52 protein-coding genes, 1 tRNA gene and 1 pseudogene (2 of these 54 only partly in view) are annotated in these 57,671 nt (G+C 48.7%); 40 read left to right on the forward strand and 14 right to left on the reverse strand.

Annotated elements, in window-relative coordinates:
• On the reverse strand, positions 1 to 338 hold the 5' end (the start) of the coding sequence (locus tag AC6B99_RS09100) for an aldo/keto reductase (protein WP_496663222.1). It extends 631 nt beyond the left edge of the window; 338 of the gene's 969 nt are visible here — the first part of the coding sequence; the start codon lies at positions 336 to 338; its stop codon lies off the left edge, out of view.
• Positions 339 to 507: 169 nt separating this feature from the next.
• Between AC6B99_RS09100 and AC6B99_RS09105 the strand changes: the two genes are divergently transcribed.
• Positions 508 to 1,179 (forward strand): TetR/AcrR family transcriptional regulator, encoded by a 672-nt coding sequence (locus AC6B99_RS09105; RefSeq protein ID WP_496663223.1) that lies wholly within the window; start codon positions 508 to 510, stop codon positions 1,177 to 1,179.
• A 179-nt stretch (positions 1,180 to 1,358) separates the two neighbouring features.
• On the opposite strand, the gene AC6B99_RS09110 is transcribed toward AC6B99_RS09105, so the two are convergent.
• From AC6B99_RS09110 to AC6B99_RS09120, 3 genes are read right to left on the reverse strand one after another with little or no spacing between them, the layout of a single operon-like run.
• A complete protein-coding gene (locus AC6B99_RS09110) occupies positions 1,359 to 2,042 on the reverse strand; it encodes a hypothetical protein (protein ID WP_056030154.1) in 684 nt (227 codons plus the stop codon).
• 1 nt (position 2,043) lies between these two features.
• Positions 2,044 to 2,913: an ATP-binding cassette domain-containing protein gene (locus tag AC6B99_RS09115; RefSeq protein ID WP_056030152.1), complete on the reverse strand. Its 870-nt coding sequence runs from the start codon at positions 2,911 to 2,913 to the stop codon at positions 2,044 to 2,046.
• Positions 2,914 to 2,920: 7 nt separating this feature from the next.
• Positions 2,921 to 3,307, reverse strand: coding sequence for a GntR family transcriptional regulator (locus tag AC6B99_RS09120; RefSeq protein ID WP_056030147.1), 387 nt, complete (start codon positions 3,305 to 3,307; stop codon positions 2,921 to 2,923).
• 235 nt (positions 3,308 to 3,542) lie between these two features.
• Here AC6B99_RS09120 and AC6B99_RS09125 point away from each other — a divergent pair, with 235 nt between their 5' ends.
• Complete coding sequence (locus AC6B99_RS09125) at positions 3,543 to 4,247, forward strand: ABC transporter ATP-binding protein (RefSeq protein ID WP_056030144.1); 705 nt, start codon at positions 3,543 to 3,545, stop codon at positions 4,245 to 4,247.
• A 2-nt stretch (positions 4,248 to 4,249) separates the two neighbouring features.
• Positions 4,250 to 6,571 (forward strand): ABC transporter permease, encoded by a 2,322-nt coding sequence (locus AC6B99_RS09130; RefSeq protein WP_496663224.1) that lies wholly within the window; start codon positions 4,250 to 4,252, stop codon positions 6,569 to 6,571.
• A gap of 93 nt (positions 6,572 to 6,664) precedes the next feature.
• Here the strand turns inward: AC6B99_RS09130 and AC6B99_RS09135 are convergent, their stop codons facing one another.
• Together AC6B99_RS09135 and AC6B99_RS09140 are read right to left on the reverse strand one after the other, a co-directional pair.
• Entirely contained in the window at positions 6,665 to 6,808 is a 144-nt protein-coding gene (locus AC6B99_RS09135) for a hypothetical protein (RefSeq protein WP_155972772.1), read from the reverse strand.
• Between the two features lie 77 nt (positions 6,809 to 6,885).
• Positions 6,886 to 6,956: transfer RNA gene (locus AC6B99_RS09140), tRNA-Ala, on the reverse strand.
• A 228-nt stretch (positions 6,957 to 7,184) separates the two neighbouring features.
• Here AC6B99_RS09140 and AC6B99_RS09145 point away from each other — a divergent pair.
• The 6 genes from AC6B99_RS09145 to AC6B99_RS09170 all read left to right on the forward strand — a co-directional run bounded on the left by AC6B99_RS09145 (position 7,185) and on the right by AC6B99_RS09170 (position 11,020).
• Complete coding sequence (locus AC6B99_RS09145) at positions 7,185 to 8,369, forward strand: NAD(P)/FAD-dependent oxidoreductase (RefSeq protein ID WP_496663225.1); 1,185 nt, start codon at positions 7,185 to 7,187, stop codon at positions 8,367 to 8,369.
• Between the two features lie 119 nt (positions 8,370 to 8,488).
• Positions 8,489 to 8,914: a DMT family transporter gene (locus AC6B99_RS09150; protein WP_494857986.1), complete on the forward strand. Its 426-nt coding sequence runs from the start codon at positions 8,489 to 8,491 to the stop codon at positions 8,912 to 8,914.
• A 37-nt stretch (positions 8,915 to 8,951) separates the two neighbouring features.
• Positions 8,952 to 9,677 carry a Crp/Fnr family transcriptional regulator gene (locus AC6B99_RS09155; protein ID WP_056030134.1) on the forward strand — a complete coding sequence of 242 codons (726 nt, stop codon included), beginning with the start codon at positions 8,952 to 8,954 and terminating at the stop codon, positions 9,675 to 9,677.
• Complete coding sequence (locus AC6B99_RS09160) at positions 9,677 to 10,144, forward strand: DMT family transporter (protein ID WP_496663226.1); 468 nt, start codon at positions 9,677 to 9,679, stop codon at positions 10,142 to 10,144. The genes AC6B99_RS09155 and AC6B99_RS09160 overlap by 1 nt, the downstream gene beginning before the upstream one ends.
• 176 nt (positions 10,145 to 10,320) lie before the next feature.
• The gene (locus tag AC6B99_RS09165) at positions 10,321 to 10,803 is read left to right on the forward strand and encodes a DUF2975 domain-containing protein (RefSeq protein WP_056030128.1); all 483 of its coding nucleotides are present in this window, start codon (positions 10,321 to 10,323) and stop codon (positions 10,801 to 10,803) included.
• 10 nt (positions 10,804 to 10,813) lie between these two features.
• Positions 10,814 to 11,020 (forward strand): helix-turn-helix domain-containing protein, encoded by a 207-nt coding sequence (locus tag AC6B99_RS09170; protein ID WP_056030125.1) that lies wholly within the window; start codon positions 10,814 to 10,816, stop codon positions 11,018 to 11,020.
• Between the two features lie 208 nt (positions 11,021 to 11,228).
• Here the strand turns inward: AC6B99_RS09170 and AC6B99_RS09175 are convergent, their stop codons facing one another.
• Complete coding sequence (locus tag AC6B99_RS09175; RefSeq protein ID WP_056030122.1) at positions 11,229 to 11,963, reverse strand: EcsC family protein; 735 nt, start codon at positions 11,961 to 11,963, stop codon at positions 11,229 to 11,231.
• A gap of 377 nt (positions 11,964 to 12,340) precedes the next feature.
• On the opposite strand from AC6B99_RS09175, the gene AC6B99_RS09180 reads away from it, so the two are divergent.
• A complete protein-coding gene (locus AC6B99_RS09180; protein ID WP_496663227.1) occupies positions 12,341 to 13,552 on the forward strand; it encodes an MFS transporter in 1,212 nt (403 codons plus the stop codon).
• Between the two features lie 6 nt (positions 13,553 to 13,558).
• Here the strand turns inward: AC6B99_RS09180 and AC6B99_RS09185 are convergent, their stop codons facing one another.
• From AC6B99_RS09185 to AC6B99_RS09195, 3 genes are all read right to left on the reverse strand, one after another.
• A complete protein-coding gene (locus AC6B99_RS09185) occupies positions 13,559 to 14,020 on the reverse strand; it encodes an Lrp/AsnC family transcriptional regulator (protein WP_056030116.1) in 462 nt (153 codons plus the stop codon).
• Between the two features lie 54 nt (positions 14,021 to 14,074).
• Positions 14,075 to 14,950, reverse strand: coding sequence for a LysR family transcriptional regulator (locus AC6B99_RS09190; RefSeq protein ID WP_496663228.1), 876 nt, complete (start codon positions 14,948 to 14,950; stop codon positions 14,075 to 14,077).
• Between the two features lie 252 nt (positions 14,951 to 15,202).
• Positions 15,203 to 15,850 (reverse strand): GntR family transcriptional regulator, encoded by a 648-nt coding sequence (locus tag AC6B99_RS09195; protein ID WP_056030109.1) that lies wholly within the window; start codon positions 15,848 to 15,850, stop codon positions 15,203 to 15,205.
• A gap of 335 nt (positions 15,851 to 16,185) precedes the next feature.
• On the opposite strand from AC6B99_RS09195, the gene AC6B99_RS09200 reads away from it, so the two are divergent.
• The 19 genes from AC6B99_RS09200 (at position 16,186) to AC6B99_RS09290 (ending at position 41,734) form a co-directional block, all read left to right on the forward strand.
• Complete coding sequence (locus tag AC6B99_RS09200; RefSeq protein ID WP_056030106.1) at positions 16,186 to 17,409, forward strand: cystathionine gamma-synthase family protein; 1,224 nt, start codon at positions 16,186 to 16,188, stop codon at positions 17,407 to 17,409.
• A gap of 12 nt (positions 17,410 to 17,421) precedes the next feature.
• A complete protein-coding gene (locus AC6B99_RS09205; protein WP_056030103.1) occupies positions 17,422 to 18,462 on the forward strand; it encodes a homoserine dehydrogenase in 1,041 nt (346 codons plus the stop codon).
• 45 nt (positions 18,463 to 18,507) lie between these two features.
• On the forward strand, positions 18,508 to 19,953 hold the full coding sequence (locus AC6B99_RS09210) for an aldehyde dehydrogenase family protein (protein ID WP_494858003.1): 1,446 nt from the start codon (positions 18,508 to 18,510) through the stop codon (positions 19,951 to 19,953).
• 48 nt (positions 19,954 to 20,001) lie between these two features.
• Entirely contained in the window at positions 20,002 to 21,432 is a 1,431-nt protein-coding gene (gene aspA / locus AC6B99_RS09215) for an aspartate ammonia-lyase (protein WP_496663229.1), read from the forward strand.
• A gap of 1 nt (position 21,433) precedes the next feature.
• Positions 21,434 to 22,837: an amino acid permease gene (locus AC6B99_RS09220; protein WP_056030097.1), complete on the forward strand. Its 1,404-nt coding sequence runs from the start codon at positions 21,434 to 21,436 to the stop codon at positions 22,835 to 22,837.
• 76 nt (positions 22,838 to 22,913) lie between these two features.
• Positions 22,914 to 24,383: a malic enzyme-like NAD(P)-binding protein gene (locus AC6B99_RS09225; protein ID WP_494858005.1), complete on the forward strand. Its 1,470-nt coding sequence runs from the start codon at positions 22,914 to 22,916 to the stop codon at positions 24,381 to 24,383.
• A complete protein-coding gene (locus tag AC6B99_RS09230) occupies positions 24,380 to 25,222 on the forward strand; it encodes a YitT family protein (protein ID WP_056030091.1) in 843 nt (280 codons plus the stop codon). The genes AC6B99_RS09225 and AC6B99_RS09230 overlap by 4 nt, the downstream gene beginning before the upstream one ends.
• A gap of 170 nt (positions 25,223 to 25,392) precedes the next feature.
• Entirely contained in the window at positions 25,393 to 26,103 is a 711-nt protein-coding gene (locus AC6B99_RS09235) for a tautomerase family protein (RefSeq protein ID WP_081418606.1), read from the forward strand.
• A 366-nt stretch (positions 26,104 to 26,469) separates the two neighbouring features.
• On the forward strand, positions 26,470 to 29,037 hold the full coding sequence (locus AC6B99_RS09240; protein WP_056030089.1) for a winged helix-turn-helix domain-containing protein: 2,568 nt from the start codon (positions 26,470 to 26,472) through the stop codon (positions 29,035 to 29,037).
• A 163-nt stretch (positions 29,038 to 29,200) separates the two neighbouring features.
• The gene (locus AC6B99_RS09245) at positions 29,201 to 29,752 is read left to right on the forward strand and encodes a MarR family transcriptional regulator (protein ID WP_494878374.1); all 552 of its coding nucleotides are present in this window, start codon (positions 29,201 to 29,203) and stop codon (positions 29,750 to 29,752) included.
• Positions 29,753 to 29,837: 85 nt separating this feature from the next.
• Positions 29,838 to 31,043 carry an MFS transporter gene (locus AC6B99_RS09250; protein ID WP_494878372.1) on the forward strand — a complete coding sequence of 402 codons (1,206 nt, stop codon included), beginning with the start codon at positions 29,838 to 29,840 and terminating at the stop codon, positions 31,041 to 31,043.
• 170 nt (positions 31,044 to 31,213) lie between these two features.
• Positions 31,214 to 32,653 carry an SWIM zinc finger family protein gene (locus tag AC6B99_RS09255; RefSeq protein WP_496663230.1) on the forward strand — a complete coding sequence of 480 codons (1,440 nt, stop codon included), beginning with the start codon at positions 31,214 to 31,216 and terminating at the stop codon, positions 32,651 to 32,653.
• Positions 32,654 to 32,682: 29 nt separating this feature from the next.
• The gene (locus tag AC6B99_RS09260; RefSeq protein WP_496663231.1) at positions 32,683 to 34,470 is read left to right on the forward strand and encodes a HEAT repeat domain-containing protein; all 1,788 of its coding nucleotides are present in this window, start codon (positions 32,683 to 32,685) and stop codon (positions 34,468 to 34,470) included.
• 59 nt (positions 34,471 to 34,529) lie between these two features.
• Positions 34,530 to 35,633, forward strand: coding sequence for an ATP-binding protein (locus tag AC6B99_RS09265; protein ID WP_496663232.1), 1,104 nt, complete (start codon positions 34,530 to 34,532; stop codon positions 35,631 to 35,633).
• Entirely contained in the window at positions 35,630 to 37,939 is a 2,310-nt protein-coding gene (locus AC6B99_RS09270) for a DUF5682 family protein (protein ID WP_494858019.1), read from the forward strand. The genes AC6B99_RS09265 and AC6B99_RS09270 overlap by 4 nt, the downstream gene beginning before the upstream one ends.
• 3 nt (positions 37,940 to 37,942) lie before the next feature.
• Entirely contained in the window at positions 37,943 to 39,154 is a 1,212-nt protein-coding gene (locus tag AC6B99_RS09275; RefSeq protein WP_494858021.1) for a VWA domain-containing protein, read from the forward strand.
• Positions 39,155 to 39,312: 158 nt separating this feature from the next.
• Positions 39,313 to 40,473, forward strand: coding sequence for a hypothetical protein (locus tag AC6B99_RS09280; protein WP_496663233.1), 1,161 nt, complete (start codon positions 39,313 to 39,315; stop codon positions 40,471 to 40,473).
• Between the two features lie 124 nt (positions 40,474 to 40,597).
• Positions 40,598 to 41,074: a GNAT family N-acetyltransferase gene (locus tag AC6B99_RS09285; RefSeq protein ID WP_056030063.1), complete on the forward strand. Its 477-nt coding sequence runs from the start codon at positions 40,598 to 40,600 to the stop codon at positions 41,072 to 41,074.
• Between the two features lie 3 nt (positions 41,075 to 41,077).
• Complete coding sequence (locus AC6B99_RS09290; protein ID WP_496663234.1) at positions 41,078 to 41,734, forward strand: M48 family metallopeptidase; 657 nt, start codon at positions 41,078 to 41,080, stop codon at positions 41,732 to 41,734.
• A 1-nt stretch (position 41,735) separates the two neighbouring features.
• Here AC6B99_RS09290 and AC6B99_RS09295 read toward each other — a convergent pair whose 3' ends face one another.
• Positions 41,736 to 42,815, reverse strand: a complete 1,080-nt coding sequence (locus AC6B99_RS09295; protein ID WP_496663235.1) for a saccharopine dehydrogenase family protein — start codon at positions 42,813 to 42,815, stop codon at positions 41,736 to 41,738.
• Between the two features lie 94 nt (positions 42,816 to 42,909).
• Entirely contained in the window at positions 42,910 to 43,230 is a 321-nt protein-coding gene (locus AC6B99_RS09300; RefSeq protein WP_056030054.1) for an ArsR/SmtB family transcription factor, read from the reverse strand.
• 237 nt (positions 43,231 to 43,467) lie between these two features.
• On the opposite strand from AC6B99_RS09300, the gene AC6B99_RS09305 reads away from it, so the two are divergent.
• The 7 genes and pseudogenes from AC6B99_RS09305 (at position 43,468) to AC6B99_RS09335 (ending at position 51,601) form a co-directional block, all read left to right on the forward strand.
• Entirely contained in the window at positions 43,468 to 44,343 is an 876-nt protein-coding gene (locus AC6B99_RS09305) for an RNA polymerase sigma-70 factor (protein ID WP_496663236.1), read from the forward strand.
• A 204-nt stretch (positions 44,344 to 44,547) separates the two neighbouring features.
• On the forward strand, positions 44,548 to 45,705 hold the full coding sequence (locus AC6B99_RS09310) for a YhgE/Pip domain-containing protein (protein ID WP_496663237.1): 1,158 nt from the start codon (positions 44,548 to 44,550) through the stop codon (positions 45,703 to 45,705).
• A 66-nt stretch (positions 45,706 to 45,771) separates the two neighbouring features.
• Positions 45,772 to 46,302, forward strand: a complete 531-nt coding sequence (locus AC6B99_RS09315; RefSeq protein WP_494858033.1) for a helix-turn-helix transcriptional regulator — start codon at positions 45,772 to 45,774, stop codon at positions 46,300 to 46,302.
• The gene (locus AC6B99_RS09320) at positions 46,286 to 46,828 is read left to right on the forward strand and encodes a cyclic nucleotide-binding domain-containing protein (protein WP_494858035.1); all 543 of its coding nucleotides are present in this window, start codon (positions 46,286 to 46,288) and stop codon (positions 46,826 to 46,828) included. The genes AC6B99_RS09315 and AC6B99_RS09320 overlap by 17 nt, the downstream gene beginning before the upstream one ends.
• Positions 46,829 to 46,850: 22 nt before the next feature.
• A pseudogene (locus AC6B99_RS09325) lies at positions 46,851 to 47,282 on the forward strand (DNA alkylation repair protein); the annotation flags it as partial.
• A 147-nt stretch (positions 47,283 to 47,429) separates the two neighbouring features.
• Complete coding sequence (locus AC6B99_RS09330; protein WP_056030035.1) at positions 47,430 to 49,388, forward strand: AraC family transcriptional regulator; 1,959 nt, start codon at positions 47,430 to 47,432, stop codon at positions 49,386 to 49,388.
• A 146-nt stretch (positions 49,389 to 49,534) separates the two neighbouring features.
• The gene (locus AC6B99_RS09335) at positions 49,535 to 51,601 is read left to right on the forward strand and encodes an AraC family transcriptional regulator (RefSeq protein ID WP_496663238.1); all 2,067 of its coding nucleotides are present in this window, start codon (positions 49,535 to 49,537) and stop codon (positions 51,599 to 51,601) included.
• Positions 51,602 to 51,716: 115 nt separating this feature from the next.
• Here the strand turns inward: AC6B99_RS09335 and AC6B99_RS09340 are convergent, their stop codons facing one another.
• Positions 51,717 to 52,382 carry a TetR/AcrR family transcriptional regulator gene (locus AC6B99_RS09340; protein WP_056030032.1) on the reverse strand — a complete coding sequence of 222 codons (666 nt, stop codon included), beginning with the start codon at positions 52,380 to 52,382 and terminating at the stop codon, positions 51,717 to 51,719.
• Positions 52,383 to 52,736: 354 nt separating this feature from the next.
• Here AC6B99_RS09340 and AC6B99_RS09345 point away from each other — a divergent pair, with 354 nt between their 5' ends.
• From AC6B99_RS09345 to AC6B99_RS09355, 3 genes are all read left to right on the forward strand, one after another.
• Complete coding sequence (locus AC6B99_RS09345; protein ID WP_056030029.1) at positions 52,737 to 53,516, forward strand: SDR family NAD(P)-dependent oxidoreductase; 780 nt, start codon at positions 52,737 to 52,739, stop codon at positions 53,514 to 53,516.
• Between the two features lie 42 nt (positions 53,517 to 53,558).
• Positions 53,559 to 54,695: an SMP-30/gluconolactonase/LRE family protein gene (locus AC6B99_RS09350; RefSeq protein ID WP_056030026.1), complete on the forward strand. Its 1,137-nt coding sequence runs from the start codon at positions 53,559 to 53,561 to the stop codon at positions 54,693 to 54,695.
• A 192-nt stretch (positions 54,696 to 54,887) separates the two neighbouring features.
• Positions 54,888 to 55,952 (forward strand): LLM class flavin-dependent oxidoreductase, encoded by a 1,065-nt coding sequence (locus tag AC6B99_RS09355; protein ID WP_056030024.1) that lies wholly within the window; start codon positions 54,888 to 54,890, stop codon positions 55,950 to 55,952.
• A gap of 116 nt (positions 55,953 to 56,068) precedes the next feature.
• Here AC6B99_RS09355 and AC6B99_RS09360 read toward each other — a convergent pair whose 3' ends face one another.
• Positions 56,069 to 57,142, reverse strand: coding sequence for a GntR family transcriptional regulator (locus tag AC6B99_RS09360; RefSeq protein ID WP_056030022.1), 1,074 nt, complete (start codon positions 57,140 to 57,142; stop codon positions 56,069 to 56,071).
• Between the two features lie 189 nt (positions 57,143 to 57,331).
• On the opposite strand from AC6B99_RS09360, the gene AC6B99_RS09365 reads away from it, so the two are divergent.
• Positions 57,332 to 57,671: the 5' portion of an extracellular solute-binding protein gene (locus tag AC6B99_RS09365; protein WP_494858047.1), read on the forward strand. Its footprint extends 1,007 nt past the window's final position; the window shows 340 of its 1,347 coding nt (coding positions 1-340); it begins with the start codon at positions 57,332 to 57,334; its stop codon lies beyond the right edge, outside the window.

Genomic DNA, 57,671 nt, shown 5'->3' on the forward strand with positions numbered 1-57,671 from the left:
CTAGCCTCACAGGCTTGCTTCACATACTGCGGCGTTCCATTGTAGCCTAGATGCTGTGTTTTATTGCGTATGGAGCCAAATTTCGTTGCAATCTGCACGGCTTGACGATGTGTCCTTAACCCTTTACCAACCAACTTTTCATTTGCACCGATGCCGTCCTCGTCATAACCGTAAATATCCGCCGTATCAAAAAACGTAATGCCTAACTCCAGAGCGTGACTTAGCGTGCTTAAAGACTCTGGCTCATCCGTTGCCCCATAAAATTCGGACATTCCCATACATCCTAATCCCAAACGGGATACTTGCAGTCCTTGACTACCCAATGCCAAAGTTTCCATCGTGTTCAAGCCTCCTTTTTGTTTCTACATTTCTTGAAGATAACAATAGCATGTGAAAAGCTAAAAAGTAAACTAAATAATCTAAAAAAGTTCAATTAGTACACATTGTTCAAATTTTTGTGGGATTGGGTTATAATTCGAGGTATGAAGAATTAGGAGGCTTTACCCCATGGATACGAAATCCCCTTCATTGGAGAAGAGAAATAAAACGATCCAAAAGCTAATTATGAAGATTATACCCGTGCTGCAAAAAAACGGATTTTCCTCGCTGAAGATGGATGATGCAGCTAAATATATGGATATCAGCAAGGCGACCATGTATAAATATTTTGCTTCCAAGGATGAGATCATTGAAGCGGTTGTAGGTCGCTACGTGGCATATATTTCGGACATGGTGCAGGACTGGACCTTGACCGATCATTTGTCCTATGTCAAATCCTTTGATAAAGTGTTCCAGCAGTCTTTGCTTATAGCGGCTTACTTGTCTGATATTTTCTTGCAGGAGTTAAGCAGCCTGTATCCACACTTATATGACAGGCTTTCAAATGAGGTTGAGCTGCGCAATGAACAGGTGAGGGAGTTTTTTGACAGGGGGATGGAAAATGATGTGTTTCAGCGTCTGAATTCCGTTATTCTCCTTATTCAAATGGACACGATGCTTAGGAAAATGATTGATCCCAAGCTGCTGATGCTCCATCATTTATCGCTGAAGCAGGCATTATCCGATTATTACAAAGTGATGAGACACCAAATCATAAAATCTGAATTCGTAAACTTAGAAAATAGTTCGGAGATGGATTTGTTTTTGAATCAGATGGTTCAAAAGCTGTCGAGGCAATAGGGGAGTGGCGCTCCGTGCGCGTGGAATAAACCCCGGGGGTTCGCTCCAAGGCATTCCATATAAAAGAAATGCCACCAACGTTGTATGATGACGTTGGTGGCGTTTCTTTTATATGCAGTCTAGGGAGGGGATATGCCTCTTCAATGTCTCTTCTAATTCGAAGCGGGACTTGTTATGATTCAGTGCGTTCTTCCCCTCGTAAAAAGCCAGCCGCCTGCCACGAAAGTGAGGAAAAGAATAAGATTAAATCCAACGCCCGCCAATAACGAGCCATTGAATAATAGGGCTTTGAAAAAAGAGACGACATGAACGCGCAGCGATGGAATCGACGTTCCAACCGGGATCGCCGCAGCGATCAGAGCCCATAGCAGCCAGCCGGTAAAGCGGTAGTAACCGGAGATCAGCATACTTAGCAGCGCCATCGCCATCAAATAAAAAACGGTTTGGTAGAGAAAAGAACCTGCCAAGCCAAAATCATCCCAATGAAATGCTTCTATAAGACCAACCGTGCTCTCGTGATCCTGGAGCACATTTACTTCAACATGAGTCCACAAAGAATTAAGCAAAGCGAGCACTGCTGCCCAGACAGCAAAGACGAATTGAAGTCCCCAAAAATATTGCTTTCGGCTTGCTCCTAATTGTACGATGCGTTTGTAATAACTGAGTGGCAGCACGATAGCCAAAAGAAGCAAAATGAGAATCAGCATGTTGCCAGCCGAAAGGATAGTACCTCCACTATTGTTAACAAGAAGGTTAACAATAAACTCCGCCAGTCTGCCAAGCACAGTTAAAATAATGATAAACCAGATGTAAATCCTCATTTGCAAATAGGTTGCCTTTAGATGAACGGTCAATGCCCCCACTTTAGTGACCTCCTTCGATCAAATACGAGAAAAACCTTTGAAGCGACATATTTTCAATCGAAATGTCCATCATGAGGGCCTGCTGCATGTCCTTATCGTTCAACGGTTCATAAATAGCGGCAAGTGTGCCGTGGCCATAGGATTCCGTATACAGTACGCGTTTCCCGGCTGTGAACGATTTCACTGCTTCCGAATTTCCCCGAATAGAAAAAGCCGCCATTCGTATTTGATCCAAATCATCATGAAGCAGAATGGAGCCATCTTCAATGATATAAACTTTTTCTGCGACAGGGACGATTTCGTCAATTAAATGCGTAGACAGTAAAATCGTTCGAGGGTAATTTGCGTAATCTTCCATTAACTCTTTGTAAAACTTTTCACGCATCAAAAAATCAAGTCCGAGCACTGGCTCGTCGAATAATGTCAATGGTGCCCGGCTGGCCAGACCAATGGTGTTTCCTACGAGTGAACCCGCGCCTCTTGATAGCTGTCTGATTTTTTTGTCCGGATCAAGCCGAAACGTTTGGAGCAGCTTATGAGCTAATGTCCAATTCCAATTGGGATGAAAACTCGCAGCAAACTGCAAAATTTCGATCACTCGCGCTCCTCCGAAGCGTTTGTTATTCTCCGGTACGAAACAGAAATCTTTCGGAAGTTCTCCCCTGCCCAGCTTTTTTCCTCTTACCTCAATTGTGCCGTCATTCGGCAGGATTCCGCCTGCGATTAAGTTAAGCAAAGTCGATTTGCCAGCGCCGTTTCGCCCGAGCAAGCCATAAATGACGTTCTCTTCCAGCTGTAGATCCAGATTCCGTAAGGCGTAAGTTCGACCGTATTTTTTAATTAATTTGTCGCAACTCAATACGATGCTCACGATGCGTTCAATCCTTTCTCAACTGCTTGATCATGTCTACGATATCGCCGGTTGTCAGCTCGAGTTTGTCGGCTTCGATCAGCAGATTGGACAACATCTCCTTATAGAAACGCTCTCTTCGCCGATTCTGAATCTTCTGTCTCGCATCCGTTGAGACATACATGCCAAGCCCTCTTTTTTTGTACAAAACACCTTCATTTACGAGCAGGCTAATCCCCTTGACTACGGTCGCTGGATTAATTTGAAACAGCTGAGAAAACTGAGCCACGGAAAGAATTTGCTCGTCAACTCGAAAGGTTCCGTTCAGAATATCGTCTTCAATTATATCAGCTACCTGTTGATATATTGGTTGCTTATCGTCGAAAGTGACGTTCATTGCCTCACCACTCAGCATCGTAGTTTGTTTCCCATCTAGTAGCAAACCATATCTTATGTACAAACAATTGTCAACAAACAAACGCAGGAGAAAACAACGGGCAACTTTTTTTACAACAGCTCCGGTTATTGACAGTTATCCAATCCGGTATTATAGTATACTACATTAGTAACATACCAATATACCTAGGGCCTGACCTGGCCAATAGAGTATTTGGAAAGTATAATCCAATACGATATGGGGAGCTGTAAAAATGGGAGCTTTAATCGAATTCAAAAAGGTAACGAAAGAATACAAAATAGGCGAAGTGCCTATCAAGGCTCTTAATGGTGTTGACTTTTCCATAAATGCGGGTGAATTTGTCGTTGTTCTTGGTGCTAGCGGCGCCGGTAAAAGCACGATTCTGAATATCCTTGGCGGTATGGATAACGCTACTTCAGGTCAAGTGTTTGTTGGCAATGAAGAAATTACAAGGTTGAGCGAAAGAAAATTAACTGAATATCGCGGTGAAAATGTTGGCTTTGTATTTCAATTTTATAATTTGATTCCGAATTTAAATGCGCTGGAGAATGTTGAATTTGCCACGGAAGTATGTCAAAACCATCTCGATGCCAAAGACATTTTATATAAGGTTGGACTAAGGGACCGCATACGAAATTTTCCTTCCCAGCTCTCTGGCGGGGAACAGCAGCGCGTTGCGATAGCGAGAGCGGTCGCTAAAAATCCGTTGCTTCTACTCTGTGATGAACCGACTGGAGCTTTGGATTACGTTACAGGGAAGGCCGTCTTAAAACTGCTTCAAGATTTGAACAAGGAAACGAAGAAATGTGTTGTGTTGGTCACACATAACACGGCGATTGCTCCAATGGCGGATAAAATCATTCAGGTGAAAAGCGGAAGGATCGAAAGCATTACGGTGAATCATAACAAACAAAGCGTTGAAGGGATCGAGTGGTAAGGATGAAGTTATTTAAAAAGTCATTAAGGGACATCAAACAATCGATCGGGCAATTTTTCGCCTTTGTGTTGGTAATTGCAGTGGGCGCTTTTTTCTATGCGGGACTGATCACGTTAAGCGATAATCTTAATCATTACACGAAGGCTTATTTTAAAGAGCATAATTTAAGCGACCTGAATGTCTATTACAACCACATTACAAGTCAGGACTTGGCGGAATTAAGCAAAATCCAAGGTATAAACAAAATCGAAGGACGGTACAGCTTCAATGCGACGCAAGCTTTTGAAAATACGAAAGCGACCTTAAAGGTCCATTCTATCCCTGTAAACAATAAAATCAATACACCTTTGATGATTGAGGGCAGGATTCCGTCGCATAACAATGAAATCTTGCTAGATTCCCATTATGCTAAAGAGCATCAGTACCGAATCGGAGAGCAGCTAAATTTAAATGTGAAGGACAAAAATGTGATATTCACCATTAGCGGCTTGGGCGAGAACGTGGAATATGCCAAAAAGAACGAAATCCAAGATCATAAAGCAAATGGATTTGCGTATGTGGCTGAAGCGGGAATACTACGACTCACAGACAGCTTGTACTATAATGAGATCTTGGTTGATGCTGAAGAAGGCTTCAACATTGACCGGTTGGGTCAAGCCATTGAAGCAAAATCCAAGTCTCTCTCCTATGTCGAACATATGAGTAAAGAGCGATCATTCAATTATTCTCAACTCCAACAAACGATCAAAAACAATCAATTGATGAGCAGTGTTATTCCGTTGGTTCTCTTTATAATTGAAGCGATTATCCTATTCCTCACTATGTCGCGAATTATTGATTCTCAACGAAACCAAGTAGGTATCATGAAGGCATTAGGTATAAAAAACAGAAACATCATGCTTCATTATATGGGATACCCGATACTGGTAGGGATCATAGGCTCCATTCTTGGTTGCGTCATTGCCGCTAATGTATTTATTCCATTAGTAAGGGCGTCAAATGCAAATTCCTACTCGCTGCCTGACATTACATTCTCGCTTTCCTTCTTCTCTGTAATTCCACCTATCCTGTTTTCGAGTGCATTTGGAATGCTGGCCAGTTATTTGAGCAGCAAAGCCATACTTCGAGAATGTGCAGCCCAGGCAATGCGCCCAAAACCGCCCCAAAAAATGAAGGAGCTGCTCATCGAACGAATTCCGAGGATTTGGGGTCGTATTCCCTACAGCTACAAGCTCATTTTAAGAAATATATTTTTAAATAAACAAAAAGCGTTAGCGAGCTCCATTGGTGTAGTGGTGAGCACGGTTTTATTGATTACTGCTTTCGGTACTCAAACTTCCTTGCAAAAGGTAGCTGACCAGGTTGCTGAGGTGAATACCTATGATTTAAAAGTCGATTTCAAGAAAGGAGCAGCCCTGGATACTTTGCAACTGCCCTCCAGCGTTAAAAGCAGTTATGGTCTATCCACCTTTCCAGTAAAATTCATAAAGGGCGATGATAACGAAAATGCTACGTTAGTGGTAACGGAAAAAGAAAACAATCTCATTACTTTCTTCGATGAAGATGACAATCGAATCGCTTTGGAAGACAATGGTGTGCTGGTACCCAAATCGTATGCCGACCACTATAAGATTGCGGAAGGCGATACCATTCAACTCAAGCTCACCGAGTCAGCGTTTGCCAATAAAACAGTCGATATGAAGGTTGTAAAAATAACCAACCAGTATGCAAATCCTTCCTTTTATTGCACGACAGCTTATCTCGAGAGCCTTGGCATCGCCTACAAGCCAACCTCGCTATTAGTGGAAACCAGCTCCACGAGCCTTACAAGCATTCGCCAATTTTTTGAACAAACTCAGCATGTAGATGCATTTGAAGATAAAAATGATCTTAAGAAATCGGCTGAATTTATTTTGAAGCAAAATAGTTTTATGTTTATCATGTTTATCATTAGTGCCGTCGTTCTTTCTTTTGGCGCCATTTATACGATATCTTCCATAAACATTTATGAACGAAACCGTGAGATGGCCACCCTAAAGGTATTAGGCTATCCCAAGCATAAAATAAACCGGTTAATTTTCTTTGAAAACATCATCCTCACCGCCTTTGCGGTACTTGTAGCGTTACCAATCAGTGGCTATATGTATGACCTCGTTGTCATGGGGCTTTCCAGCACTCATCAGCAAATCCCGGATCAAATAAGTTTGTTCGTCATGCTGAAATCTGTTATTCTTGCATTCGGGCTCACGATTTTTTCGAGCTTGCTGCTTCGAAGAAAAGTGTCACGAATCAATATGATTGAATCCTTGAAAAGTATCGAATAGTGCAGCGGGTGCGCTGTTAGCATTCCATACAAAAAAACGCCACCGCGATAAGTGGTGACGTTTTTTGTATGGAGCCTATGGGATTGGTTTCGTCTACATCGTAAATCCATCATGGGATGTCCTAATCTTTGTTGCGGTCATCCATTTAACGCAGTGCGAAATTACTACGGCCAATGCTGCAAGTCCCCTAATGCCGTCCAAATAGAACAGCTTTTTTTCGGCTGTCTCTTTATTCATTTTTTTCCCTTCTTTCATGAATAGAACAAAATAAACGCAAAAAAAACGGCATTTCTGCCGTTTGTGTTTAAGATATATGGAGCTACGCGGAATCGAACCGCGGACTGATCGCTGCCAGCGACCTATTTTCCCCCTAAACTATAGCCCCGTTTGCAATTTTGACCCCATTACTGCCAGCATAACATGCTACCAGCTGAGCTAAGGCCCCGAGTGACACTTTTATTATTATACATAGAACAGTCACTCCGCGCAAGGTAGTTGGAAATAAAAATATAGCAAAAAAGCCCAGACCTACAAAACGGATCTGTGTCACAAAAAAAACTCTCTTGTCGTTATACATGCAAATAAGCAAACGAACATAAAGGGAGTGGTTGTAATGGAAACGTTGACCTGTGTCGTCATTGGAGCGGGATATGCGGGTATTCATGCGATGAAGGAGTTACGCAAAAATTTAATTAACATTAAAAGAAGCCAGTCTATCCGATTCGTATTAATTGACAAAAATAGCTATCACTTGCGTAAGGTTATCCTATTTAAGCCAGCGGTAACAGACGAAAATATTTGTATACCACTTGCCCAAATGTTTCCTGAAGGTGTTGAGCTTGTTGAGGCAACGGTTACTGAAATTAAGAAGGCAGAGAAACAACTGCTGCTGCGGAATGCAAATGGGGAGGAGCAGCAGCTAAGCTACGATGTGCTTGTAGTAGCTATTGGCAGTATCATCCGCCAGCTCGACGAGGAAAAAGGCGGATTTCCGCTTACTACGCTGGAACATGCGGTGAACATTCGGACAGCATGGCGTGCTAATTTACAGCGGGCCGCAATTGAAGCCAATCCGGCCGAACGAGAGCGCCTTATGACGATTGCTGTAGCGGGAGCTGGCATAAGCGGCATTGAAACGGCCGCTGAATTAGCCCATTATGTGCGGGCAGATGCGGAGCAGCTGGGATTAAATCCGCATCAAGTACACATTCGCTTGTTTAATGCACACGAAAGATTATTTTTGAATGGACCAGGCAAAGTGGCCTCGAAACTGGAGCAGCTGTTAACGAATAACGGAGTAGCAGTCGTTCATGGAAGCCGAGTGCTGTCAGCGGCAGGCGGGCGCTTGCTTTCGGCCAGTGGAGAAGAACTGCCTGTTGGCTTATGCGTTTGGACATTAGGCCTTATGCCAAACCCAGTTTTAAGACAGCTGGGCTTGCCGACAACAGAGGACGGGTTTGTAAACATTGATGCAAGCTATCGGGTTAAGGCTGCCAGCGGCATATACAGCATAGGAGATTGTGCGAAAGTAATCGATCCGGATACGGGCCGTTCAGATGGGATGACCTGCAAGGAGGCTATTCCGCAAGCGGTAAGGCTTGGCAAAGTGATAGCAGCTGATCTTGAAGGAAGAACTGCTCCTCGGCATACCGGCTATATGGATAGCTTCAGCATCGGACTAGGGCCGGAAAAAGGATTAACATGGGTGCACAAATGGGGAATGGATATCATGATTACTGGTAAAATGGCGTATCGAATTAAACAATTTACATGGAATATAGCCAGCTCCATTAAGTAAGTCAAGCACATGTATCCTTTCATAAAGCTGCTCTTTTTCTTGCTCAGGACATATGTCCTTTCCAATATGCGGTGTTCTGCCGTTTAATTAAGGAAACGAAGAGGACGGGGAGAGCACTCATGAAAGGGATCTTGTTTGCAATATTAGGAGGGGCATGTATTACGCTGCAGGGAATAGCCAATACCCGAATAAGCGGAAGCATCGGAACGTGGCAGGCCGCAACACTTACCCAATTTACTGGCTTTATCGTGGCTTTTATTATTTTGATGAGCGTAGGTGCCGGAAAATGGCGGGAATTTCAGCAGGTGAAGCCTATCTATTTGGCAGGCGGCTCTTTTGCAGCTATTATTATTTTCAGCAATGTAACAGCTATTCAACAGATCGGCGTCACGCTCATGGTATCGATGCTGCTGATTGCCCAGCTCGGCATGACGGTTATAATAGAGACGAATGGCTTTTTCGGCTTGAAGAAGCAAAGGATAACGGTGTCGCAATTGATTGGCATTGGCATGATGATTAGCGGCGTGTTTTTATTAAAGGGCTGATGCCGAAGGCGAACTAAGCCATGAAAGAAGTGGGGAAATGATTGAAATTAAAGATCGCGAGCTGCTGGGTCAATATTTGCAGCTGCATCAGCTGGAGGCGGTGTTCAATGAGCCGCTGCTTCCTTATTTGAACTTGTACAGCTTTGAACAGGAGGAGCTCATTTGCGGCCAAGGAGAGACGCCCCAGCATATGTTTGTGCTCGTGAAGGGGAAAATTAAAGTATATACGAACTCGCCGGAGGGAAAGACGCTCATTATTTCCTTTAAGACGCCCCTTGAGGTCATTGGCGATGTGGAATATATTCGCGGCACGGAGTTTCTCAATACAGTGGAGGCTGTATCTCCCGTAATAATGATTGGGGTTCAGCATCGCTGGCTGGATAAGCATGGAAGGGATTATGCGCCGCTGCTGCGATTTTTATTGGAGAAAATTACGCGGAAGTTTTATTTTAAATCCAATTCCATGAGCTTGAATGTCATGCAGCCTGTGGATGTACGTCTGGCGAGCTATTTGCTGTCGGTTTCCTACGACGAATCCGATGAGCAATTTAAAGGGGAGCTCAGCACGGACAATTTGAAGGATGTCGCTAATTTGATTGGCACAAGCTATCGGCACCTGAACCGGGTCATTCGGCAGTTTTGCGAGGAAGGCCTCGTCGAGCGAACGAAGCAATGGATTGTCATTAAAAATAAGGAAGCGTTAAGCAAACGGGCCAATCATCACAATTATACTTTAACGGATCAGAAGGGAGAGCAGGGCTAATGATGACAGGCATATTGTTTTCGCTAATGGCGGGCGCGCTCGTCAGCATACAGGCGATTTTTAACAGCAAGGTAAATGAGCGGGCAGGGACGTGGGCGACGACGACACTCGTATTGGGGCTCGGGTTTCTAGCCTCGCTCACGATTGGCTTTATTTTGGAAGGGAAGCAGCTGTTTGCTTGGCAGGGGATGCAGCCATGGTTTTGGTTCAGCGGTTTGATCGGGGTAGGTGTAGTTATGAGCCTCGTGCAGGCGATGAAGCGGCTTAGCCCGACGATCGCGATTGCCATTGTCATGACGTCGGAGGTTTTATTTGCCCTATTATGGGATTCGCTTGGCTGGATGGGGCTGAAGCAGGTTCCGTTTTCGGTCAACAAGCTTCTGGGCGTATTGGTCATTATCGGCGGCATTTTTGTATTGAAATTTGGTGGTAAGCGTGAACGTCAGAAAGTGACGGAGGCGGCTTAGCCTCCTGCAATAGGATTGAAAGAGCGTTTCTCTGCAAAGAGGAATGCTCTTTTTAGTTTGAAAATGGAATCCTTTAAAACAACAAAAGTATATTAAATAGGATGGAATTTTTATTGTAAAACGATAAATATTATGTTAGAGTCGAATTAAATTTAATGCTAAGCGAGGGGCTTTTTATGGAACGAGGAACAACACTCTTTTTAAAGGCAGCGGTTATTTTTATGGGCATTCCAGTTCTTGCTTTATGCGTATTTTTGGTGCCAGAAATTGCGAATTTTATAGCAGAGTCATATCCAGATCATGCTTATTTGAAATATCTCTTTTTCATCGATTTATATGCAGCAGCGATCCCTTTTTACTTTGCACTGTTTCAAGCTTTAAAACTTTTAAGCTATATTGACCACAATAAAGCTTTCTCGGAATTATCTGTACGTGTTTTAAAGAACATAAAATTTTGTGCAATCCTAATCAGCTGCCTGTATGTGGCAGGCATGCCATTCTTCTATCTGATCGCGCAGAAAGTTGATCCCCCAGGCTTCATGGGAATCGGACTGGTCATCATTTTTGCCTCATTGGTGATTGCTGTGTTTGCTGCAGTTCTCCAGAGGCTTTTGCAAGAGGCTATTGATATAAAATCAGAAAATGATTTGACGGTCTGAGGTGAATGAAATGGCGATAATCATTAATATTGATGTAATGCTGGCGAAGAGGAAAATGAGCGTAACAGAGCTTTCGGAGAGGGTTGGAATAACGATGGCTAACCTTTCTATCCTGAAAAATGGAAAGGCAAAAGCGATTCGGATATCGACTTTAGAGGCCATTTGTAAAGCTTTAGAATGTCAGCCTGGCGATATTTTAGAATATAAAAGCGATTAGTAGGGGGCGAAAATGCTACCAAATTCATAAAGGATGGGCAGCGAATTCGCGTGAATGCAGCAGAAGGCTACATCGATATAGTCGATATATTGGAATAGTGTAATACAGCCCCACTTCTCTAGCGAGACACATGAGTTGAACAATCAAGGAGCAGCATTGCAGCCAGTCAAATGGCTTGGCTGCGATGCTGACAATCAATCAACATGCTTTATTGGCCCTCGCTCAATCTGCGCAACCGATAGGCGTTCATGGCGGCTTCGCCTAGCTCCTCGAGAATGGTATAATTCGCCCAAGCGCCTGCCACCGCTCCAATCCCCGGCACCATCTGCAGCATTTTTCGAAAGTCGATGGAGTCGCGGTATTCCTTCTGGAACGTCTCCCAGTCCATGTTTTTGGAGTAATCGGTATCCGTGAAGCACTGCTCCTTTTCAATATCCCAACACTTAATCGAGACCAGCAGCTTGGCGCGCTGTTCGGGACCGGAGAACGCCATTTGGAACACCTTAAGAATGAAAACGCGCTCGGAAAAATCCTTCGTGTCATACCCGTAGTTATGAGCCAATTCAAACAAAAATTTCATCTTAATTGCGATTAACGCAGGGAAGTCCACGACGTTAAGCACAATGCCGCCCGCCCCAGTGCCTGCGCCTTCGGCAGTCGCGATTTTTTGGTATAAGGAAAACAAGCGTTGAGCTTCTTGATCGGCATGTTCTAGAGAAAGAGTCCGCTGCACCGGTCGCTGAGGCGTATATTCCGCACCGAACAGCGCTGTCCGCACGATGGATTTTATGGTGGCCGTCATGACGTTGTGCACCTTGGGTGGAATCAAGTCGTTGATTCGCTTGCCAATCGTCTTCGATGTTCTCTCCAACCAACCGGGCGGCTTGAACAACTGGCGCTCCCAAGCGGCAATTTCGTTGTGCACTTTCTGTTCGTAATCCATTTTCAATCGCTCCTCCAACATATGTGGCTATATTGTATCGGAGAACGCCGCGATTGGGAACAGACTGCGGCAGGTGGCGGCACCCGACCAAAGTCGTGGGCGCGTTGAATTCTAAGCACAAGCTTCTCCTTGATTTCGCCTAGCTCCAGCAAAATTTGCATTAATGGGCATTACGGCGATTTTATTAAGAGCTGGATGAGGATACGCTTTTAAATTAACGGCAGAGAAGGGCAATTAAATGCAATTCCTTTGAAAAATAACAAGTATGCCTTGTTCATTGCATGTAAATCAAGCTCTTAAATATGTAAACTTAAATCAGCAAAACGATGGATGGCTTTGCTGACGAGTGAACCTATTATTAAGGGAGTGTTTTTACATTGAACAAGCATCAACTTACTTCTGCCCGCCGAGCGGCAGCGAGTACCCCAGCTACTGATCGTTTGCCATGGGCCGCATTATTAGCGCTTGCTATGGCAGGATTTATTTGTATTCTGACCGAGACGATTCCCGCAGGTTTGCTGCCGCAAATCGGACGGGGACTCCATATTTCAGAGTCGCTTGCCGGCCAACTGGTCACCGCGTACGCGCTGGGAACATTATTGACAGCCATTCCTTTGACCGCGGCTACGAACAATTGGCGTAGACGGCCTCTGCTTCTGCTATGTATGTTCGGCTTTTTGCTGTTCAACAGCGTAACGGCGTTTTCCTCCAGTTATGGGCTGACCTTGATTGCCCGTTTTATGGCGGGTGTAAGCTCTGGCATATTATGGGGCATGTCAGCTGGCTATGCTCGCCGCATGGTGCCTGATGCTCTGAAGGGCCGCGCCATGGCGGTAGCGATGCTTGGGGCGCCAATTGCGCTTGCACTGGGAGTTCCGGCGGGTACTTTTCTTGGTGTATTTGCGGGCTGGCGGTTTGTTTTTGGAATCATGTCGCTGCTTGCTATGCTGCTCATCTTGTGGATGATGTGGAAGATGCCCGACTTTGCAGGACAACCTTCTGCCAAGAAACGTTCCCTCTACAACGTAATGACAATTCCGGGAGTAAGGCCCGTTTTAGCCGTCGTTCTGGCTTGGATGCTTGCACATAACATTCTTTATACGTATATAGCGCCCTATTTGGCTATGGTTGGGCTTGTGGAGCGCGTTGATGTTGTTTTACTAGTTTTTGGAGTGGCATCGGTTGCGGGCATCATACTTATTGGCCTGTTGATTGACCGCATGCTGCGGACTATGGTTTTAATAAGCCTCGCGGGTTTCGCCGTCGCCTCTATTCTGCTGGGAATAGGCAGCAGCGAGTCGATGATCATTTATATAGCCATTGCATTGTGGGGGCTGACATTTGGCGGGGCAGCGACGCTGCTGCAGACAGCGGTGGCCGAAGCCGCTGGCGATCATGCAGATGTGGCGCAATCCATGCTGGTGACGGCCTGGAATTTGGCGATTGGCGGGGGTGGATTAATCGGTGCGCTTTTGCTTGAAACGCTGGGTGTTATTTCTTTCCCATGGGTACTTTCCTTGCTGGTAATCATCGCTCTGCTCATCGCCTGGCTTGCCAAGGAGCATGGTTTCCGTTCGAATAGAGGCTGAGTAGCATCAGCCTAAATCCGTGAGGTACTGTGCTTCCGCAAGAACAGGGATTAGAAGCTTATGATCAATGGGGGACGACATGACGATCAAAATCGTATACGTCCCATATTTATCGCATTGATTGCCGAATTCTTCAAGGGATCGGGTAGAGTCGGTCATCACTTTCAATAAGTAATTGTGCTGGCCGCTGATGCGGTGGCACTCCATGACATCGGGAGAGGTATGGACAAAATCAAGAAAGGCATGGCAATCCCGCGTTTGAAACAGCATATAGGCGATGGAGGGCTTGCCGATTTTTTCTGGGGAAATGATCGTGCGGTATTCCTCGATAACGCCTTTTTCCTCCAGCCGTCTGACTCTTTCCGTTACAGCCGGTTGGGACAGGCCCACACTTTTGCCAAGGTCCGTCATGGAAATTCTCGCTTGATTTTGCAAATGGAATAAAATTTGTTTGTCCACATGATCCACGAAAAATACCTCCTTTAGCCATTTGTATGACTATCATAAACCTATAAGCTTACTTTAAGCAAGTGACAGCTCCTCTTTGATATATTGCAACAATTGATGCTTGGAGGTCGCCGCATAACTCTCATTGCGCAGCTGCAGCAAGCCGATGGGAATGGAGGCATCCTTGAGCTTTACATCAAGGGCAACCAGATTTGGCGCCAGCTCTGTCGAAGCAAGAACAACGCCTATAGCGGCTGTCTGCTGGATAAATGCTGGAATTGCAGAAATTTGGCTGACCGTATGCAGGAGGGGGGATTCGTCATAGCGTGAAAACTGCTTGGATAATCGCAAATAATAAAGGCATGTACTTCCCCCAATTAGCAAAGGATAAGCAAGCAGCTCAGCAAAATCTATGCCGTCCCTTTTCGCTAGGGGATGGTCATTCGCTGCAACAAAGGCGATTTTTTCCTCGAACAAGGGCTCAAAGCGAAAGGAAGTCGAATCAGCAGGCTCCCCGCAAATGGCAAAGTCGAGCCCGCCTTGCAGCACTGCACGCGACAGCGTGTCGGTATTGCCTATAACAAAATGGCAGGAAACACGAGGCTTTTGCGCCTGGAAGCGCCGGAGTGAAGCAGGCAGTACCTGCTTTGCGAGCGATTCTAACGCGCCTACGCTGACCGTCCCGATTTCTTCTTCCTGCAAAGCCTTCGCCTGCTCCGCTACATAATGCCAATGTCCAATTAGCTTGTCTACCTCGGCGGCGAACAATTGCCCGGAGGCCGTAAGCTCGGCATCCCAGCCCCGTTTGAACAGCTGAATGCCAAGCGCTTTCTCCAGCCGCTGAACCTGATTAGTGACGGTAGACTGGGCATAATGCAGCTTGAGGGCGGCTTTAGAAAAGTTTCCTTCTTGAACAATCGTTTGAAACGTCGTTAATTCCTTCAAATCCATGCTGAACAGCTCCTTATATAAATAGCTAATAATCTCATTCGGTAAAACTGAATTAGGTTATTATTTTATTCAATTATATAAATAAACGGGGAGGCGTACAATAGGGACATCCAATTGATGACGAGCATGATGAAAACATCTTCCTCGCGAATCGCCAGCGTAAAGGGCTAAAACGGTACTGCGACCCGCAGCCCGAAGGAAAACGAAAAAACCAGTACACGGACAAGCGTCTCGTCTACTGGTTTTAGCCGTTTATATCATATCGAGGTAATCAATTTTCCAATGCACGGTTTTAATAAACTCGTCCAGCTTTGCAGAATCTCTTTCTTTGAAAAGCTGAATAATCTGCTTATGCTCCTCATTCATTTGCGACAATACCGAAAACAGCCGCTGCTTGTCCTCGCTTAAGTAAATTTGCCGGATAAAGCTGTTTTGCAGCGATTTCAATATTTCAGTTAAGGTGCTGTTGTTGCATTTCAATAAGTAAACATTATGGAAATCGTTCTGCCAATGCTGGTAATCGGTATAGTTTTGCTGCTGGATCGCCAAGTCGATTTTTTCAACCAGCCGCTCCATCGTTGCGATATCGTCTTCGTCTAAATGTGAAACGGATAAAGTGGCGGCAAGCGCATCCAGCACCCCGACGACCTGAAAAACATCCAGCTTCTTTTTCGTATCCAGCTCTTTGACGATGAAGCCTCGGCGGGGCAAGTTTTCCAGCAAATTTTCCGAGGCCAGCTGAATCAATGCTTCCCGGACAGGGGTACGGCTGACCCCCAGCGTTTGGCAAATGGAGGCTTCGTTCAATTTCTGATTAGGCAGCAAAGAGCCGTTTTGAATTTTTTCTGCTATATAATTGTACACATGATCTTTTAAAGACTGGTACTTTTTGATGGTCATTGTAGCGCTCCTTTAGGACGAATGAAAAATGCGGTTTCCAGTATCTGCAGGGAAATCTATGATTCATAGTACCATTGTCATAGGGTTTGATCAAGCGGCGAGGCCCTTTTGAAAGCGCTTCATAAATTTGTTGATTTTCAAAAGAATGCATGATATGATCAGAAACATAAACAAGGATATTGTATATTGTATACAAAATACAAATTGATCAAGGAGGCAATCATGCCGTTGTCAAAAGGAGCAATTGCGCCATATATTGTATACAATATACAATTTATTAAGGAACAAGTGAAGTTTCCTCGAATCTATGAACAATAGCAAAGGGTGAGAGAGCAATGCGTGAACACATCGATAACAATGCGCGAATAGGCACAAAAGCGGTTTGGGGCGGGGAGAAGGATTTCAGAGTTTTTGGATCCACTCAGGTTCCCGTCGTGCTCAGCGTAGCTTACGACTATAGCGACGTTGACGAATGGCAGGAAGTGGCGCTGGGGAATAAACCGGGATATACCTACAACCGGATGTCGAACCCGACCGTCCGGGCGATGGAAGAAAAGGTGCGGCTTCTGGAAGAGGCGGAAGAGGCTATCGCTTTTTCGTCCGGCATGGCGGCGATCAGCAGCGCGCTTTATACGTTTTTGCGGCCTGGCGACCGCGTTGTCTCCGTCAAGGACACCTACGGCGGAACGAACAAAATTTTCACGGAATTTTTGCCGCAAATTCATGTAGAAACAGTGCTGTGCAATACCGGTGATCATGAGGAGATCGAGCGCGAGATTGCCAAGGGCTGCAGCGTGCTTTACCTGGAGTCGCCGACGAATCCGACGCTGAAAATTACCGATATCGAACGTTTGGCCAAAGCGGCGAAAGCCGTCGGCGCGCTGGTGATGGTCGATAATACGTTCGCAACGCCGATCAATCAAAATCCGCTGAAGCTCGGCGTCGATCTCGTCATTCACAGTGCCACCAAATTTTTAAGCGGCCATGCCGATGTGCTCGGAGGCGTCGTGTGCGGGTCCGCAGCTTTGATGGAGAAGGTGTACCACTACCGGGAAATTCACGGGGCGAACCTCGATCCGTGGGCGGCTTATCTGATTTTGCGGGGGATGAAAACGCTTAAGCTCCGCGTCCGCCAGCAGGCGCAAAGCGCCATGGAGATCGCCCGCTTTTTGCAAAAACATCCGCTTGTCGAGTCCGTCAACTATCCTGGTCTGGAGACACATCCGCATCATGATATTGCAAAAAAGCAGATGAACGGCTTTGGCGGCATTTTGAGCGTTGTGCTCAAAGGGGAAATGGAAACGATCAAGCTGCTGCTGCCGCGGCTCCAGTATGCGAACCGGGCAGGCAATCTTGGCGCCGTTGAAACGATTTACGGACCGGCGAGAACGACCAGCCATGTCGAATGCACGCTGGAAGAGCGCCAGGCGCTGGGCATTTCCGAAGGCCTGCTGCGCATCTCTGTCGGCATCGAGGATACGGAGGATTTGATCGCCGACTTGTCGCAAGCGCTAGCCTATGTAGAATCGCAGATGCCTTTAAGCATCCATAACCTATAAGGAGAGATCGATATGGAACTCAAAATTGCACTGCTTGGCTTTGGTGTCGTAGGCCAGGGATTGGCGGAAATATTGGAAGAGAAAAGCAAGGCATTACACAGCGATACCGGGTTTCAGGCGAAAATTGTCGCGATCTCGGACATGATGAAAGGCTCTTTGTATCATCCGGACGGCTTGAATATCGTAGAAGCGCTGCGGGCTGTAAAAGAAACGGGCAGGCTCGACGCCTACCCCGAAGAGCCGGGGCTAAACCGCGGCTGGGACAGTTTCAAGACGATTCAGGAAACGAATGCCGATACGATTGTAGAGCTGACTTTTACCGATGTGAAGACGGGCCAGCCGGCGATCGATCACTGCCGCGCCGCATTCAAATGCAAGAAAAATGTCGTGATGAGCAATAAAGGCCCGGTCGCGCTTGCTTATCAGGAGCTGTCGGAGCTTGCTCGCAGAAACGGCGTTCGCTGGGGGTACGAAGGAACGGTCATGAGCGGAACGCCTGCGCTCCGCATGCCAATCACCGCGCTTTCGGGCAATCGGATCAACGAGATCAAGGGCATTTTGAACGGGACGACTAATTATATGCTGACCCGGATGGAAGAGGGCATGAGCTATGCGGACGCGCTTGCCGAGGCGCAAGGACTAGGCTATGCGGAAGCGGACCCGACCAGCGATGTCGAAGGCTATGACGCGCAGTACAAGATTACGATTTTGAGCAATATCGTGATGAATGTGCCTCTGGAAAGGGAGGACGTTGCCTGCGAAGGGATCAGCAAGCTGACCCGGGAAGATATGGAGCGCGCCAAACAGGAAGGCAAGCGCTGGAAGCTGATCGCACGCTGCTGGCGCGACGGCGAGGAGGTCATCGCCAAGGTAGGGCCGGAGGCGATTCCGCTCAGCGATCCGCTGGCGGGCGTCGGCGGCGCATTGAATGCCGTTACGTACGATTGCGATTTGGCCGGGCCGATCACGCTGATGGGCGCCGGAGCCGGACGCAAGGAAACAGGCTTTTCGATTTTGATTGATCTGATCAACATTCACCGCAATCAACTGTAGCTTCTGCAATCATAGAAATTAAACAACCAGGATGAGGTGTAAACAATGACTATGGAAACTATGGAAAAGAAAAGCAAGATGTATTTGGCCGGACAATGGGTGCTGCGCGAGAACTTGATGGAAGTCCGCGATCCGCAGGACGATAGCCTGATCGCGACCGTGCCCGCTGCCTCGACGGCGGACATGCTGTATGCCATCGAACAGGCGAAGGAAGGGTTCCGGCTGAGCTCGGAGCTGCCGACGCATGAGCGGATCGCCATTCTGAACCGCGCAGCCGACTGGGTGGACGCGCATAAGGAAGACTACGCGAAGACGATTGCCCGCGAAGGCAGCAAAACGATCAAAGAAGCGCGGAAGGAAGTCAGAAGATGCGTGGAGACGCTGCGCATCAGCGCGGAGGAGGCCAGACGGCTGCATGGCGAGACGATCGCATTCGACCAGATGCCGGGCAGTGAAAAACGTTTCGGCTACTACTACCGTTTTCCGATTGGCATCATCGGGGCGATTACGCCCTTCAACGATCCGCTGAACCTGGTTGCGCACAAGGTCGGCCCGGCAATCGCCGCAGGCAACGCGATTATTGTAAAGCCTGCGCCTGCGACTCCGCTTAGCGCGCTGATGCTGGCGGAAGCTTTTGATCAGGCGGGTCTGCCTGCCAAAATTTTATCGGTCGTAACGGGCAATGCCAGCGAAATCGGCGATGCTCTGGTGACGCATCCCGATGTCAGAATGATTTCGTTTACCGGGGGGCTGACGACAGGCAAAGCGATCATGCAAAAGGGCGGACTAAAAAAAATGGGCATGGAGCTCGGCTCCAACTCCCCGGCTATCGTATTGAACGACGCGAATATTAGCGACGCGGTCGAAGCGACCGTATCCGGCGCATTCTGGGCGGCGGGCCAAAATTGCCTGGGCGTGCAGCGCATTTACGTGCAGGAGGCGATGTACGCATCCTTTGTCGCCCAATTCGTCGCCAGAACGAAGCTGTACCGCATGGGCAGCAAGTTGGAAGAGGACACGGACATGGGCCCGATGATCAACGAAAGAGAAGCGAAGCGCGTGGAGAGCTGGATTCGGGAAGCGGTAGAGCAGGGCGGAGAACTGCTGTGCGGCGGCCAGCGCCGCGGTGCATTCGTGGAGCCGACGGTTATGGCCAACGTTCCGAAGACGTGCAAAGTCGTGAAAGAGGAAGTGTTCGGTCCCGTCGTGACGATTTTCAGCGTGCCTGATTTGGATACGGCAATACGCGAATCCAACAGCGTCGATTTCGGGCTGCAGGCAGGAATTTTCACGGCAAATCTGGAGCATGCCTTTACCGCCGTTCACAAGCTTGACGTTGGCGGCGTGATGGTCAACGACAGCTCGGATTACCGCATTGACGCCATGCCTTTCGGTGGCGTTAAAGGCTCCGGACTTGGCCGGGAGGGCGTTGCCTTCGCGCTTCACGAGATGACCGAGCCAAAAGTGGTCTGCTTTCAGATGTCGAAATAAATGAAACGAACTTGTATTCCACCAAGATGACTTCGGGGAGAGATCCACATGTCAGTGCGTATCGAACATGATTTTCTCGGTGAAAAGGCGGTACCCGCCGAAGCCTACTACGGCATTCAGACGCTGCGGGCCACCGAAAATTTCCCGGTTACCGGAACCCCGGTTAGCCCGCATTTGATGACGGCTTTGGCCGAGATCAAGAAGGCCTCGGCATTGGCCAATATGGAAACCGGCATGCTGCCGAAAACGATCGGTTCCGCGATTGTGCAGGCTGCGGAGGAGGCGGCTGCGGGCAAGCTGTCGGCGCATTTTATCGTCGATGCCATCCAGGGCGGTGCGGGTACTTCCATCAATATGAATATGAACGAAGTGCTGGCCAACCGGGCGCTGGAGTGGCTCGGCAAGCGGAAAGGCGATTACTTCCACTGCTCGCCGAACAATCACGTCAACATGTCCCAATCGACGAACGATACGGTTCCGACGGCGATCCGCATCGCCGCTTACCGGCTCGCCGAACCGCTGCTGGCCGCTGTCGCGGCTCTCGAGGCGGGGTTTGCGCGGAAAGCGGAGGAGTTTGACGATGTTCTGAAAATGGGGCGCACCCATTTGCAGGATGCGGTTCCGATCCGGATGGGACAAGAGTTCGGCGCCTATTCCCGCGTAATCGGCAGGGACCTTGCAAGAATTACCGCGGCGGCAGCCGGATTGTTGACGGTTAATCTGGGCGCGACAGCTGTCGGCACGGGGCTCAACGCCAATCTGAAGTACAGCGAGCTGGCCGTGCGGAATTTGATTGAGCAGACAGGACTTCCTTTAACCGCGGCGGATGATTTGGTGGACGCAACTCAAAATACGGACGCCTTTACGGCGCTCTCTGCGGCGCTTAAAATTATGGCGGTAAATCTGTCTAAAATTTGCAATGATCTCAGGCTTATGGCTTCGGGACCTCGAGCCGGACTGGGAGAGATTCAATTCCCTCCCAAGCAGCCCGGCTCGTCGATTATGCCGGGCAAGGTTAATCCGGTCATGGCGGAAATGGTCAACCAGATCGCCTTTCAGGTGATCGGCAACGATCATACGATTTGCTTGGCTGCAGAAGCGGGCCAGCTTGAACTGAATGTGATGGGGCCGGTCTTGGCCCATAATTTGCTCCAATCCTTACTCATCCTGCGCAACGGGCTCAACGTTTTCCTGCGCGAGGCCGTGGAAGGCATTCAGGCGAATGAGGAAACCTGCAGATTGCACGTGGAACGAAGCTTCGGCATCATGACGGCGCTGAATCCTCATCTCGGTTATGAAACCGCTGCCAGGCTAGTAAAGGAAGCGCTTCATTCCGGACAAACGATCAAGGAAATATGTCTGGAAAGAAATCTTTTGACCCCCGAAGAGCTAGATGTTATATTAAATCCCTTTGAAATGACAACCCCTGGAATTGCGGGCCTTGAGTATCTCGAAAACTTCGACAAGGGAGCGAAATAGGATGAGCAAAATTGGCGAGAACGAGCAGCACACATTGAAAAGATCGATGAAAAGCCGGCATATTTTCATGATTTCACTTGGCGGCGTCATCGGAACGGGACTTTTTCTAAGCACAGGCTATACGTTGAACCTGGCCGGACCGGGAGGGGCCGTGCTTGCTTACTTGGTCGGCGCGCTGATTATGTATCTAGTGATGCTTTGTCTGGGCGAATTGAGCGTGGCGATGCCGGTTACAGGTTCATTCCCGGCTTATGCGACCAAATTTATCGGGCCTGCTACGGGTTTTACTATCGGCTGGCTTTATTGGCTGACGTGGGTCGTGACGGTCGGATCGGAGTTTACGGCGGCGGGTCTGCTGATGCAGCGCTGGTTCCCTGATATCTCGGTTTGGATTTGGAGTGCGATATTCGCCGTTTTACTGTTTGCTTTAAATGCTTTATCCGTGAAATTTTTTGCAGAATCCGAGTTTTGGGTTGCCGGCTTTAAGGTCATTGTTATTATCCTTTTCATTGGGCTTGGCGGAGCGGCCATGTTTGGGCTCATTCCGATGGAAGGCAACGCCTCGGCGCCGATGTTCTCTAACCTGTTGAATCAGGGCGGGTTATTTCCAAACGGCTTCCTGCCGGTATTATTCGTCATGATATCCGTCAATTTCGCTTTCTCCGGCACCGAGCTGATCGGCGTGACCGCAGGGGAGACGGAAAATCCGGACGTCAGCATTCCGCGCTCCATCCGCACAGTCGTTTGGCGGACGATGATCTTCTTCGTCGGCGCGATTATCGTGCTGGCCGGGCTTATCCCGTGGAAGGAAGCGGGAGTTATCGAAAGTCCATTCGTTCTCGTATTTGACAAGATCGGCATTCCGTATGCGGCCGACATTATGAACTTTGTCATTTTGACCGCTTTGCTGTCGGTGGGCAATTCGGGACTGTATGCTTCGACGCGGATGCTTTGGGCGCTTTCCCAGGAAAAAATGATCAGCCCGTGGCTTGGGAAAGTGACATCGAGTGGCGTACCGTTGAATGCGCTGATCATCAGCATGCTGGTTTCCTGCCTGTCCCTGCTCTCCAGTGTGATTGCTCCTGATACCGTCTACGTCGTTCTGATCGCCATCTCCGGGTTCGCCGTCGTAGCCGTATGGATGGGCATCGTCGCTTCGCAATTTATGTTCCGCAGGCAGTTTCTTAGGGAGGGCGGCAGGCTTCAGGATTTGAAATATCGGACTCCGCTGTACCCTTATGTGCCCATTGCGGCGTTCCTGCTCTGTCTGACGTCCTGCATAGGATTGTATTTCGATCCTGCTCAGCGCATCGCTTTGTATTGCGGAGTTCCTTTCGTCGTCATGTGTTACCTTATTTATTATTTGAAAAACAAAAAATCAGCGGCGACGCCGCCTGCGCAATAAATGGAGCAGCTCTTTGGATCGGTTGGAACGCGGCCGATTCCAGCAGCGGCAATTTGTGGACTGGGAGTGATCGGAAATGACGGTAAAGGCGAGTGTAAGTGGAGGCACAAGTATTATTATTAGGCTGGAAATCGCCAAGGATGTGGTGACGTTTGGGCAGATCGCGACAGCGATCGGCGATGCCGGCGGGGATGTTATCGCGATCGATGTCGCGAAATCCGGCAAAGCGACGACGATTCGGGATATTACGGTTCACGTGAGCGATCATAAGCATTCCGACTCTATTGTAAGCGCTGTCAAAAAAATGGCAGGCATCAAAGTTTTGCATGTTTCCGACCAAACCTTTCTGATCCATCTCGGCGGGAAAATCGAAATGGTGCCGAAAATGCCGATCAAAAACCGCGAGGATTTGTCGCGCGTTTATACGCCGGGCGTGGCGCGAGTTTGCATGGCAATCCACGAGGACCCGAGAAAAGCGCATTCGCTGACAATCAAGCGCAACACGGTTGCGGTCGTTTCCGACGGCTCTGCGGTGCTCGGACTCGGCAATATCGGGCCGGAGGCGGCGATGCCGGTTATGGAAGGCAAAGCGATGCTGTTTAAGCAATTGGCCGGTGTGGACGCGTTTCCCATTTGCCTGAATACGCAGAGCACCGAAGAAATTATTCAAATTGTCAAAGCGCTCGCGCCGACGTTCGGCGGCATCAATCTGGAGGATATTTCGTCGCCGCGCTGTTTTGAAATCGAGAACCGGTTGATCGAGGAACTGGATATCCCCGTTTTCCATGATGACCAGCATGGGACGGCGGTCGTCCTGCTAGCAGGATTGCTGAACGCCGTCAAAGTGGTGAAAAAAGAGCTAGGCCGCTGCAAGGTAGTCGTATGCGGCATCGGAGCGGCGGGCATCGCCTGCACCAAAATGCTGCTGGCCGCCGGGGTAACCAACCTTATCGGCGTGGATCGGCAAGGTGCTATCGTGCGGGGGCAAAACTATGACAATCCTGCATGGCAATGGTTTGCCGAGCATACGAATCCCGAAGGCCGAAGCGGCGCTTTGAGCGAGGTAATCCGCGGCGCCGATATATTCATCGGACTGTCCGGGCCTAAGGTGCTCCGTGTGGACGATGTACAAAATATGGCTAGCGATCCGATCGTTTTCGCCATGGCGAATCCGACGCCGGAAATTCCGCCGGAAGAAGCGGAGCCGTACGTCCGCGTGATGGCGACCGGAAGGTCGGATTACCCGAATCAGATCAACAACGTGCTTTGCTTCCCGGGCTTGTTCCGCGGCGTCCTCGACTGCCGCGCCTCGCGAATTACGGAGGAGATGAAGCTGGCCGCGGCAAGCGCGATCGCTTCCGTCGTTACGGAAGAGGAGCTGAATGAGTCCTACATTATTCCAAGCGTATTTAACCAACATGTTGTGGAAAAAGTGCGGGAAGCCGTCATTGCCGCAGCCTACCAGTCGGGCGTAGCGCGCCGGAGCCTCAGCCAAGAGACTACGAACGAGGCGGCCGAAGCGCGGCTCCAGGAAGAATTTGCATGAACGAGCATTTGAAAAATGGTGCTGCCATCCTCGTCGGCTCGGCGATTATGGGCTTTGGCATCAACTATTTCAATGCAGCTAACGGGCTGGCCGAGGGTGGTATTACCGGAGCCAGCTTATTGCTGAAATATATGTTTGGCTGGGATGCAGGGGTAACCAATTTTTTGCTTAACCTCCCGCTTTTTTTTGTTGGCTGGAAGGCGCTCGGAGGGCGTTCTTTGGCTTATACCGTTTTTGCAACGTTGATGTTCTCGTTTTTTGTATACATCTTTCGGGACTTTCATTTTGTTATGAGCGATCTGCTGCTGGCTTCCTTATATGCCGGCGTGACGGTCGGCGTCGGGTTGGGCCTTGTTTTCCGGTATGGCGGGACGAGCGGCGGAACGGACATTTTGGCGCAGGTGCTCAAAAAGTATTGGGGATGGCCTGTCGGAAGAAGCGTTTTTATGTTCGACTGCGCCACTATTGTGCTGTCGCTTATTTATTTGGATCGGGAACGGGCGATGTATACGATTGTGGCCGTTTTCGTGGGCACGCGGGTGCTTGACTACGTCATGGAAGGCTCGGGAAGAGGCAAAGCGGCGATCATCATTACGAGCCATGCCGATCAAATATCAGCCCGCATCCACACGGAAATGCAGCGAGGCACGACGTTTTTCCACGGGAAAGGCGGTTACAGCGATGCCGAGAAAAAAATTATTTACTGCGTCGTCAGCCGCTCCGAAGTAGGCCGGCTCAAAAAGCTGGTCCACGATACGGACCGCTACGCCTTTGTTACCGTTCACGACGTCGTCGAGGTGTTCGGAGAGGGGTTCAACTCGCTGCGGGAAAAAGAGTGAGCGCTGTAGGCCTAGGCCTTATTTCCTTCAAATTGCTGCTGAACAGCTCCTTGTATAAATAGCCAACCATCTTATTCGGTATAATTGAATAAGAATATGATTTTATTCAATTATACAAATAAGTGAGGAAGGCGTACAATGAGGGCATCCAATTGAAGGAGGAAGCCAGCATGCCATTCGTCAGAGTCAGTTATTTGGAAAATAAATATGATGAGCCACAGCTGTCAGCCATTAGTCAGGTTATTATGGGTGCTCTTATGGAGCATTTCCATGTGCCGGAGGACGATTTTTTTCAAGTATTCCATGGGCATCGGGCAAGCGAATTTTATTATAGTCCCCATTATCTAAATATTAGGCGGACCGAAGAGTTGCTTTTTATCCAAATTACTTTGAAATCTGGAAGAAGCACGGTGCAAAAGCAGCATTTTTATAAAAGGGTAGCGCAGCGTTTGGCGAGCGAACTGGCCATTCGCGAGGAAGATGTATTCATCATGCTCGTCGGGACGGAACTGGAAGATTGGACGTTCGGCAGCGGGATCGCCCAAATGATTAACCCTCCAGAAGCGATCGCTTCAAATGTCCGGCAAACGTTCGGAGATATAGCGCCCGCTTTTGTCCAATATTCGGAGGAGCTGCTCTTCGGAGAGGTTTGGAAAAGAGAGCAGCTGTCGCTTCGGGAACGCAGCCTGCTTACGATATCTGCATTAGTGGCCGCCGGATCGACGGAGCAACTGCCCTTCCATATTCGTCTAGGGAGGCAGCATGGCTTGACGGAGGAGCAGGTCGTAGAGGCATTAACCCATCTTGCTTTTTACGCGGGCTGGCCGCGTGCCGCAGCTGCTATCCAAGCAGCGAAGCAGCTGTTTCAAGAAACGAGTTGATCCTCCCCCCCCCCAAACGGGGGATTTTCTAATCGCTTGCTTCCTATTATGATAAACAAGAATACAGCATTGTTTTTTTCGGTGACACAATACGACGCATTTTGCCTCTCAAGGCATCAGCCGAGCTGCTCAGCTCCAATGGTGCCAGCCTATACTGCAGATCGCGGCAACGCCTCCACTTAAAGACGCTGCCCATCTGTGGGACACCTCAACAATCGTTAATTCATAAGCTAACCTATCTAATACGGCGGGTACTGGTCAAACAGTACGTGCCGTATTTTTATTGCCCTGTTTTCTGCTATACTAGGGGGTGGCCTGAAATAATGGGTATTGATACATAGGCATTTTCGGAGGTGTCCGCAAGTAATGGCAAGCATTAAACTTCATATTCCTCCTATTCGCAGCCCTTTAGTATTTCGGCCGAAGCTGATGAGCAAGCTGGAAGAGGGAATGAAAGCGAAGCTGACCGTCGTTTCCGCACAAGCCGGCTATGGGAAAACGACAGCCTTGAGCGGGTGGGCGAGATTATGCAGCTCGCCAGTGGCATGGGTTTCACTGGATGTGCATGACAATGATTGGATTGCCTTTTGGAGCTATGTGACAGCGTCCATTCAAGCCCGTGTTGCCGGGTTTGCTCCTTCCCTTCGAGCCTTGATAGAGAAAGGGCCATCGGTATCCGCAGAGCCTGCGATGAGCATGCTGCTGAATGAGCTTGCCGGCTTGGATAGCGAGCTTTCCATCATTCTTGACGATTTTCAATTTATTGAACTGCCGTCTATTCAGCATTCTTTCATTTATTTGCTGGAGCACTTGCCTGCCCATATTCATATATATATCGCCAGCCGCAATGAACTTCCCATTCCTACAGCAAAGCTGCGGGCAAAAGGGGAATTTCATCAAATCAAGATGCCCGATCTGCGGTTTGAGCTGGAGGAAGGCTTTGTTTTTTTTCGCGATTTGACAGAGCTGCATTTAACGAAAGAACAGGTGGCGCTGCTGTGCCTTCAGACGGAGGGCTGGATCAGCGGCTTGCAGCTGGCTGCCATTTCCTTAAAGCAGAGCGGCAATATTCCGGAATCGATTGAGCAGTTTAATGGGCATCATCATCATATTTCGGACTATTTGCTGGAGGAAGTATTTAGTCAGCTGCCGATTCAATTGCGCGATTTTCTACTGGAAACGTCAATTTTACAAAGGTTGAACGCTTCTATATGCGAGGCGGTAACGGGCTGTGCCAACAGCCAGGCGCAATTGGAGAAAATCGAACGATTGAATTTATTTATTATCCCGCTTGACGAGCAGCGTGGCTGGTATCGGTATCATCATTTGCTTTCGGATTTTTTGCAGCAGCTGCTGCTGAGGGAAAAGCCGGATAAAAAGCTGCAAGCGCACATTCGTGCCGCACAATGGCTGGAGAGCCAGGGGTTTGAGCAGGGGGCAGTTGAGCATTTTCTGCAGGGCCAGCAGTATAGCGATGCCGTACGTTTAATAGAGAAAAATCTCATTGCTTTCATGCAAACGAAAAGCGTTGTATTAAATAGATGGCTGTCCGTCTTGCCGGAAAGCACCTTTGCAGATAAGCCGATGGTTGAAATGTTTTATATTTCGGTTCTGCTCGGTGTGGGGGAATGGAAAGCCGCTTTCCGCAAAATAGAGCAAGCCCGAATTCGCTTTGCTTTATTGAAAGAGCAATTAGCTGAAGCGGATTGGAAGCGGGCAATGGGCAACATTTATTTCTTTTGCTCCATCGTTTCCTATTTACATAAAGACCTCAAGTTGACGTCGGAATATTTGGAGCAAATGGAGCAATACATGCCAGAGGGCAGTTTTTTTCAAACGATGGGACGCAATCGCTATCAAGGCTATGATGCTTTTGACGACCACTTGGCATTTATAAACGATCTTCATGCGGCTGGTGCATTTTTACTGAGATGGATTAAAGCATGGGAGGATAAAAAACAATACCCGTTTATCGGCTTCCTCAACGTGTCGTACAGCAAATTGCTTTATGAATGGAATCGGCTGGATGACGCTTCGTTTTATACGAATCAAGCACTTGGACGCGGCGATATTAAGCCTTTTGCCCGAATTATGATTCAATTAGCGGTTAGCGCTTCACAAATTGAGCAGGCTAAGGGAAATAGCGAGCGGGCCGCGGAGCTGCTCATGCAGCTAAAGTCGCATATCGATTCTCCCGATGCGGTATTGTTCCATTTGCGAATTGAAGCGGAGCAAGCTCGGCTTGCTTTGCGGCAAGGCTTCATCCAAGAGGCGCAAAATTGGCTCCATCATTGCGGCATGCGGCATACGGACGAAGTATCGCTAGGCCGTGTGCCTGAGCATCTCATATTGGCCAGAGTGCTTGCTGCCTGCGGCAGGCCGGACGATGCGCTGCATTTGCTAGGGCGGCTGCTTCAGCTATTAAGCACGGAGGACCGGCTTCGCGACCGCATAAAAAGCATGATTTTGCAAAGCTTAATTTTTGAGCAAATGGGCCGGATGGATGCTGCGCTTGCACAACTGGAGGGAGCGCTGCGGCTTGCCGAGCCGGAAGGCTACATTCGCAGCTTCATTGATGAAGGCGAACGGATGGCCTTATTGCTAATCGCTTATACACGGAATAGACATGCATATAAGAGCGTTAAAGAGCAGCGGGTGCCCGTTGTGACGCTGGATTATGTTAGGGCATTGCTTCTTGCTTTGAATGTGGAAGCAGGAGAGAAGCAGCAGGTGAAAATGATTTTAACGGAACAGGAAATGCGGGTGCTGCGGCTCATTGCTGATGGCTTGGCAAATAAGGAAATCGCCGCCAAGCTCGGCAATGCGAGCGAGACGATAAAGTGGCATATTAAGAGCATATATAGAAAGCTTGGTGTGAGCAATCGCGTCCAGGCGCTGCAGGTTGCTAGGGAATCTAATATTTTTCTGTCATAAATTGGATTTGAAAGTCTTGCCGCGGGGCAAGGCTTATTTTTTCATAGACGCCCTTGCCTTTTTGCAAAAAATAGCGTAAATTAAATTTAATTAGATTATCTAACTATAATCGTTGCCTTGCAAAAACGAGATACCAAGGCAGCCGCAAAGGCGGAGGTACGCAATGGCTAGAAAAAATAATAAGGAGCTTACGGCTGAGCAGCTGCCAAAGCTCGGAGCAAGTCCCTACCTGGAGCTCATGCAGGCTACGGCTGCACAGGACACGGACCGGAAATCGGCTTCAATCGGACTGCTTATGCTGTGGCTAGGCGATCATATTTTGGACGTCATGGATAACGACTTAGCCGAATTTGGCATTACCGAAAGCAAATTCGATCTGCTGCTGCTGCTAACGCTGCATGAAGGCCGGGAGCTTGTGACGCCATCCGCGCTTGCTGAGCGGCTTGGCATTCGCAGAGCCTCGGTAACGGCTCTGCTGGATTGGCTGGAGAAGCGCAGCTGGATTGCCCGCGAACAAAGCGTTATTGATCGCCGCATGATTCATGTGAGCATTACATCGGAGGGCCGCGACTTAGTGAGCCGAATATTGCCGGTGTTTTGGTCGACCTGTTCATCTTTGCCAATCGGGCTTGAGCCGGAAGAACAGCAGGTTTTTGACAAGGTAATGGTAAAGCTGAATGCAAGCATCGAAAAGAGACTGGGGGTGGGAAGATAATTTTTTTGCGATAATAGTTAGATAATCTAATTAAATTAGCGAACCCTTATAAAGGATCCAATCATTTTTTTGAAAGAGGTGCTGTATGTTACAAAAAGATGCTTCATCTGTCACTCTACCCGCTCGATCTGCCAACTATTCCGTTATGACCTTGATTTTGTGCTGGTCCGGTATGGCAGTTATGTCTAGTCTCTATGTTACCTTGCCGCTGCTGTCTCTATTCGCGGAGCATTTCAGCGTAACGCTGACCCAAGCTGCCGCCGCAGGCAGCATTTTTTCGCTCGGCTTTGCGATAGGCTGTCTGCTGTATGGGGCAATATCCGAAAAGTATGGCCGCAAAAAGATTATTGTTATCGGGCTGGCCGCTCTAACGGTGCTATCATTGGCGATTGGTTTAGTTGACCAATTTCCATGGCTCCTTGTGCTTAGAGGCTTGCAGGGGGCTGCGGCTGCAACCTTCTCGCCTGTGGCACTTGCATATGCTGTGGAAATGTTTCCGATAGAGAGACGGGTAACGACGATTGGTTTTATTAGCACCGGATTTCTGGTCGCGGGAATCGCTGGTCAAGTCATGAGCAGTCTAATAAGCGAGCATTATGGCTGGAATGCCGTCTTTGTGCTGCTTGCTGTTGTCTATACCGTGACAGCACTGCTCGTACAGTCGCTGCTGCCGAAGGGGAATGCGCAGCAAGCGCATGCGAGCGTTTGGGCACCGCTGCGGGAAATGGGAACCGTGTGGAAGCAGCCTTATTTGGTGCTAAGCTACATCGTCGCTTTCGTGCTGCTTATGTCCTTCGTGAGCATGTATACGGTGCTGGGCAGCTATTTAAGCGGACCGGCTTTTGGACTAGGCAAACAGGAGCTGCTTTACGTACGTGCCATAGGAGTAGTCGGCATGATCGTTTCCCCTTTCGCAGGAGCGCTTGCGAAACGGCTTGGCGTCCGTTTGGTGCTGCGAGTCGGGCTCATGCTCGCGGTTGCGGGACTGGCATCCTTGGGGCTTGCGCGCAGCCTGCCCTTATTAATCGTAATGAGCGTCATATTTGTTGCTGGAATAGCACTCGCTGTCCCGTCACTTGTGTCGCTGATTGGGCAGTTAGGCGGGAAATCGCGGGGGATCGCCGTATCCATCTATACGTTTATTTTGTTCGCGGGAACCAGCTTTGGGCCGATGCTTTCGTTATTTTTCATGAAAATAAGCAGTTATCGCATAACGTTCTTCCTACTGGCGCTTGTGCTCGGCATCGGCTTGCTGGCGGCGTGCCTAATCCGACGTGATAATGAACAATAGTAAAAATAGATTAATTACAATATTTTCTGTGTAGAAAGACCTATTTTTATAACAAAATATTTAAAAATAGATGATTTATTCAGATTCTAATGCTCTTTCAAAAATAATAGCTAATGTCTTATAATAGAATGTGAAGTAAATTATAGGAAATGAGTAGGGAGGAATCTTTTTTGCTTGAAATTTCAGCATCCTATGTCGATTCGCTTGCTCCGAATGCTGCCGCAATCAAGAACGGGCAAGGACTCGTTAAGAAAAACAGCTTTGTGCAATTAAACCGTTCCGAGGCAGGGGAGCTATTGTTTGGGAAATGCTCAGGCAGCGGCAAGTCCAACTATGAGTGCTCGGTTGACTTTGTCATCCCAGAGAAGCCGACCTTTCGCTGCACATGCCCCAGCCGCCAATTTCCTTGCAAGCATGGCTTAGGCTTATTGTATGCGTACACGGATGGATTGTCCTTTGAAGTGGCGCCGATTCCTGAAGATATTATAAGCAAACGCGAAAAAGCAGAAAAACGCGTTGAAAATAAAGCACAAAAGGAAAATAGTGATGAGCCGCCAAAACCGAAGAAGGTGAACAAGACAGCCCTGAAGAAAAAAATAGCTTCCCAGTTAGAGGGGCTTGATGTGCTGGAAAAGCTCATTCTTTCGCTCATTCGCAGCGGCCTTGGCACCATCGACAGCAAAATACTTAAAGCTATCCAAGAGCATGTTAAGCAATTGGGCAACTATTATTTGTCGGGCGCGCAGGTTGAGCTGCGGCGGTTTGCGCTGCTGCTCGCCGATCAACGTGACCGGGAAGCGAGTTATACCGATGCGGCGGAACAGCTGACCAGGCTGCATGCTTTTATCAAGAAAGGACGAGCTTATCTGCTCTCCAAGCTGGAAGATCCAGAGCTTGCGCTGGACCATACGTCAACAATTGAGGAGTGGCTGGGCCATGCCTGGCAGTTAACCGAGCTGAAGGAATTTGGCCTTGTAACAGAACAAGCAGAGCTGCTGCAGTTGGCCTTCTACAGCTATGACGATGATGCCCGACAAGAGTTTGTAGATGTCGGCTATTGGCTTGAAGCGGCTAGCGGCGAAATTCACCGCACCGTGCAATATCGCCCCCGCAAAGCGGCAAAGCATATGCGCGAGGATGACAGCTTTTTTGAAATTGCTCAGGTGCCTTCCTTGTACAAGTATCCAGGAGATATGAATGCCCGGGTGCGCTTTGAGGAAATGGTGCCGAGAGCTGTGACAGCTGCTGATTTGGCGAACGTATCTTCCAAGGCGAACGGTACTTATGCAGAAGCGGTCAAGCGTGTAAAGAACCAGCTGAAAAACCCGCTCAGCGACAAGTCGCCTGTTATGCTGCTGCACGCCGCCAAAGTCGGAGCAACCGAAAGCGGACAGTTTGCGCTAATAGACGAAGCGGGAGGACAGCTTGTGCTGGAGGATGCTGCAGCGCTGCCGCAAGGCACCGTATCTCTGCTGCCTTACCTGGATGACACTCAACTGAAGGACTGCTGCGTTCTGGTCATGTTTGAGCACCGGATGGACCAAGGGCGGCTTGTTGCCCAGCCGCTGACTATCATAAAGGGTGAAAATATAACCCGGCTTTTATACTAGCTTCTATTATCAATTTAGGGGGACAACCCATGAGTACAGCGTTATTGCAAGAGCTTCATCAAGAGGTAAGAAGGCTTTATATTGCCGGGAGCGATCTGGCTGCGGGAGATTTTCGTTTGAAGCGCCTTCTGCCGCAATTCGAGCAGCTAGGCGAACGCGCAGCCATTTTCAAAAAATTGGGAGAGGGCATTGCAGCGCTGCTTGAATCAGCCGAAGGCACGGGAGCAGCCGTGAAGCTGCAAGAGCTGGCCGTGCTGCTAGGCTCCGTGCTCTACACGCAAGGCCATACAGCGGTGGATGGCGAGGTTTTGGATCTGGCAGGCGGAGGGGTTCCATTATCCACAAGCTACTCCTATCGCAAGCTGGCCGAGGTGCAAAAGGCGCTTTCTACGACAGGCAGCGGCCGCTACGAAATCGTGACCGATGCTTTTGCCGAAGGGCTGTTCAACGATTTGCGCCTATTTCCATTTGCGATACGTGCACTGGACGATCCCTATTCCGAAATGGCCGAATTTGCCATGGATAAAATTTTGCCCGCCTATGGCTCAGCAGTAGTTCCGTATTTGATCCAATGCTTTAACCGCTCCGGCGGCAAAAGCGATGTGCGCAAGCTGCGTGTTATTTATAAGGCAGGTGGTGCAGCGGAGCTGGAGCTCATCTTTGATGCGGCGGAGAATGGGGCAGATGAAATTAGGGTCGCTGCCATTGAATGTCTTGCCGCTCATGAGGAGTATACCGATGCCTTAATAGGCTGGACGCTGGACAAAAAGAAGCCCATTCGTGAAGCGGCTTATGCCGCCTTGGCAGCAGGAGCTTCTGCGCAGGGCACAGAGCGTTTATTTGCGGCGTTTTCTGGAAAAGACATCGAGCTTGCGGCAGAAGCGCTCAACAGCTGGCCTTCTGAGCCGCTGACGGAAAGGCTTATTCCCCTGTTTAGGGCAGAGCTGGATCAGGCTCCAGTGAATAATAAGGATGAGAAGGCTAGCGATAAAGCGTGGGCGAAAGTCCAGCCGTTTTTGAGAGCGTTCGAATATGTGCGCATGCCCCAGCTTGAGGAGCTTTATGATCAGATTGTGCGTGAAGCGGACCGTTTCACCGCTTTAAGCTGGATCACGCTGCTGGACAAAGCAGCGCAATATTTGGAACAAACGAATTCCATGGAAGTATTAAGCCTGCTGCAGGAGCTGGATCACAAAAATCATCGTTATTTGCCGTATTCATTCCGCATGGCGAAGCGCCTTTTGCCTCCTGAGGAAGTATACATGCATTATGTGGGTTCTACTGCGAGCAAGCTGAAATCGGTCGTCACCAAAGCATCAAGCGCTCGCGAGCGCCAACTGCTCGATACGATGGAGTATATGGTAGGCAGCTATGACTACTACAATGGGGAGATAAATACTGCAGCGCCGCTGGTTGAAGCTTGGGATGCCCGCTGGCTGGACTGGCTCATCGATCGTAAACATTTGGAGCTGGTCGCTGTTTTTGCACGTCCCGGGCACAAGAGGGTAGAAGAATTTCTACTGCAGAGCCTGCAAGAGTGGAAAGAGAAGAAGAAAAGCGGTTTAAATACAATTGGCGTGCATGTTTTTAAAGGATTGGAGCATGCCGGAGTGGAAGAAACTCGGCGCCTCGAGCTGTTGATGGAGATTTTGGAGGATTCAAAGGACAAAAGCCTGTACAGCTTCTCCGTTTATCTGTTCCATTTGATGTTTCATTTCCCTAAGAGCTATGCTGACCGTTTGGAAGCTATTCTTCCTAGCTATAGATATGACTGTGCGAGACAACTGGAAGAAATTATCGGCTTATTGCGAAAATAAGGGGGCTGCCCTAACGCTGAATGTTCAACAGCCTATTTAAACTTAAAGGAGATGTACGAATGACAACAGATCAAGAACAGCTTCAGGATATGATGCGGCTGCCGGCAGAGGTTTTGTACAGTCACGAGCTGGAGGCGCTGCGCAAGGCGGACAAAGGGAAAATTCCGGCAGGCTGGCAAATGTCGCCTCGCTCGGTGCTGACGTTCATCATTGGCGGCAAAGCCGGCAAGACAATCATTACGCCTAAATATATCGGCAATACCCGCTTAATTGAGATGGCGATTGCTACGCTTGTTACGGACCGCGCCTTGCTGTTAATTGGGGAGCCGGGCACCGCCAAATCATGGCTGTCGGAAAATTTGGCAGCCGCGATCTATGGCAATTCCGGGCTCGTCGTGCAGGGAACTGCCGGAACGAGCGAGGAGCAGGTGCGTTATTCTTGGAACTATGCCATGCTGCTGGCTAATGGGCCTACGCCTGAGGCGCTTGTGAAAAGTCCGATTATGCGGGCGATGGAGGATGGCGGCATTGCCCGCTTTGAGGAAATTTCCCGCTGTGCGTCGGAGGTGCAGGATGCGCTCATTTCGATCCTTTCCGAGAAGACGATATCGGTGCCCGAGCTTGGAAAAGAGACGAGCGCCCGCAAAGGATTCTCGATTATAGCGACAGCCAATACCCGGGATCGCGGAGTGAATGAAATGTCTGCCGCGCTCAAGCGCCGGTTCAACATCATTGTGCTTCCGGCACCATCGGATCTAGAAACAGAGCTTGAAATTGTGAAAAAACGGGTCAGCGAAATTGCGGCGTCCTATGAGCTGGAGGCTTCCCTTCCAGCAGACGAGGCGCTGCTCAAGGTGGTTACGATATTCCGCGAGCTGCGCAGCGGCATGACGCTCGACAAGAAAGAGAAGCTGAAATCGCCAGCAGGTGTCATCTCGACTGCGGAAGCGATCTCTCTGCTGACCAACAGCATGGCGCTGGCCGCAAGCTTCGGCAGCGGGGAGCTGACAGATAGCGATTTGGCTGCCGGTCTGCAGGGCGCCATTGTCAAGGATGATGATAAGGACAAGCTCGTCTGGAAGGAATATTTGGACAACGTCATGAAGAAGCGGGGAGCGGAGTGGCGGAATTTGTATCAAGCGTGCAAGGAGATGAACGAGTGAATGTAAATGCTGACGATCAGGTGTTTATTTTCGGAGTGCGCCATTTGTCTCCTGGCGGGGCGAAGCAGCTGCTTGAGTACCTGAATGAGCGTGAGCCGACGGCGGTGCTTATTGAAGGCCCCTCGGATGCGACTGGCGAGATCAAGCACTTGACACATGCCGCTACTGAACTGCCCGCAGCCATATTAGCCTTTACCGAAGAGCTTCCCGTGCGTACGGTGTTATGGCCCTTCGCTGTATATTCGCCGGAGTTTCAGGCGATGAAATGGGCCAAGGAGCATGGCGCATCCGCGGCATTTATTGACCTTCCTTCTTCCGTGACGTTAGCGCTGCAGGATGCACTCCGGTCAAAGGGAAAGGAGCCTTCTGCTGTACCTGAAGGGGAGGAGAAACGCTCCATTTACAGCCGGATTGCCGAGCTTGCGGGTGAGAGCGATTATGATATGTATTGGGAGCGCAGCTTTGAGCATAATGCCAATCCCGGCGCATACCGGGAAGCCATTCTCGCTTTTTCGGCGGAGATGCGCGAGCTTGGCGAGGCGAAGGAGCAGCGCGAGCACCCGGCTGAGCATGCCTATAATGCATTACGGGAGTCTTATATGCGGCGGCAAATCCAGCAAACGATTGCGGCAGGTCATGACCCCCAGCGAATCGTGGTCGTCTGCGGCGCCTATCATGCTGCTGCACTAGCGGATTTGACAGCGGCGATGAGCGATGAAGAGGCAGCGGGACTGCCATCCCGCAGCACCAAGCATACGTTAATGCCTTACTCTTATTATAAGCTGTCGACGATGTCGGGTTATGGTGCCGGAAATGATGCGCCCCACTATTTCCAAATGATGTGGGAGGCGATGGAGGGCGGAATGCTGGAGCAGCTTCCACACCGTTATCTCGCCTCGGTTGCCAGACTTGTAAGGAGCGGGGGCACTCACCGCTCTACCGCCGAGGTGATTGAAGCTGTACGCATGGCAGAGTCGCTCGCTGCACTGCATGACGGCAGTGCGCCTACTTTGCGCGATCTTCATGATGCTGCTCAAACGCTGCTCGGGCATGGGGAGTTATCTGCTGTCGCTGAGGCGCTGGCAAGAGTTGACGTGGGAACGGCGATAGGCCGCTTGGCAGAGGGAGTGAGCCAAACCCCTATTCAAGACGATTTGAACCGGCAGTTAAAAAGATTAAAGCTGGAGAAGTACAAGACGACGGTCGCCAGCACCCTAACGCTTGATCTCAGAGAAAACCGCAGGGTCGCTTCAGTGGAAGCTGCCTTTTTGGACTTAAACCGTTCCATCTTATGCCACCGATTGCTATTGCTTGGCATATCTTTTGTGAAGAGTCAGCCAAGCGGTCAGGAAGGAGCAACCTGGGCGGAAAATTGGCTCATCCAGTGGTCGCCGGAAGCTGAAATTCAAGTTGTGGAAGCGACGCTGCTCGGGGAAACGATTGAAGTAGCGTGTGCTTATGTGCTTCGTGAGAAGCTTCTTGCCTGCCGCTCTATTGAAGAAGCTTCGGCGCTCATTCATGTTTCCTGCTGCTGTGGAATGACCTCGCAGATGGAGGAGGGCAGCAGAGTGCTGCAGACGCTGGCTGCCGACAGCCGCGATGTCGTGCAAATTGCAGCGGCGGCACGGGGATTATCGATGATTATTGGCTATGGCGATATTCGCAAGGTAGATACACAGCCGCTTATTCCGCTGCTGGAGCAGTTGTTCCACCGCGGCTCCTTATATTTGCTGGATGGTGCGGGCTGCAATGATGAAGCGGCAGGCAGCATGATTACGGCGATAAACGAGCTCAACCGCATTTCGCAGGATCATAGTGAAATCATTGACGACAAGCAGTGGGTGCAAGAGCTGCTGCATTTATCGGAGCGGGATGACCGAAATCCCAAATTATCCGGCTTCGCCTGTGCTATTTTGATGGAACGGGGTGCGATTACGGCGGAGCAGTGTGCTGCAGAAGTTTCCCGGCGTCTTTCCCCAGGCATTACGGCTGATCTTGGTGCAGGCTGGTTTGAAGGGCTATCGATGCGCAATCGCTACAGCCTGCTCTCACGGACAAGCTTGTGGGAACAGCTGAACCATTACATTAATTCGCTGCAGGACGATGAGTTTAAGCGGGCGCTTGTCTTTTTACGGAGAGCGTTCAGCTCCTTCTCTTCAAGGGAGAAGACGATGATCGGCGAGCTGCTGGGCGAGCTGTGGGGAGTAAGCGGGGAGCAGGCCGCAGAAATTATAACAGGTGAGCTAATGGAGGAAGAGATAAAAATGCTGGACGATCTGAATGATTTTGACTTTGAGGATCTTTAACATATGGAGGAAAATCGGAAAGAAAATACAGTATCGCGCTGGCGGCTGATTTTGGGACAAGAAGCGGAAAGCCAATTGGCTAGCTGTAACGAAGACGGACGGCTTGCTCTTACGGAAGAGGAGCTTATTATGGATGCGGCGCTGGCAGCCATTTATGATGAAAGCGGTGCGGCCGGCAGTACGAAGGGCGGCTCAGGCACTGGAGCTGGAAGAGGGTCAAGTACAGGCCACGGATCGCTTAACCTGTCCAAGTGGCTCGGCGACGTGAGATCGTTTTTTCCAGAGGATGTCGTATCTATCATTCAAAATGATGCGATGGAACGCAAAGGCTGGAAGCAGCTGCTGTTCGAGCCGGAACTGCTCGCCTCCGTAAAGCCGGATATTCAGCTCGTGGGCACGCTGCTGTCGCTTAAGGGGAAAATTCCTGAGAAAACGAAAGATACGGCGCGCCTGCTTGTGAAAGCGGTAGTAGATGAACTGGTGAAGCTGCTGGAAACGGATATTCGCCGCGCGGTGACGGGAGCGCTCAACAAGAGGCAGCATTCGCCGCTGCCGTCCCTGAGCGGGCTGGACTGGAAGCGGACCATTCAGCGGAATTTGAAGCATTATGATACGGAGCGGCGGGTAATCATACCTGAGAAATTTTATTATTTTGACAGGGCGCAGCGAAGCAGGGAATGGACGGTCATTATCGACATTGATCAGAGCGGCTCTATGGCCGATTCGATTATTTGGGCTTCGGTTGTCGGCTCGATCTTTGCCAGCATCCCGGCGCTAAATACTAGAGTAGTCGTATTTGACACAGAGGTTGTAGATTTGACCGAGCAATGTGCCAACGATCCCGTCGATATGCTGTTCGGCATTCAGCTTGGCGGCGGCACGGATATTCATAAGTCGGTCAAATATTGTGAGCAATTTATTGAAGAGCCGAAGAAAACACTGTTCATTATTGTCTCCGATCTTTATGAAGGCGGCAATCAATCCGGGCTTATTCGCCGAATGCGTGAAATGCGGGAATCGGGTGTGCGCACGATGTGCCTGCTCGCTTTGTCGGACAAGGGCAAGCCATTTTACGACGAGGGACTTGCGAAACAGCTGTCACGCGACGGCACGCCGTGCTTTGCCTGTACGCCCGCCTTGCTCCCAGACCTTGTGGAAGGCGCACTGAAAGGACAGGATTTGGCAGAGCTATCGAAGCGGATTGGGACTTTGTAAGGCTGAAGCGGCAGCCTATAGCCTATATGTTTCTGTAAATGGGGATTTAAATCTACTAAAGTTTATAGTCGTATTATGTATATAAAAGTTGGCCCATTTCTTTCTTTTTTAATGAAAGAAATGGGCCAAATATTGATGATCGAAAGGTTGCGTTTTCCATGAAACAATCAATTGCTGCTCTGTTAGTTTCTTGCCTATTATTCTTATCATCCAGTGCAAGCGTTTCGGCAGAAAAGTGGAGCAAGTTGCCAGCTCCTCAATGGACACAAGGGACTGGCTCTGATTATCTGGAAGTAAAGAAGGACATTCATGTGTTGCCCAACAAAAAAACAGTTTATATGCATATGCAAGATGAAAAAGTTTATACCAAAGCATGGCCTTATGATACTCTGAAGGCTGTTGATTTAGACACAGGGAAAATTAAATGGACATATCATTTTTATAAAGCGGGCATTGGTTATTTTAATACAGATAATTCTTTTTTATACGCTCCCAATGGAACGGTGTACGCCTACTTTGAATGGGAAAATGTTCTCTTTTCAATTCATGCAAGCGGCAAAGAAAATTGGATGATTCGACTTCCAGATCAAGGAAAAATGCACTTAATGAAAGATGGCACATTGCTGCATGTCGTTTCTACTTCATCTAAAGCTGGAGAGGAAACAAGTACGGTGTATGGATATAATAAGGAAGGTAAACAATTGTTTAAAAAATTAATTAAAGGGACTGTTGCAAAAGTATCAGATACTTTAATTATAGTAGAAAATCATTCGGCATCCTTTACAGATTTTAAAGCGGATATCTACAATTCTTCGATGAACAGAGTTTTTCGTTATAACTTTCCGCAAGGCTCTTATACAGATCTAAGCTATTCTCTGCTGTTATCTAATGGGAATATTATTTTTAGGGCTAATTTGAACAAAACAGGCAATCGTCTCATAGCCCTTTCATCAAAAGGCAAGGTGTTGTGGGGACGTGATATTCTAGGAAACTCAGAGATCATTGCAGCCGGAGACAATTATATGGTTTACTTAAATAAAACGGTCTCATTGTATAATACAAAGGGACTTGTAGCAAAGCAAACATTTAGTAATTTGAATACTGAAATTCCGATATATCCATTAGCAGAAATTACAGGAGACGATAATATATTATTAAATCTTAGAACAGCTCAATATGTTCTTGATCAGAAAAAATTATCTGTACTTCAAGAGTTCGTACTAAATGATACTGATGCTGAGATCATTTATTATAATGACAATACTGTATTTTCTCACTTGAAAAAAGCAAATAAAATAGCTAAATATAAATTGAAATAGAATCTACACGGAAAGGGCACTCCGTGTCTTTTTTATTTTTTCAATACATCGAATATGGTATGATAACGGTCACGAGTCAGAGCGACTAGAAGATAAGCTTTCAGACAAAAAGGAGATCAAAATCATGTCTAGCATTATAGCGAAACCATTTGATAAAGAAATGCAGAACACACTCGGCGAGATTACGACGACCTATCATGCAAGCGAATTGAGCCAGAAGGACCAAGCGGAGCTGCCGGAAAACATTTATATAATTGAAACAGACGAGACGATGGTCGGATACGGCGTCATCTGGGAATATGCGAGCGGCAAGCAGCTGATCGAAAAAGCGGAAAAAGATTATTTTAGCGATGACGAAAAATATTTGGAAAAAGACTTTTATATCGACATTAAAAATAAAAAGGATTTTGTTTTTATCGAAGCGCTCGATGTGCTAAAGGAATATGAAGGCAAAGGCCATGCGGCTTCCTTTATCAACTGGCTTAAAGCGAAATATCCGAAAAAGAGAATGTATGTGTACACGCTGGATAAATCACGGAACTTCTGGTATAAACAAAACTTTGAAGTGCTCGGCACGACAGCCTGGATGACCTATAACTAGCCGATGAACATTGAATTTGAAAATCATACGATATCGTTTCATGTTCAATATGGCAATCGGGAAAAGAAAATCTCCATTCAGATCGAGCCTTCAGGCTTCATCACGGTTAAAGCGCCGAAGGCGGCAAGTGAAGAGGTCATTAAACGGGCCGTCGGGCAGCATGGCAAATGGATTTTGGAGCAGACGCGGCATCTTGGGGAGGCTAATAAAGCGCCCCAAACGAAGCAATACCAAGATAAAGAAAAATTTCTCTACCTTGGCAAAGAGCATTTGCTGCATGAATTAATCGAGACGAACGGTTTAACAGAGGAGGAGCTGCGAAAAAACCTCAAAAAGTTTTATTTTTCAAGCTGCAAAAAAATAATTGGCGAACGTCTGCCTATTTATCAGGCGCAGCTGAAAATAAAGCCCAAAACGGTTGAAATCGTAGAGTCCATGACGAAGTGGGGAAGCTGCAGCGCAACTAAGCATTTGACCTTCAATTATCGTCTGGCGATGGCGCCAATTGATGTCATTGATTACGTCATTATTCATGAGCTTTGCCATCTATTCCATATGAATCATGATCGTTCCTTTTGGCGGCGCGTAGGCAGCATTATGCCGGATTATAAAGAAAAGGAACAGTATTTGGCCAAATACGGAAGCTTCATGACGCTCTAATTTAGTAGGAGAAAAGAACGCCATATTGTTTGAAAAAGCCCATAATCGCAGCCTTGTCCATCCGCGAGTCCGGCAGGTCCTCTGGATAATAAACGCCGGGGGCGAGCGGTTCATTTTCAGGCATCAACAGCAATTTCTCGGCTTGGACAGCAGCGCCCAAAGCGGTAAGGTGTGTCTGGCCAAGCGGGTCCGAAATGGCGATTCGCCGCTCTACCAGGCGTCCATTAGGGTCGTGTCCCTTTAGATGAATTAGCACATGATGGGCGCTGCCGGTACCTGGATTGTAGAGCAGACGCTGTCTGAACGAGCGGAACCTTTTTCCGCTGATCATCTTCCATATGCCGCTGTTAACGAGTCCCACAAGCAGAGAGGTGGATGCTTTGCTGTCGAAGGAGATGCGGAAGCTGGCTGTGTGAATATGGCTTGCCTTAAGCAGTGTTACATGATCAGGGGTGTCAAGCCGATAGCATTTTGCCTTGTAGCCATTGGGGAACTGGACCTTCACCGGATCGGTCATCGGATGGACAAGCCGGTTCCTCCCCGCTTCCGTAATATGAAAGGGGATGGTCATCCGATCCATGTATGCGGTAGAATCCGGGCCTGCTTTATCCCGCAGGGAGTATAGGGCATGGATATCGACAGCTACGTTGTCAAGCGAATCGGCATGCAGCATAGCGAATAGCGAGGCCGTTCCTGCCATCCAGCCCGAAGACAGCACGACAGGAGCATGGAGCTCCACCTTTCTCAATTTAGCAGAAGCCTGCTCGAATAGCTCCGTCCAGCGCGTCACGTCGATAAACGGGATTTTTCTTCTCACGGCAGCAAGAAGCAGCTTATCCTGCAAATCGTTGACTGCGCTAATGATGAGCGAAATATGCTCGCCTGCATGCTGGAGCGGATCTTCCGCATTCGTATCTACAACGGCAGTATGTACGCGTTGAGACTCGAAGGCTTTCGCTTTCTCCGGTGACCTTCCTCCCAATACTATTTCCAAATTCGCATGCCGCTCAAGTAAAATGTGGGCGATCTGCCTGCCAACTTCTCCATATCCCCCAACGATAAGAACCTTGTTTCTATTCATAAAATGAACCTCCGATTAAATGTTTATATGTTTAAGTTATTCAACCTATAGCCGTTTGAAAAAGGAATGGCAGCAAGCTAGCCTCATATTGGCACTAGCATTGGCATTCCTCTTCTACGAATTGGACAAGCTGTTTCATAAGCGCAATCGCATCATTGATTTCAAGCCGATAATACATTTCGGTTCCTTTTTTCTGAACGGTAAGCAGCCCTGCCTGGCGCAATATTTTTAGATGATGGGAAACGGTAGGCCGCGACATCGGAATATGCTCAGCAATTTGCGTTACATTCATACTGTCTTTATCGATTAGCAGCGATATAATTTGCTGGCGAACAGGGTCCCCCAAGCCTTGAAAATAAGGGCTTAAACTTTCAAAAATGTGAATCGCTTTCTGATTGCCGATAAATTCGCTCATGGCTCCACTCCTCCGCTATATGGTTTAATTGTTTAAACATATCGCCAAGTATAATTCATTTCACACAAAAATTCAAATCAACACAAAATGTCACAAAAACCAGCCTCTCCTCGTTATATGGGCAAATGGATTTACAGGAGACAAGGGGCTTGCTTAATGATGCGTATGGACGCCTAATGGTGTGCTTGATATGATCGATACAAGTAGTGCAGGCAAGCATAGATGGGGGCATGCGAAGTGACGGAGCTTTATGAACGGTACAAAAATCTTTTATTCCAGCTGGCGTATCAGCTAACCGGTTCGGTATGTGACGCGGAGGACGCAGTTCAGGATGTATTCATCAAGCTTCAGCGAGTGGACCCGGCGCGGCTGCAGGAGCCAAAGGCGTATTTATGCAAAATGATGACGAATCATTGCTATGACCTGCTCAAATCTGCGCGCAAACGCCGGGAGCAGTATATTGGGCCATGGCTGCCCGAGCCGCTGCAAATGAACGCTGAGGATGTATTTGAAGCCATCATCCGCGGTGAACTGCTATCTTATGCGATGCTTGCATTGTTAGAGCGTCTATCTCCGGCCGAGCGGGCGGTATTTGTGCTCAGAGAAGCGCTCTCGTTCGATTATGCCGCTATAGCGGAAATTACGGGCAAAAGTGAAATGAACTGCCGCAAGCTGCTTAGCCGGGCCCGGGGAAAAATGGGCGTTTCGGAGCAGGAGCTTGCGGGGGCAGGCGCAGTTAGCGACGAGTGGGCGCAGCAATTTCTCGCAGCTTTGTCCGAGGGTAAGGTCGATACGGTGCTGTCTATGCTTGCTGAAGACGCCATGCTGCTATCCGATGGAGGAGGCAAGGTGAGTGCCGCTATTCGTCCGATCCAGACGAGCGAGCATGTGGCGCGTTTCCTGCTGGGCATCATTCGCAAGGCAGGCGAAGGAGAGGACGATCGCTTCAGCATCGAAATCAAGCAGCTGAACGGCCAGACCACCATCATGTTCAGGCAGCAAGCGCGCATAACCTCCGCCGTATTCCTCCATATGAAAAACAAGCTGTTGCAAAATATTTATATTATCCGCAATCCGGATAAGCTGGAGCGATTGAATCAACAGCCCTTATAGCAAACAAATAAAGAGATGGGGAGCAGCCGCTTCCCGTCTCTTTATTTGTTCAGGCACGTGGCTTGCCGAGACGGGAAAGCTCATTGCCAGCTAGCTGTATACTGTATACCGAATTATATCTGGAAGCCTTTTACATTGACAGCATACACTGAATTAATTACTCTAATTAAAGTATATAAAATAAAGTATAAGGTGGAGTGGAGCATGAAAGCATTTTTGAAAAACAAAATCGTAATCGGCGGCATTTTTATGATGGTTTTTTATCAAATCGCGATGATCGGGATGTTTATGTACGGGTACAGTGCGGTACCGAAAAACCTGCCTGATCTCACGGTGGCGATTGTAAGCGAGGATGAGCAGACCGGAGCGAAGATGGTTGAGCAATTGAAAGAGCAGCTGCCATTCCATATCAATACTACGCTTAGTCTGGAGCAGGCCAAAACCGAGCTGGACAATCGCAACGTCCATTTAATCGTCCATATTCCGCAAAATTTTACGCAGCAGCTTTCGCAGCCGGGTGAACAGGCCCAATTGGATTTTTTCATGAATGATTCTAATCCGGCTACGACAAGCAGTGCGATGCAAAGCGTGGCTGACCAAATTTCCAGCAAAATGGTCGCCCAAATTCAGACGCAAAGCTTTGAAGGGCTGCTGCAAAATATGAAGCTGTCAGAGGATCAGGCGAAGCAGATGGTGGAAGGCGTCATGACCAAAGTTACTCCCAATATGGTTGTGACCAACCCGAAGCCTGCCGGCATGCACAATCAGATGGCACCTATGTTTCTGGCGATGGCTGGTTATGTTGGGGCCATGATTTATTCCATGATTAGTGTTGGCGCCTTGCAGCAGTTGAAAGGGCAGCTTGGCAAATGGAAAGCCTTTTTCAGTTTGCAGGGCCTTAATGCGCTGCTGGCCTTGATCGTTCCGCTCATTGGCTTGACTATTTATTTCTCCATTCATGGCTATGGTGCCGAGACTTTTCTAAAAGTGTGGATGGTGCACGCCCTTGAATTATTTACCGCTATTTCGTTTACGAGCATCTTCTGCATGCTAGCCGGCCAAGCGGGCATGCTGCTTAATATGCCGCTGCTGCTGTCGCAGACCATCGCAGGCGGAGCGATGATGCCGCAGGAAATGATGCCAGGCTTGTTCAAAGCCATCAGCTACATTTCCCCGATGTTTTATACGATTCAGCTGGATTACAACCTGCTCTTCGGCGGGGGGCAGACGTCAAAGTATTTGCTTGGGCTCGCGCTAATTGGTGTTGGAGCACTGCTGATCAATACGCTGATTCACCAATTTAAAGGGGTTAAAACAACGACCGAGGAAAATACGACTGCAGCGCAGCCGCAATTCATGTAAAATAAAAGGGTTGGCAGGCGGATTAGCAGCTTGCCAGCCCTTTAAGCTAGTGATGGAGGCGATGCAATGACCTTGCAAATTTTTATTCTTGGAACGTTGAGCGAAGCGGAAAGCCATCCGTATGATATAAAAAAACGGCTGCTTAAGTCGCTCGGCAATACGATTCCCATAAACGATGGAACGCTATATTACCAATTTGATGTGCTGCAAAAAAAAGGGCTTATTCAAAAGCTTGAGGTCGTCCAATCGGATAATCGTCCAGAAAAGACGACTTACGGCATTACAGATAAAGGCCTCAAAGCGCTGGAAACCGAAATTTATGCCGCTTATCAGAACGTCACGAGCATAACGGCTTTATATGCTACGCTTTTTTATTTGGACAAGATCGATAAACACAAGCTGGCTTATTTGATCGAGGAAGCGATTGACAAGCGCCAGGCTAAACTCAGGCTGATTGAGGAAACCGATCTGGATACGCTGCAAATTCCGCAGGACAAGCAGCAGCCGCTTGAGCTGCTGACGGACCATGCCTACCATTTGATCCAGAGCGACGTCGCTTGGCTTCAGAAGCTGCTCGTTTATGTACGAAGCGGATAGGCCCATCGTGGATAAAATTCAATATTTGTCGCAATTTAATCTGCTTCATTCCTTGTCGATGGAAGATTTAATCGAGATGGAGGAGCTGACCGTCATTACGCCTTTTCCGAAAAATACATTTATTCAGACGCCGACATCCTTTGCCGAAGGACTTTATTTTGTGAAAAAGGGCAAGGTGCGCTTGTATCAGGTTAGCGCGGAGGGCAAGCAGTTCACCTCGGATATTTTGAGCGAAGGCAATGTATTTGGGGAAATGGCGATGATTTCGTTTGGTACGCGGAACCATTACATTGAAGCGGCCGAAGACAGCCATATTTGCTTAATGGACCCGAAGCGATTTGAAAATTTTCTGCTGCATCGGCCCCGGTTTATGCTATCACTGCTTCAAGTATTAAGCGAACGCCTGAACGGCATGAGCCAGTTGACGCAGCATTTGGCGCTCGGGAACCTGCATGATAAAATTTTGCATGCGCTTATGCGGCTCGGCAAGGACTTCAGGCCTTACGAGCGCGGGCGAATTCACTAAAATTAACTTTTCGCTCTCGCATCAGAAATTGGCTGGCATCCGTCCGTATGCAGCAGACCCTCATTTTGGCGTGCGCGAAATCGCTTGGATGGCCGTCAGAGAGCCCATTATTCGCGAATTAAGCGCAGCATTGGCTTGTTTCAAGGGCTGGGTAACGGATGCCGATCCCCATATTCGGCGGTTAGACATTGAAGCGACGCGCCCGGTAGGCGTATGGGCCAAGCATATTGCGGCTTTAAAGGAAGAGCCTGCTCCTGTTTTGCCGCTATTGGAGGCTGTTTGCTCCGACCCGGCAAAATATGTGCAGGATTCGGTAAGCAATTGGCTGAATGATGCTGGCAAAACGAATCCGGATTGGGTGCTTCAGGTTTGCAAGCGTTGGCAGGAGCAGTCCGAATCGAAGCAAACGAAGCGGATTGTAACAAGGGCAACACGAAACCTGCTCAGCCTATAATAACAGCTCCCGCAGCAGGAAGCGGGTGAATCGTATTGATGAATAGCATGCGCATTGGGCACATGCTATTCTTTTCAACTTTTATTGAGAAGGTTTATCATTTATAATGGGGGAAAAGCGGTTTGGCTACAGTAGGGGAGAAGCAGTGTGAAGCTGGGTGAGCATATAGCCGTATGGAATCATACAGCGGTAAAAATATTTGATATCAGACATATCGTCATGAATGCGGGGGAGCGTCTGGGCGACTATCGTTTTCCTGCTAGCGGTTTTTTGTATGGGGTAAAAGGTGCAGCGAGCTTGCATTTGGACGGCCAATTTCATAAATCACGGCGTTTTTATTTGCTGCATGGCGCAAAGGGCATGCGGCTGGAAATCGAGGCCCAGGAAGAGTTTGAATTTTATTTGCTGTATTATCGGGCAAAGCTTGCTTTCTCTGGCTGGAGGGAAATTCGGCAGCTGCTGGAGCGCCGAAGCCCTTTTGAAATGCAATATGGGTTTGAGCCCGATGAACCGCTGGCTATGCTCGTGCTGATGTCGACGATGAATCAGACGCTCAGAAATGAAGGAAGTCTCGGCAGCGTGCAAATTAAGGGGCTCTTCTACCAATTTGTGCACGAGGTGCTGGGCCAGCTGAAAACAACGGAGGCGGCCGTCAGCGAGCCGGATCTTGTGACTCAGGTGATACGTTTTCTGCACGAGCATTATCAGGAGGGCATCTCGCTGGATGAGCTTTCCAATCGCTTTAATTACAGTCCGCGTTATCTGTCGATGAGGTTCAAGAAGCAGACGGGCGCAAGCCCGATTGACTATCTTATTCAAATTCGCATTAAGGAAGCGAAAAAGCTGCTGCTGGAGACGGGTGCCACACTTCGCGATATCGCGGCATATGTCGGTTATGCGGATGAATATTATTTCAGCCGTTTATTTAAGAAGCAGACGGGCCTATCGCCAGCGCGTTATCAGGCCAAGGAGCGAGGCAGCGGCATAAAGGAAGATAGTCCATTCGGCAGTACCAAATTGTCCATTGGATCGTACGAACAGCAACGTTATAGTATGGATGGTGGTGATAATCATTATCAATATTATGGCGGAGGGTTTACAAATATGAAACGAAATAAAAATTCAGCACTAGTATTGAGCGTGCTGCTCAGCTTGACGCTGCTGCTTAGCGCTTGCTCAGCGGGAGGAACCAATGCGGGTTCAAACACATCCCAGACTACGACGAACGTAACAGCAACTTCTGCGGCCAATGCCGATACGGCTGGTGAAGCGAGTACAAGGACCATTTCCACTGTAAAAGGAGATGTTGTTGTGCCAGCGGAGCCGAAACGGATCGTTGTGCTGTATATGCTTGGTGATGCGGTTGCTCTTGGCATTAAGCCAATCGGTATTTCTGAGGTTTATGATGGAGCAGCCTTCTCTGAGCAATTGGAAGGTGTGGAATCGCTGGGCCACTGGAATGAAGCGAACCCGGAGGCGGTTATGGCGCTTGATCCGGATCTGATTATTGCCAATTCCGAGGATAATTATAGGATGCTCAAGGATATTGCGCCGACCGTGCTTATTCCAGCTGATCAAATCTCGACAGAGGAGCGGATTAAGAAGCTTGGCGAAGTATTCGGCAAGGAGAAGGAAGCGCAGGCGCTGCTGGACAGCTTCCAGAGCAAAGTAGAAGAAAGCAAAGAAAAGCTTCGCACAGCGGGCTTGCTGGACAAGACGATTACGATTGTCGAAGGCGGCAATAAAGAAATGCTGGTCATTGAAAGCAAGGAGTACGGACGGGGCTCGCAAATCGTCTATGATTATTTAGGCATGAAAGCGCCGGAGATTATTCAGCAGAAGATCGATAAGACGAAAACGGTAGAAAGCGAAATGGTATCCATGGAAGTGCTGCCACAATTTATGGGTGATTACGTGCTGCGCTCCTCATGGGAGGGGATGGACGACCTGTCTGAGCATGCCGTTTGGAGCAGCTTGCCTGCGGTGAAGGCTGGAAAAGTCATCGAAGCTGATTTTGGCTTATTTTATTACACCGATCTTTATTCCTTGAATACGCAGCTGGATGTCATTACGAACGCTTTGCTGGCGACCACAGCGAGCAAGTGACCGTAAGGCGGCTATGTTGAAAATAAAACGTTCTGCTCTTATCATTCAGAGCAGAGCGTTTTTTATTGTGGCAGGTCGCCGCCTGCATACCATTTTTTATACTGGACACTGCTTATTAAATCATCCTGAATTGGTTGCCGCTAAGAATGATTATCAATTATAATGGGGTTAAATATAATCGTTCGGATGGGCTTGCAATAGAGGAGTGGAGCGGCAGTATGCAATTAAATGAACATATACGATTATGGAACCATGTTTTCATTAAAATAATTGATATTCGCTATTCGGCAATGGACAAAGGGGAAGAGCTGTCCTCTTATCGGCTGCCAGCTAGTGTGTTTATGTATACGGTGCGCGGAAGCGCGAAAATCTGGCTGGACCGCCAAATGCATTTGGCCAAGCGATTTCATATTTTTCATGGCGGCAAAGGCATGAATCTGGCTATTTTAGCAGAGGACGAGCTGGAATATTATATGATTTTGTACAAGCCGACACTTGCGCTGCCAAGCGCACAGGATTTGGCGAAGCGGATAGAGAAGGATAACCCTTTCCATTATCAATATGCGTTTGAGCCCAGTGCTCCGCTTGCTTTATTCGATAAAGTCGAGCGTCTGTATGAGGAGTGGAGGCAGGAGACGGGGCTTGGCAGGCTGCAGGTGAAGGCGGGCTTTTACCAGTTCGTGTATGAGCTGCTCTGGCAATGGCATCAGCAGGAAATAGACCCGATTCGGCCGGACTTGGCAGCAATGGCCGTTCGCTATATTCATGAACATTACAATAATCCGCTCACGCTGGAAACGATCGCTGCGGCATTGGAATGCAGTGAAGGGCATCTATCGAGATTGTTCAAAAATAAAACAGGCAGCAGCCCTATGCATTACTTAGGCCTGATTCGCACCCAGCGAACGACGCAGCTGCTGCTGCGGACGGATGCCACCTTGCAGGAAATTGCCGAAAATGTAGGCTTCCCGGATGCCCATTCTTTAAGCCGCAGCTTCAAAAAATATAAGGGGATTTCTCCAGCTCGATATAGAGAGAAGGTTGGCATGGAAGGGAAAGGTCGGGATTTGCCCTTATCGATGCAAGGAATTGTCGTTCTGCAGCCTCCGTTTTATCCTTATAATGATATTGAAAATCATTTTCATTATCGGACAGGGAGAGAATTATTGATGCAAAGAAGAACGAAAATAGCAGTTATGGCTTTAGTGATGTGTTTTACCTTGCTCGTAAGTGCATGCGGGGGAGCAGCAAATACAAGTGTCAGCCCTTCGGGTTCTGCGCCTAACCAGTCGGCTGGTGCTGCAAATGCGGAGACATCGCCTGCGGCTCAGCAAGCGGAGCCGCAAGCTGCGACGAGAATCGTAGCTACGCCTAAAGGAGACGTAGAGGTGCCTGCCAATCCGCAGCGAGTTGCCGCCGATCAATATATGGGCCATCTGTTGAAGCTGGGCATTATTCCAGTTGGGGTCAGAAGTTTTATGTTGAATGAGGCCTGGCTTGGGGATTCCGGCATTTCGCAGGATGTACTGGATGGCATAGAGGATTTGGGCGGTTTTCCAATGAATTTGGAGAAGCTGACGTATTTGGAGCCGGATCTCATTATTGGCTCTATTGATGAAAATATTGAGCAATACGAGAAGGTAGGCACGACGGTGTTTCTGCCTTATTGGGAAGAACTGAAGACAGCAGGACCGCTGGAGAAATTCCGGAACGTCAGCAAAATATTCGGGAAGGAGAAGGAAGCCGAACAGTGGATCACAGAGTATGCTACAAAGGTTGAAGAGGCCAAAGCGAAAATAGCCGGAATCGTCAAGGAAGGCGAAACGGTCTCCATCGTTCAATTCGGATACAAAGCCTTGTATGTCATCGCGGCTGAGGGCGGCAATTATGGCAGCTCGACCATTTATCAAATGCTGGAGCTGCCGCCAACCCAGCAGGCGAAAGATATGAAGGATGGTTTTGCAAGTATTTCATTGGAGGTTTTGTCTCAATATACGGGCGATCATATCTTCTTATACGGGGCAGAGGACGAAGGAAGCGAGGAAATATTGAACAGCGAGCTGTGGAAGCAGTTGCCTGCCGTGCAAAAGGGCCACTTATATAAATACGGCACCTTTGGCGAAAACGGCGATGAGTTCGTTATGGAAGATCCGTATTCTCTGGAGCTTCAACTGGAGAAAGTCGTCAGCGTCATGACGGCGAATCAAAAATAATCGGTAGAAAGCCGCCAGTCCTGTTTAGAGGATTGGCGGCTTTTTCACGCTGGGATAAGGACGTCGGATTAATCATCTAGCAGTTTGACTAACAGCTAAGTGGCAGGGTGCGATTTTAACCTTCCTGTTTAACGAACAAGGTGCTCGCTAATAGGGAGATCGTTTGCTGATAAGTGGCGTGGGCGGAGGGAACATCGCCAAAATGCCCGCCCATTTGCAGATGGATGACACCGTGGAGGGCGCCCCAAACGAGGCGGACAATTTCTATCGTATCCGTCGGTGCCGCCGCTGATAAGAGACCCTGCTGCTGGGCGCTGCCGATGACATGGATTAATTGCCGCATAGCCGTCACGGTGCCCTGCATGCTTTCCTCATCCGGCTTGAAATCGCCGAATGCTCCGCCAAACATCAGCTTGTAGTAGCTGGTGTAGCGCTGTGCAAACTGCCAGTAGGTTTCGCCTAAAGCGAGCAAATGCGCTCTCGGGTCGGCTAGTGCAGGCGTTGCTTCAAACTCGCGAGCCATTATTTTGCAGCCATCGAGGTACAGCTGCTGGGCTAGACCCTCTTTATTCACAAACAAGCTGTAAATGATTTTGGTGGAGCAGCCCATTTTCTGTGAAACTTTACGAACGGTAACCGCCTCAGGGCCTTCCTCCTGCAAAATAGTAGCCGCAGCATCTACGACGAGCTTGCGGAGATTTTCGGTATTTTGCAGCCGTGCTTCCTGGTAGGTTTTCAGCTCGCGTTTATTCGTATTAAGGGAACGATCCTGTTCACTCATTTTTATCACCTTCGTCTCGGTCAATCTGTTTTTAATCAGAAACAGAGTTTCCAAATTACTTACCCAAATTCTATACAGACGACGTGGGCTTGTCAATGCGAATTAACAGCAGGCTGGAAGCGGGATATAGTGGAAGGTTGACCGAGCAGCTTAGAAACCGGCTGTAGAGGAATTTTTTGAATGATAAAAAAAGCATTGACAGCATGAGCAGACTGAATTACTATGGTTCTATAAAGAAACACTGTTACCAAACGAAAGCTCACTTGGCTAACCCACGGTAATGGTGCTTATTTTTAAAGGTTTGGTAACAGTGTTTCTTTAAAATTACATTGTATATCAATAGGAGGACGTTATATGAATATTCAAGGAAAATGGACACTTGTTACGGGGGCATCATCAGGTATAGGAGAGCAGTTCGCCAGACAATTGGCCGAGAAAGGCAGCCATTTGGTGCTTGTAGCGCGGTCGGAGAGCAAGCTGAAAAGTCTGGCCACCGAGCTTAGCAAGAAGCACGGCATACAAGCAAAGGTCATTGCGCTGGATCTGTCCAAGGAGGGTGCGCCGAGCGAGCTGTATCAGCAATGCCAGCAGCTGAAGCTGGATATTGAGCTGCTTATTAATAATGCAGGCTTTGCTACACATGGTTTGTTCGAGCAAGTATCGGGCGAGCGCCAGCATGAGGAGATTATGCTCAATGTTGCAGCGGTAGTGAACCTGACCCATCTATTTTTGCCGGGCATGCTGCGCAGAAGCTCAGGAACCGTCATTAATGTAGCATCCACCGCTGGCTTTCAGCCGCTTCCTTATATGGCCGTCTACGGGGCGACGAAAGCTTTCGTCTTATCGTTCACGGATGCTCTATCGTGGGAAAATCGCAACCGCGGCGTGAAATTTTTTGCCTTCTGTCCCGGCTCGACCGATACGGATTTCTTTAAGGTCGTAGGTACGGAATCCGCTTCCGTCGGGAAAAAAGATACACCGGAAAGAATCGTCAAGGAGGCGCTGCGCAAGCTGGCGCAAGGCAAGTCGTATTTTGTACCTGGCATGCAAAATTATCTCGGTGCGCAGCTGTCGCGCTTCGTCACCCGCAGGCAGTCGCTTCGTATCGTAGGCGGCATGCTGAAGCCGCGCTAACCATCCCATTCGCAATTACATCAACTTAGAGGAGTTATTTAAATGACAACTACAGTGAAAAAACCGAAAGCTTCCGCCAAAAGAAAAATCATCAGCCGGGTGGCCTTATCCCTAGTAGGGCTGCTCGTGGCAGGTGCGCTGGTGTTTGTTGCAATACCATCCCCAGTCGACCCGGTAAAATGGATCGCGCCAACCGCGCCTGATTTCGAGGCGGAAGGGCCTTGGCAGCAGAACGACAAGCTCAGCTCCGCCCAACTGGTTACGGATGCCCCGCATTTTCCAGAGTTTATTACCTTTGATAAGGAGGGACAGCTCTATACAGGCGATTCCGACGGTAAAATCTATAAGGTTCCGTTCGATGCGCAGGGCAATCCCGGTCAGGCTGAAGTGTTTGCAGATACGCAAGGAACACCCAATGGCATGATGTTTGATGCTGACGGGAATCTTATTGTGACCGATGTACAGAAAGGCCTGCTGAAGGTATCTCCAGCAGGGGAGGTAGAGCTGCTTGCCGATTCGGTCGATGGCGAGCCGATTTATTTAGCCAATGAGCTCGATATCGCGAAGGATGGCACGGTTTATTTTTCAGATACATCGAATTATGGCAAGGTGAGCTTTAAGGAGATGGCGGAAAACAAGCCGCATGGACGGCTGCTGAAATATGATCCGGCGACGAAGCAAACCTCGGTGCTGCTGGACGGTCTTTATTTTGCCAATGGAATTGCGCTGTCTGCTGATGAGGATTATGTACTGGTGGCGGAGTCGTATCACTATCAGATGACCCGTTATTGGCTTGCGGGCGAGAAGCAGGGGACGGCGGATATTTTTGCTGAAAATATGGCGGGCTTCCCGGACAATGTAACGCGCGATGCACAAGGGAACTTCTGGGTCGGCATTTTCACGACCCGCTTGGCGTTTGCCGATCAAATGCACAGCAGCCCGTGGCTGGCTGGACTGATGGCTAAAGTGCCGCAAGCGCTGCTTAATGGTGCCAGCGCCCCGGTGAAGCATGGGCTTGTCGCCAAATACAGCCCGCAAGGGGAGCTGCTTGAGAGCTGGCATGACCCGGAGGGCACGCTTTATGGCATAACGACAGCGGTCAATCATAACGGTTATTTATATATCGGGACTGCGCCAGGCGGCAGTGAAGGCGTGTATCGCGTGCCTTTGTCCCAGTAACTATCCAAAGAGCCCCGACTTTTCCGCGAGCCCAGTGCCATTCGTTTTCGTATTCATTATTTAAATTGGAAAATCAATAATCTCTATTAGACGGCAGCAGGAAACAGGTGATAAGGTGAATTTAACTTAATTCATATTATAATCATGTGAATAGTGGTATATTGACTTTTTATCCTGAAAGGAGCCACAAGCATGAAATTTGCTTTATTCAGCTTGCTGATGAATATTCCCAATGCCGTCACTGGAGAGGCGCTCACCACGCAGCAAAAATTTCAAAATGTGCTAAATCAGGCGGTGCTGGCAGAAAAGCTTGGCTTTGACGCTTATGGGGTGGGGGAGCGGCATGGCGCGCCGTTTTTGTCCTCGTCGCCTCCGGTCATTCTCACGGCGATTGCCGCCAGAACGTCGCGCATTCGTCTGCTTACGACAGTTACCGTATTGAGCGTGCTTGACCCGGTGCGCGTAGCCGAGGATTATGCAACGCTGGACCATCTGTCCGGCGGGCGGCTGGAGCTCATTATTGGCAAGGGCAATGATCCGCGGCATTATCCGCTGTTTGGCATTACGGAAGAGGAGCAGTGGGAATCGATGGCGGAGCGGTATGCCCTGCTTAATCGGCTATGGACCGAGGAAGAGGTAAGCTGGGAAGGCCGCTACCGCACTCCGCTCGACAAGGTGACGACGCAGCCGCGCCCCTTCCAAGCGCGCATTCCAATCTGGCATGGGAGCGCATCGAGCCCGCTATCGACGGAGCTGGCGGCTAAATACGGAGAGCCGATTTTTTCCTCCAACAGCTTTCATCCACAGGCGAAATATAAGGCGCTGATTGATCATTACCGTGAGCGCTGGGCGTTTTACGGGCATGATCCGAAGGATGCGGTCGTTGGCTCGGGAGCCGGCAGCTTATATTTGGCGGACACGAATGAAGAAGCGATTAGGCGCTACCGCCCCTATTATAACGCTTTTCAGTCAACGGATTCTGCGAAGCATAATCAATCGCCGTTCAAGGATTTGGAGGATAATATTGCGAATGGTCCCGCCCTTGTCGGCAGTGCGGAGCATGTGATTGAGAAGATTTTGGATTATCAACAAGCGTTTGGGCACGAGGTGCTGAGCATAAGCGTGGATGGGCTGACGGAGGCGGAGCAGCGCGAGCAGATGGAGCGTTTTGCCGCTGATGTCATTCCGGTATTGAAGCGGGAAATTCCGAGCAAGGTTTGGGAAGGCAAACCGTTATTCTCGTACCAGAAGGTCTGATAGTCAGGCAATACTGCAACGTTTTGCCGTCAAGCTGAGTAAAGCCAGGAGGAATTTCCTCTTGGCTTTACTTGGTTTGAAACGGTTTTTTTCTCATTCTATGGCAGCTGGTGCAGCTAGTCAAATAAGATCAGCTCTACTTCAATGACGGTTTGCTGCGGCAAATATTCTCCCTCCATTTGCGATTTAAGCAAGGTGACAGCTGCTTGGGCAAGCCGATTTTCGTTTTGGCTGACATAGGAAATGCCCGGAAGGTCGGGATTATCGAAGGAGACGATTTCGGTTTCCCGGCGGTCAAGCTTCCCAAGCGATTGATAGGCAATTTGAGCCGTTTCGGCGGATAAAGCGTAGATGGCGCTCACCTCGGGATGAAGGCTAAGGAAGGCCGTGACGTATGGCTCGGCTTGGTCTGTACGTAAAATATCGAGCGGAACATGGCACCACAGTGTTTTGTCAATGGAGATACGTTTATCGATATATGCCTTCTCAAAGCCCAGCGTGCGGTCTTCAATCGCTGTATTCGTATTGTCGGGCGAGATTAAAGCAATATTTTGATGCCCTTTGCTTAATAAATAATTGATCGTCTCGTAGGACCCGGCTGCGTTATCTGAAATAATTTGATAAGTATCAATGTTTCGCAGGTAACGGTCAATAAATACAAAGGGAAACTTATCGAGCGATAATCGCAGCAGCGATTCGTTGTATTTCTCGTCCTCGGTTGGGAAAACGATAATTCCCTTTACCCCGATTTCGGTCAATTTGTTAATCGCTTTTGACTCTTCCACAGAGGACTCCCTCGTAATATGCAAAATCGTCTGGTACCCGGCTTCCTTCGCATGAAGCTCTACGTAATCGACCAGCTTTTGAATGACCTTCGTCTTCAGAGTAGGAATAATAAACCCAATAATGTCATTCAAACCTTCGGCAGGCGGACGGCTTGGCAGCTCTGTTTTTACGCTGAGGGCCTCATCGTTCACTTGAGCGACGAAGGTGCCCTTTCCTTGTATACGGGTGATCAGTCCTTCTTCCGCCAGCGAGATCAAGGCATTTTTCACCGTAATTTTGCTGACCCGGAATTCCTCCATAATTTCTTGCTCGGAAGGAACTCTGTCCTTGTAGCGCAATTCGCCTGTTAAAATCCGCTCTCTGTAATAGCTTTGTATTTGTTTGTATAAAGGCAATTTGCCCATTGGCGCCACCTCAAAAGGAAAGATAATTATACTATATCATCAAAATAGAGGGAGTTAAAAGAAAAATATAATTAAGTGATTTTTATAACCAATTGGATATATAATATCGCTATTTTTTATTCTATAATCCAAATAGAAAGCGGTTACAATTCGAAATGCCCATCCATAACTAAAGCGGAGGTCAACAAAATGAGAAAAGCGAAAGCGTTATCAATGGCAAGCACCTTGTTTTTGGCAGTAACGATGTTATCTGGTTGCGGAAGTGCAAGCAATGGCAATGAGGATTCCTCCAAGACAGGTGCATCTCCATCGGAGCAGGCGTCCGCTCCTGCTAAAACAGACGCAGGTGAGAAAGTTACGCTGAGCGTCGTTCACTACATGGTTGAGAAGCCGAAGGTAGATACCTTCAAGAAGCTGACAGACAAATTCACTGAGCTGAATCCAAACGTAAGCTTCGATATCTCGGTTATGCCGGTAGATAAATACAACGATAACATTAAGTTGAAAGTCAGCGCAGGAGATACGCCTG

Source organism: Paenibacillus liaoningensis (genome assembly GCF_059609455.1).

Excerpts from the sequence above, each read along its gene's own strand:
- AC6B99_RS09105 (WP_496663223.1), top strand. The coding sequence starts at position 508 with ATGGATACGAAATCCCCTTCATTGGAGAAGAGAAATAAAACGATCCAA.
- AC6B99_RS09120 (WP_056030147.1), bottom strand. The coding sequence starts at position 3,307 with ATGCTGAGTGGTGAGGCAATGAACGTCACTTTCGACGATAAGCAACCA.
- AC6B99_RS09125 (WP_056030144.1), top strand. The coding sequence starts at position 3,543 with ATGGGAGCTTTAATCGAATTCAAAAAGGTAACGAAAGAATACAAAATA.
- AC6B99_RS09130 (WP_496663224.1), top strand. The coding sequence starts at position 4,250 with ATGAAGTTATTTAAAAAGTCATTAAGGGACATCAAACAATCGATCGGG.
- AC6B99_RS09135 (WP_155972772.1), bottom strand. The coding sequence starts at position 6,808 with ATGAATAAAGAGACAGCCGAAAAAAAGCTGTTCTATTTGGACGGCATT.
- AC6B99_RS09145 (WP_496663225.1), top strand. The coding sequence starts at position 7,185 with ATGGAAACGTTGACCTGTGTCGTCATTGGAGCGGGATATGCGGGTATT.
- AC6B99_RS09150 (WP_494857986.1), top strand. The coding sequence starts at position 8,489 with ATGAAAGGGATCTTGTTTGCAATATTAGGAGGGGCATGTATTACGCTG.
- AC6B99_RS09155 (WP_056030134.1), top strand. The coding sequence starts at position 8,952 with ATGATTGAAATTAAAGATCGCGAGCTGCTGGGTCAATATTTGCAGCTG.
- AC6B99_RS09160 (WP_496663226.1), top strand. The coding sequence starts at position 9,677 with ATGATGACAGGCATATTGTTTTCGCTAATGGCGGGCGCGCTCGTCAGC.
- AC6B99_RS09165 (WP_056030128.1), top strand. The coding sequence starts at position 10,321 with ATGGAACGAGGAACAACACTCTTTTTAAAGGCAGCGGTTATTTTTATG.
- AC6B99_RS09170 (WP_056030125.1), top strand. The coding sequence starts at position 10,814 with ATGGCGATAATCATTAATATTGATGTAATGCTGGCGAAGAGGAAAATG.
- AC6B99_RS09175 (WP_056030122.1), bottom strand. The coding sequence starts at position 11,963 with ATGGATTACGAACAGAAAGTGCACAACGAAATTGCCGCTTGGGAGCGC.
- AC6B99_RS09190 (WP_496663228.1), bottom strand. The coding sequence starts at position 14,950 with ATGGATTTGAAGGAATTAACGACGTTTCAAACGATTGTTCAAGAAGGA.
- AC6B99_RS09195 (WP_056030109.1), bottom strand. The coding sequence starts at position 15,850 with ATGACCATCAAAAAGTACCAGTCTTTAAAAGATCATGTGTACAATTAT.
- AC6B99_RS09200 (WP_056030106.1), top strand. The coding sequence starts at position 16,186 with ATGCGTGAACACATCGATAACAATGCGCGAATAGGCACAAAAGCGGTT.
- AC6B99_RS09205 (WP_056030103.1), top strand. The coding sequence starts at position 17,422 with ATGGAACTCAAAATTGCACTGCTTGGCTTTGGTGTCGTAGGCCAGGGA.
- AC6B99_RS09210 (WP_494858003.1), top strand. The coding sequence starts at position 18,508 with ATGACTATGGAAACTATGGAAAAGAAAAGCAAGATGTATTTGGCCGGA.
- aspA (WP_496663229.1), top strand. The coding sequence starts at position 20,002 with ATGTCAGTGCGTATCGAACATGATTTTCTCGGTGAAAAGGCGGTACCC.
- AC6B99_RS09220 (WP_056030097.1), top strand. The coding sequence starts at position 21,434 with ATGAGCAAAATTGGCGAGAACGAGCAGCACACATTGAAAAGATCGATG.
- AC6B99_RS09225 (WP_494858005.1), top strand. The coding sequence starts at position 22,914 with ATGACGGTAAAGGCGAGTGTAAGTGGAGGCACAAGTATTATTATTAGG.
- AC6B99_RS09230 (WP_056030091.1), top strand. The coding sequence starts at position 24,380 with ATGAACGAGCATTTGAAAAATGGTGCTGCCATCCTCGTCGGCTCGGCG.
- AC6B99_RS09235 (WP_081418606.1), top strand. The coding sequence starts at position 25,393 with ATGCCATTCGTCAGAGTCAGTTATTTGGAAAATAAATATGATGAGCCA.
- AC6B99_RS09240 (WP_056030089.1), top strand. The coding sequence starts at position 26,470 with ATGGCAAGCATTAAACTTCATATTCCTCCTATTCGCAGCCCTTTAGTA.
- AC6B99_RS09245 (WP_494878374.1), top strand. The coding sequence starts at position 29,201 with ATGGCTAGAAAAAATAATAAGGAGCTTACGGCTGAGCAGCTGCCAAAG.
- AC6B99_RS09250 (WP_494878372.1), top strand. The coding sequence starts at position 29,838 with ATGTTACAAAAAGATGCTTCATCTGTCACTCTACCCGCTCGATCTGCC.
- AC6B99_RS09260 (WP_496663231.1), top strand. The coding sequence starts at position 32,683 with ATGAGTACAGCGTTATTGCAAGAGCTTCATCAAGAGGTAAGAAGGCTT.
- AC6B99_RS09265 (WP_496663232.1), top strand. The coding sequence starts at position 34,530 with ATGACAACAGATCAAGAACAGCTTCAGGATATGATGCGGCTGCCGGCA.
- AC6B99_RS09275 (WP_494858021.1), top strand. The coding sequence starts at position 37,943 with ATGGAGGAAAATCGGAAAGAAAATACAGTATCGCGCTGGCGGCTGATT.
- AC6B99_RS09280 (WP_496663233.1), top strand. The coding sequence starts at position 39,313 with ATGAAACAATCAATTGCTGCTCTGTTAGTTTCTTGCCTATTATTCTTA.
- AC6B99_RS09285 (WP_056030063.1), top strand. The coding sequence starts at position 40,598 with ATGTCTAGCATTATAGCGAAACCATTTGATAAAGAAATGCAGAACACA.
- AC6B99_RS09290 (WP_496663234.1), top strand. The coding sequence starts at position 41,078 with ATGAACATTGAATTTGAAAATCATACGATATCGTTTCATGTTCAATAT.
- AC6B99_RS09295 (WP_496663235.1), bottom strand. The coding sequence starts at position 42,815 with ATGAATAGAAACAAGGTTCTTATCGTTGGGGGATATGGAGAAGTTGGC.
- AC6B99_RS09300 (WP_056030054.1), bottom strand. The coding sequence starts at position 43,230 with ATGAGCGAATTTATCGGCAATCAGAAAGCGATTCACATTTTTGAAAGT.
- AC6B99_RS09310 (WP_496663237.1), top strand. The coding sequence starts at position 44,548 with ATGAAAGCATTTTTGAAAAACAAAATCGTAATCGGCGGCATTTTTATG.
- AC6B99_RS09315 (WP_494858033.1), top strand. The coding sequence starts at position 45,772 with ATGACCTTGCAAATTTTTATTCTTGGAACGTTGAGCGAAGCGGAAAGC.
- AC6B99_RS09320 (WP_494858035.1), top strand. The coding sequence starts at position 46,286 with ATGTACGAAGCGGATAGGCCCATCGTGGATAAAATTCAATATTTGTCG.
- AC6B99_RS09335 (WP_496663238.1), top strand. The coding sequence starts at position 49,535 with ATGATTATCAATTATAATGGGGTTAAATATAATCGTTCGGATGGGCTT.
- AC6B99_RS09340 (WP_056030032.1), bottom strand. The coding sequence starts at position 52,382 with ATGAGTGAACAGGATCGTTCCCTTAATACGAATAAACGCGAGCTGAAA.
- AC6B99_RS09345 (WP_056030029.1), top strand. The coding sequence starts at position 52,737 with ATGAATATTCAAGGAAAATGGACACTTGTTACGGGGGCATCATCAGGT.
- AC6B99_RS09350 (WP_056030026.1), top strand. The coding sequence starts at position 53,559 with ATGACAACTACAGTGAAAAAACCGAAAGCTTCCGCCAAAAGAAAAATC.
- AC6B99_RS09355 (WP_056030024.1), top strand. The coding sequence starts at position 54,888 with ATGAAATTTGCTTTATTCAGCTTGCTGATGAATATTCCCAATGCCGTC.
- AC6B99_RS09360 (WP_056030022.1), bottom strand. The coding sequence starts at position 57,142 with ATGGGCAAATTGCCTTTATACAAACAAATACAAAGCTATTACAGAGAG.